This window comes from Streptomyces sp. NPDC088354, assembly GCF_044753585.1.
Classification (GTDB): Bacteria; Actinomycetota; Actinomycetes; order Streptomycetales; family Streptomycetaceae; genus Actinacidiphila.
The window spans coordinates 13,834-57,237 of record NZ_JBIVNJ010000043.1 but is presented as its reverse complement, the minus strand read 5'-3'; the positions used below and the strand labels follow the sequence as shown (position 1 = coordinate 57,237).

The 43,404-nt window shown below is 72.2% G+C and carries 33 protein-coding genes and 4 pseudogenes; 8 read left to right on the top strand and 29 right to left on the bottom strand.

Translation table 11 applies throughout. The features are described from left to right. Positions 1-177 precede the first annotated feature (177 nt). The 5 genes and pseudogenes from ACIP98_RS36255 to ACIP98_RS36235 all read right to left on the bottom strand — a co-directional run. Positions 178-1,863 carry a ribonuclease J gene (locus ACIP98_RS36255; RefSeq protein ID WP_319665332.1) on the bottom strand — a complete coding sequence of 562 codons (1,686 nt, stop codon included), beginning with the start codon at positions 1,861-1,863 and terminating at the stop codon, positions 178-180. Between the two features lie 126 nt (positions 1,864-1,989). Continuing rightward, positions 1,990-2,898, bottom strand: a complete 909-nt coding sequence (dapA, locus tag ACIP98_RS36250) for a 4-hydroxy-tetrahydrodipicolinate synthase (protein ID WP_319665333.1) — start codon at positions 2,896-2,898, stop codon at positions 1,990-1,992. A gap of 168 nt (positions 2,899-3,066) precedes the next feature. Next, positions 3,067-3,516 (bottom strand): annotated as a pseudogene (thyX, locus tag ACIP98_RS36245) (FAD-dependent thymidylate synthase); the annotation flags it as partial. A 3-nt stretch (positions 3,517-3,519) separates the two neighbouring features. After that, positions 3,520-4,446, bottom strand: a pseudogene (locus ACIP98_RS36240) (HNH endonuclease); the annotation flags it as partial. Beyond that, positions 4,426-4,731: pseudogene (locus tag ACIP98_RS36235) on the bottom strand (FAD-dependent thymidylate synthase); the annotation flags it as partial. The pseudogenes ACIP98_RS36240 and ACIP98_RS36235, both read right to left, overlap by 21 nt. A 154-nt stretch (positions 4,732-4,885) precedes the next feature. Between ACIP98_RS36235 and ACIP98_RS36230 the strand changes: the two are divergent. Further along, a complete protein-coding gene (locus ACIP98_RS36230) occupies positions 4,886-5,437 on the top strand; it encodes a hypothetical protein (RefSeq protein ID WP_319665335.1) in 552 nt (183 codons plus the stop codon). A gap of 286 nt (positions 5,438-5,723) precedes the next feature. On the opposite strand, the gene ACIP98_RS36225 is transcribed toward ACIP98_RS36230, so the two are convergent. Both ACIP98_RS36225 and ACIP98_RS36220 read right to left on the bottom strand, forming a co-directional pair. Continuing rightward, a complete protein-coding gene (locus tag ACIP98_RS36225; RefSeq protein WP_401980359.1) occupies positions 5,724-6,014 on the bottom strand; it encodes a hypothetical protein in 291 nt (96 codons plus the stop codon). A gap of 151 nt (positions 6,015-6,165) precedes the next feature. Continuing rightward, a pseudogene (locus ACIP98_RS36220) lies at positions 6,166-6,300 on the bottom strand (hypothetical protein); the annotation flags it as partial. Positions 6,301-6,944: 644 nt separating this feature from the next. On the opposite strand from ACIP98_RS36220, the gene argB reads away from it, so the two are divergent. Beyond that, a complete protein-coding gene (gene argB, locus ACIP98_RS36215; RefSeq protein ID WP_401980356.1) occupies positions 6,945-7,805 on the top strand; it encodes an acetylglutamate kinase in 861 nt (286 codons plus the stop codon). Positions 7,806-7,830: 25 nt separating this feature from the next. Here the strand turns inward: argB and ACIP98_RS36210 are convergent, their stop codons facing one another. The 6 genes from ACIP98_RS36210 to eccD form a co-directional block, all read right to left on the bottom strand. Further along, positions 7,831-8,280, bottom strand: coding sequence for a hypothetical protein (locus ACIP98_RS36210; protein ID WP_319665337.1), 450 nt, complete (start codon positions 8,278-8,280; stop codon positions 7,831-7,833). 45 nt (positions 8,281-8,325) lie between these two features. Then, positions 8,326-9,078, bottom strand: a complete 753-nt coding sequence (dapB, locus tag ACIP98_RS36205) for a 4-hydroxy-tetrahydrodipicolinate reductase (RefSeq protein WP_319665338.1) — start codon at positions 9,076-9,078, stop codon at positions 8,326-8,328. A 53-nt stretch (positions 9,079-9,131) separates the two neighbouring features. Beyond that, positions 9,132-10,508, bottom strand: a complete 1,377-nt coding sequence (locus tag ACIP98_RS36200) for a pitrilysin family protein (protein ID WP_319665339.1) — start codon at positions 10,506-10,508, stop codon at positions 9,132-9,134. Then, positions 10,505-12,742 (bottom strand): polyribonucleotide nucleotidyltransferase, encoded by a 2,238-nt coding sequence (locus tag ACIP98_RS36195; RefSeq protein ID WP_319665340.1) that lies wholly within the window; start codon positions 12,740-12,742, stop codon positions 10,505-10,507. The genes ACIP98_RS36200 and ACIP98_RS36195 overlap by 4 nt, the downstream gene beginning before the upstream one ends. 292 nt (positions 12,743-13,034) lie before the next feature. After that, complete coding sequence (gene rpsO / locus ACIP98_RS36190; RefSeq protein ID WP_319665341.1) at positions 13,035-13,322, bottom strand: 30S ribosomal protein S15; 288 nt, start codon at positions 13,320-13,322, stop codon at positions 13,035-13,037. A gap of 193 nt (positions 13,323-13,515) precedes the next feature. Then, the gene (gene eccD, locus ACIP98_RS36185) at positions 13,516-14,985 is read right to left on the bottom strand and encodes a type VII secretion integral membrane protein EccD (protein ID WP_401980352.1); all 1,470 of its coding nucleotides are present in this window, start codon (positions 14,983-14,985) and stop codon (positions 13,516-13,518) included. A 295-nt stretch (positions 14,986-15,280) separates the two neighbouring features. Between eccD and eccCa the strand changes: the two genes are divergently transcribed. After that, positions 15,281-19,234, top strand: coding sequence for a type VII secretion protein EccCa (gene eccCa / locus ACIP98_RS36180; protein ID WP_401980351.1), 3,954 nt, complete (start codon positions 15,281-15,283; stop codon positions 19,232-19,234). 97 nt (positions 19,235-19,331) lie between these two features. Here eccCa and ACIP98_RS36175 read toward each other — a convergent pair whose 3' ends face one another. From ACIP98_RS36175 to ACIP98_RS36165, 3 genes are all read right to left on the bottom strand, one after another. Beyond that, a complete protein-coding gene (locus ACIP98_RS36175; RefSeq protein WP_401980348.1) occupies positions 19,332-19,760 on the bottom strand; it encodes a hypothetical protein in 429 nt (142 codons plus the stop codon). 105 nt (positions 19,761-19,865) lie between these two features. Continuing rightward, positions 19,866-20,279, bottom strand: a complete 414-nt coding sequence (locus ACIP98_RS36170; protein ID WP_401980347.1) for a VOC family protein — start codon at positions 20,277-20,279, stop codon at positions 19,866-19,868. 512 nt (positions 20,280-20,791) lie between these two features. Continuing rightward, positions 20,792-21,307, bottom strand: a complete 516-nt coding sequence (locus ACIP98_RS36165) for a GNAT family N-acetyltransferase (protein WP_401980344.1) — start codon at positions 21,305-21,307, stop codon at positions 20,792-20,794. 156 nt (positions 21,308-21,463) lie between these two features. Between ACIP98_RS36165 and ACIP98_RS36160 the strand changes: the two genes are divergently transcribed. Both ACIP98_RS36160 and ACIP98_RS36155 read left to right on the top strand, forming a co-directional pair. After that, the gene (locus tag ACIP98_RS36160; protein WP_319665347.1) at positions 21,464-21,868 is read left to right on the top strand and encodes an SRPBCC domain-containing protein; all 405 of its coding nucleotides are present in this window, start codon (positions 21,464-21,466) and stop codon (positions 21,866-21,868) included. After that, positions 21,865-22,563: an alpha/beta hydrolase gene (locus ACIP98_RS36155; protein WP_319665348.1), complete on the top strand. Its 699-nt coding sequence runs from the start codon at positions 21,865-21,867 to the stop codon at positions 22,561-22,563. Before ACIP98_RS36160 ends, ACIP98_RS36155 begins: the two co-directional genes overlap by 4 nt. Before the next feature lie 112 nt (positions 22,564-22,675). On the opposite strand, the gene ACIP98_RS36150 is transcribed toward ACIP98_RS36155, so the two are convergent. From ACIP98_RS36150 to eccB, 11 genes are all read right to left on the bottom strand, one after another. Then, a complete protein-coding gene (locus tag ACIP98_RS36150) occupies positions 22,676-23,392 on the bottom strand; it encodes a hypothetical protein (protein ID WP_319665349.1) in 717 nt (238 codons plus the stop codon). Between the two features lie 2 nt (positions 23,393-23,394). Further along, positions 23,395-24,912, bottom strand: a complete 1,518-nt coding sequence (locus ACIP98_RS36145; RefSeq protein WP_401980342.1) for a putative T7SS-secreted protein — start codon at positions 24,910-24,912, stop codon at positions 23,395-23,397. Then, positions 24,909-25,640 carry a hypothetical protein gene (locus ACIP98_RS36140; protein WP_319665351.1) on the bottom strand — a complete coding sequence of 244 codons (732 nt, stop codon included), beginning with the start codon at positions 25,638-25,640 and terminating at the stop codon, positions 24,909-24,911. Before ACIP98_RS36140 ends, ACIP98_RS36145 begins: the two co-directional genes overlap by 4 nt. Then, positions 25,637-25,945 (bottom strand): hypothetical protein, encoded by a 309-nt coding sequence (locus ACIP98_RS36135; protein WP_401980341.1) that lies wholly within the window; start codon positions 25,943-25,945, stop codon positions 25,637-25,639. Before ACIP98_RS36135 ends, ACIP98_RS36140 begins: the two co-directional genes overlap by 4 nt. Before the next feature lie 49 nt (positions 25,946-25,994). Further along, the gene (locus tag ACIP98_RS36130; RefSeq protein ID WP_401980339.1) at positions 25,995-27,383 is read right to left on the bottom strand and encodes a S8 family serine peptidase; all 1,389 of its coding nucleotides are present in this window, start codon (positions 27,381-27,383) and stop codon (positions 25,995-25,997) included. Positions 27,384-27,468: 85 nt separating this feature from the next. After that, complete coding sequence (locus tag ACIP98_RS36125; RefSeq protein ID WP_401980338.1) at positions 27,469-28,935, bottom strand: hypothetical protein; 1,467 nt, start codon at positions 28,933-28,935, stop codon at positions 27,469-27,471. A gap of 56 nt (positions 28,936-28,991) precedes the next feature. Further along, positions 28,992-29,312, bottom strand: coding sequence for a hypothetical protein (locus tag ACIP98_RS36120; RefSeq protein WP_319665355.1), 321 nt, complete (start codon positions 29,310-29,312; stop codon positions 28,992-28,994). 22 nt (positions 29,313-29,334) lie between these two features. Continuing rightward, positions 29,335-30,624 (bottom strand): type VII secretion-associated serine protease mycosin, encoded by a 1,290-nt coding sequence (gene mycP, locus ACIP98_RS36115; protein WP_319665356.1) that lies wholly within the window; start codon positions 30,622-30,624, stop codon positions 29,335-29,337. Positions 30,625-30,756: 132 nt separating this feature from the next. Continuing rightward, positions 30,757-31,047 carry a WXG100 family type VII secretion target gene (locus ACIP98_RS36110; RefSeq protein WP_319665357.1) on the bottom strand — a complete coding sequence of 97 codons (291 nt, stop codon included), beginning with the start codon at positions 31,045-31,047 and terminating at the stop codon, positions 30,757-30,759. A gap of 115 nt (positions 31,048-31,162) precedes the next feature. After that, complete coding sequence (locus ACIP98_RS36105) at positions 31,163-31,489, bottom strand: WXG100 family type VII secretion target (RefSeq protein WP_319665358.1); 327 nt, start codon at positions 31,487-31,489, stop codon at positions 31,163-31,165. 198 nt (positions 31,490-31,687) lie between these two features. Further along, positions 31,688-33,217: a type VII secretion protein EccB gene (eccB, locus tag ACIP98_RS36100; protein WP_319665359.1), complete on the bottom strand. Its 1,530-nt coding sequence runs from the start codon at positions 33,215-33,217 to the stop codon at positions 31,688-31,690. Between the two features lie 268 nt (positions 33,218-33,485). Between eccB and eccE the strand changes: the two genes are divergently transcribed. From eccE to ACIP98_RS36085, 3 genes are all read left to right on the top strand, one after another. After that, the gene (eccE, locus tag ACIP98_RS36095) at positions 33,486-34,823 is read left to right on the top strand and encodes a type VII secretion protein EccE (RefSeq protein ID WP_401980335.1); all 1,338 of its coding nucleotides are present in this window, start codon (positions 33,486-33,488) and stop codon (positions 34,821-34,823) included. Then, positions 34,823-35,668, top strand: coding sequence for a hypothetical protein (locus ACIP98_RS36090; RefSeq protein WP_319665361.1), 846 nt, complete (start codon positions 34,823-34,825; stop codon positions 35,666-35,668). The genes eccE and ACIP98_RS36090 overlap by 1 nt, the downstream gene beginning before the upstream one ends. A 341-nt stretch (positions 35,669-36,009) precedes the next feature. After that, complete coding sequence (locus tag ACIP98_RS36085; protein ID WP_401980333.1) at positions 36,010-38,256, top strand: SCO5717 family growth-regulating ATPase; 2,247 nt, start codon at positions 36,010-36,012, stop codon at positions 38,254-38,256. 69 nt (positions 38,257-38,325) lie between these two features. On the opposite strand, the gene ACIP98_RS36080 is transcribed toward ACIP98_RS36085, so the two are convergent. Together ACIP98_RS36080 and ACIP98_RS36075 are read right to left on the bottom strand one after the other, a co-directional pair. Beyond that, positions 38,326-39,279 carry a bifunctional riboflavin kinase/FAD synthetase gene (locus ACIP98_RS36080; protein WP_319665363.1) on the bottom strand — a complete coding sequence of 318 codons (954 nt, stop codon included), beginning with the start codon at positions 39,277-39,279 and terminating at the stop codon, positions 38,326-38,328. Between the two features lie 131 nt (positions 39,280-39,410). Continuing rightward, the gene (locus ACIP98_RS36075; protein WP_401980331.1) at positions 39,411-43,100 is read right to left on the bottom strand and encodes a serine protease; all 3,690 of its coding nucleotides are present in this window, start codon (positions 43,098-43,100) and stop codon (positions 39,411-39,413) included. Positions 43,101-43,404 lie beyond the last annotated feature (304 nt).

The following is a 43,404-nucleotide window of genomic DNA, read 5'->3' as shown; positions in this document are numbered from 1 at the left end:
TTTGCGTTCCGGCCTTTCGGCTTTCCCGCACTCCGACTTTAGCAGATGCTTTCCGTCGGATTTACCACCGGATTACGAGCACACACGTTTCCGCGATGTTTCGTCCCGGGGGTTGTGACAACGTACTGGAGCGGGCCGCCCCGATGCAAATCGGGGCGGCCCGCTCCTGGTGGGGCGTCAGACCTCCACGACCACAGGGAGGATCATCGGGCGCCGGCGGTAGGTGTCGGAGACCCACTTCCCGACGGAGCGGCGGATGAGCTGCTGCAGTTGACGCACCTCGGCGACACCGTCGGACGCGGCGCGGGCGAGGGACTCCTCGACCTTGGGGAGTACCGCGCCGAAGGCGTCGTCGTCGATACCGGAGCCGCGGGCCTGGATGAACGGGCCGCCCACGAGCTTGCCGGTGCTGGCGTCCACGACGACGAAGACCGAGATGATGCCTTCCTCCCCGAGGATGCGGCGGTCCTTGAGCGAGCTCTCGGTGACGTCGCCGACGGAGAGCCCGTCGACGTACACGTACCCGGCCTGGACCTTGCCGACGACCTTGGCGACGCCGTCCACGAGGTCGACGACCACCCCGTCCTCGGCGATGACGCAGCGCTCCTTGGGAATGCCGGTCGCCGCGCCGAGGTCGGCGTTGGCGCGCAGATGGCGCCATTCCCCGTGGACCGGCATGAGGTTGCGCGGCTTGCAGATGTTGTAGAAGTACAACAGCTCGCCCGCCGAGGCGTGGCCGGAGACGTGCACCTTGGCGTTGCCCTTGTGCACGACGTGGGCGCCCCAGCGCGTCAGGCCGTTGATCACGCGGTACACCGCGGTCTCGTTGCCGGGGATGAGGGAGGACGCCAGAACCACGGTGTCGCCCTCGACGATGCGGATCTGGTGGTCCCGGTTGGCCATGCGGGACAGCGCGGCCATGGGCTCGCCCTGGGAGCCGGTGCAGACCAGCACGACCCGCTCGTCCGGGATGTCGTCGAGCGTCTTGACGTCGACGACGAGGCCGTTGGGGACGCGGAGGTACCCGAGGTCGCGGGCGATGCCCATGTTGCGGACCATCGAGCGCCCGATGAAGGCCACCTTGCGGCCGCGTTCGTGGGCCGCGTCCAGGACCTGCTGGATGCGGTGGACGTGGCTGGCGAAGCTGGCCACGATGATCCGCTTCTCGGCCTTGGCGAAGACCTGCCTGAGCACCGGCAGGATGTCCCGCTCGTGCGGGATGAAGCCGGGGACCTCGGCGTTGGTGGAGTCCGACAGCAGCAGGTCGATGCCCTCCTGCGACAGCCGCGCGAACGCGTGCAGGTCGGTCAGGCGGTTGTCGAGCGGCAGCTGGTCCATCTTGAAGTCGCCGGTGTGCACGACCATGCCGGCCGGGGTGCGGATGGCGACGGCCAGTGCGTCGGGGATGGAGTGGTTGACGGCGACGAACTCGCAGTCGAAGGGGCCGATGCGCTCGCGCTGCCCCTCGGCGACCTCGAGGGTGTACGGCCGGATCCGGTGCTCGGCGAGCTTGGCCTCGATCAGGGCGAGGGTCAGCTTGGAACCGATCAGCGGGATGTCGTCCTTCTCCCGCAGGAGGAAGGGGACGGCGCCGATGTGGTCCTCGTGGCCGTGGGTCAGGACGATGCCGACGACGTCGTCCAGGCGGTCCCGGATCGACGTGAAGTCCGGCAGGATCAGGTCAACTCCGGGCTGCTCCTCCTCCGGGAAGAGCACCCCGCAGTCGACGATCAGCAAGCGTCCCGCGTACTCGAAGACCGTCATGTTCCGGCCGATCTCACCGAGACCGCCGAGTGGGGTGATCCGCAGGCCGCCCGTGGGCAGCGCGGGGGGTGGGCCGAGCTCAGGGTGCGGATGGCTCAAAGTCTCTCCTCACCACACACGCCGCATCCCCCGGAGGGATCCCCCGGGGGCACGGGACGCGTGTGACATCGTGCTTTCTTCTGTCGGGTATTGCTCATGGCCGGTATTCAGTTTTTAAGTCTGTGGTTACAGCTGTACCCCGCCGGCGGCCAGATCCTTCTTCAGCTGTGCGGTCGCCGCCTCGCCGAGCGCGTCGAGGCCGACCAGCGGCAGTCGCAGCGGTCCGGCCGGGAGTCCGCGCCAGGCCAGGGCGGCCTTGGTGGTGATCACGCCCTGGGCGCGGAACATCCCGGTGAAGACGGGGAGCAGTTTCTGGTGGATCTCGGTCGCCTTGTGGACGTCACCGGAGAGATACGCCTCCAGGAGGGCGCGGAGCTCAGGGGTGACCAGATGTCCCACCACGGAGACGAAGCCGACGGCGCCGACGGACAGCAGCGGCAGGTTGAGCATGTCGTCGCCGGAGTACCAGGCGAGGCCGCTGCGGCTGATCGTCCAGCTCGCGGCGCCGAGGTCGCCCTTGGCGTCCTTGTTGGCGACGATCCGGGGGTGCTCGGCGAGCCGGACGAGGGTCTCGGTCTCGATCGGGACGCCGCTGCGGCCGGGAATGTCGTAGAGCATGACCGGCAGGCCGGTGGCGTCCGCGACGGTGCTGAAGTGGCGGTACAGGCCCTCCTGGGGCGGCTTGTTGTAGTACGGCGTGACCGCGAGCAGGCCGTGTGCGCCGGCGCGCTCGGCCTGGCGGGCCAGTTCGACGGTGTGGTGGGTGTCGTTCGTGCCGACGCCGGCCACCACGAAGGCGCGGTCCCCGACCGCTTCCAGGACGGCCCGGACGAGCTGCTCTTTCTCCACGTCACTGGTGGTCGGGGACTCACCGGTGGTGCCGTTGACGACCAGGCCGTCATTGCCTGCGTCGACCAGGTGCGCGGCGAGCCGCTGCGCGCCGTCGAGGTCGAGAGCACCGTCCGCGGTGAACGGCGTGACCATTGCGGTCATGACCCGCCCGAAGGGGGTCTGCGGGGTGGAGGTCGGAGCCATGAGACCAACGCTACTCGGTGCCGGTGTCCGGAGGACCCCTCGGGACCTGCGAGGAGGACTCCGGCGCTGCCTGCTCGGGGGTTCAAGCAGCACCGGAATCCGTTTCTGCAGACTAGACGAACTGCAGGAAACCCGGCAATCGGAACATTCCGGATGAGTGGCGTACCGCTACGGTGCGATCCGGCCGTTCGCGTTGAAGGCACTGTGCGTGAGCGGCATGAGCTTCGCCCATTCGGCTTCCATCCGCTCACCGACCATCTCGATCTCCCGCTGCGGGAAGGACGGCACCTTGGCCAGCTCGTGCTGGGTGCGCAGGCCCAGGAAGTGCATCAGGGAGCGGGCGTTGCAAGTGGCGTACATCGACGAGAACAGGCCGACCGGCAGGGTCGCCCTGGCCACCTCGCGGGCCACGCCGGCGGCCAGCATGTTCTGGTACGCCTCGTACGACTGACGGTAGGAGGCCTCCATGGCCTCGCTGACCGCCTTGTGCTGCTCAGGGGACCCGTGCACGAACTCGTACTTCCCCGGCCGCCCCTGCTGCACCAGCTTGCGGTCCTCGCCGGGCACGTAGAACACCGGCTGCAACTCGCGGTAGCGGCCCGACTCCTCGTTGTAGGAGTTGTGCACGACGATGCCGTCGGCCAGGAAGTTGTGCCACGGGCCCTCGACCGACAGGTCGTAGGTCATCTCCTCGCCGTCCTGCGCGATGGAGACGATCGGGTCGGGCAGGGCCGTACCGGTCACGGCGCCGTCCTGGGCGGCCGCCTGCTCCTCGCCGCTCTTGCGGGTGTGACACTCCTCGCACACGGGGGCCAGGTTGCCCTCGTCCAGGGCGCGGGCGAGGTCCGCGGCCACGGGGACCCGGTGGTCCAGGGCCAGTTCCTCGCGGGGGAAGGAGCGGGCGCACAGGTGGCAGGTACCGGTCGCGCCGATCAGGCGCTCGCGCTGCCGGGAGGTCCACACGCCGATGCCGCGCGCCAGGGCCGGGGGCACCGGCGGCCGCGAGGGCTCCCGCTCGGGGCCCGCGCCCATGACGGCGTCGCCCACCGCCAGCTCGCCGGCCTTCGCCCAGCCCTCGGGCGTCAGGACGGCGTGGTCCACGGAGCAGCGCAGCACGCGGCCGGACGACGTGGTGATCTTGAGTAGTTGCTTGACGCCCGACTCCATCACGTCGGTGATCCGGGCCCGCCGCGGCAGCAGCGTCTCCTCGTCGTAGCAGCGCACGTGATTGCGGCGGACGGATTCCAGCGTGCGCAGCCGGGTGCCCGGGTCCTGCTCGCGGAACTCGACGACCGCGCTCTCGGCGGCCTCCCGGCTCTCGTACAGGCCGAGGTAGTGGCGCTCGTCACCGCGTCGGACCTCCGCCCGCCAGCGGCCCGCCGCAGGGTGCCAGGTGACACCGCCGGCGGAGGCCGGCAGCCGGTCCTCGACGCCCAGGTGCCACAGGCGGTGCAGTTCCCTGATGCTCCTGCGGCGGAGGGTGCCGGCCTCGCTCTCCAGCGTGATCTCCGTGTCGCCCGCGAGGCACCATCCGACCCGGTGCCGCATGAACTCGCGGAAGACGAAGATCGGTGCGCTGACGAAGAACGTCATCGAGTTGTGCTCGAAGGGGCTGCCGTGGCGGTCCCGCATGAGGTAGTTGATCAGGCCCTTGGATCGCTCGGGGTCCTTGCTGATCTCCGCGAGGGACTGCTCGCCGGCGGTGGAGACCCGAGCGGCCCACAGGACGTCGGAGTCCGAGGCACTGTGCTTGACGAGCTCGACGGTCACGTCGTCGCGGAACTGCACGGGCTCTGCGGACTCTGCGGAATCGTCGGCGGAGGTGTCGGTCACCGGGCGTCCTTCCTCTGGCGCTGTGGACGGCGACCACCCTATTGGGCAGCGCCGACATCGCCGACAACACCCGCACGCGCCACAAAGCGGCGCAAAGGCCGACGGTGGCCGACCAGCGGTGGCCCGGTCCGACAGTCCCCTATAGCCTCACGGTGTGTCTCTGCCCTTCCTCGCCGCGGACAGCGGCCATGACGAGCACTTCGCTGACGCCGACGCCGCACTCCCCCACCGGTCCGCGGACCGGTGGACGCGTCCGTACCGCCCGGGCCCCTGGCGGGTGGGCGCGGCGGCGCTGCTGCTGGTGCTCGCCTCGTACATGCTCTTCGCCGCCGTGGTCATGGGGCTCGCCGGAAGCGGGTCCGGGGTCACGTGGACGGCGGGCGGCGCCGTGCTGGTGATCGCCGTGGTACTGCGCCTGCTGCACGTGGGGTTCTGGGTGAGCGCCCGCGGGGTGCGACAGGTCCGGCTGCTCCACACGGTGACGCTGCCGTGGGAGCGGGTGGCCTCGGTCCGTACGGTCCAGCAGCCGGTGAAGTGGCTCGCGATGCCGCGCACGGTGCAGGGCCAGGCGCTGGTGGTCACCCAGGCGGGCGGCGAGCGGCTGCCCCCGCTGCTGACCGACCACAACGCGGACTTCCTGGGCCGCACGGAGGCCTTCGACCAGGCGGCCGACGCCATAGAGGCCTGGGCCGCCGGACCGCGCTGAGGCGCGGGTTCCGCGGAAGACCGTACGCGCGACGACGCCGTCCTGGACCAGGACGGCGTCGTCGTTCCGCATCGGCCCCGCGGATCGGCCCCGCGAACGGGGTCAGGTGAGCTTCCTGGCCTTCTGGACGGCCGCAGCCAGGTCCTCCCGCAGCGGCGCGGCCCCGGCCCAGGAGAAGCGCGGGACGGCGTCCCTGGGGAGGACCTGACCCGCCCTCACCGCGGGGCGCTTGTTCCAGGAGGGCTTGGCCTGGGGGGCCTTGGGCTGCGGCGCGGTGCCGTGGCTGTCAGAGCGGCATCAGGTCCGCGCCGTACTTCTCCGCGTTCTCCCGGCTCAGGCTGTCGCGGTGGACGCCGCCGTCGGTCGTCTCGGGGATGACGTCCACGCCGCGCTGCTGACACCGGGGTTGGTGCGGGATGTCCTTGCTCTCGTCCGGCACGTGCCAGAGGGCGTCGGGGTCGTACATGTGCGTCTGGAGGAGTTCGGGCCGCAGGGTCGCGTACTTCTCGACGCTGAACTCGCCGCGGACGCAGCCGAGAACGCTGACCGTGGAGATCGCCTTCCTCGGAGCGACCACCTCCGGTGCGGCCCAGGGTGATCACCTGGTCCAGCCAGGTCTTCGGCGTCGACGGGAATGTGCGGCTGTACATCGGCGCGCTGATCAGCACGGCGTCGAGGTGCGGCACGGGTTCGGCGGAAAGGTCCCGGCAGATCACCTCGCCGCCCGGGTGCTGGGCCTCCCACTCCTTGCGGAAGGTGGCGGCGACGTCGCCGGAGGTGGAGCTCTCGGCGGGCCAGATGGACGCGTCGATGTGCAGCGTGTGGTTCGCAGGCGCGGCCGTGGTGTCGGTGCTCGTGCACACGGTCGGGCGGGGGCGCGTGGCCGTACCCGCGCGGCGCGCACCGGCCGGCGCTCGTCCTGAGCCGCCGTCATCGTCGCGGTAACCCTGCTGTGCGGGGCGGCGACCGGCCTGCGGGCCGCTGGTCTTCACCGGGCTGATGGTGCGCGCCCCGACCGGGCCCGACCCGCGCTGGATGCTGCCGTACCGCGCGGTGCCCGGCCCGGTCGTGCTGCTCGGCGCGGACCTGCTCGGGCGGGTACTCCCCCGTCCCTCCGCACTCCAGGTCGCCGCCGTCACGGTCGGCGTGGGCGTCGATCCGCCTGTGGCCGCGCGCGCGGCGCTGGTGGGTGCGCTCTGCGTCCTGGTCGTGCCGGTGCCGTCGGCGTACAGGCCGTCGGCACCTGCGGCTTCCCGATCCGCCCGCCGTCCGCCGCCCGGCGCGCGGCGGCGGTGTGACACCCACGACACGTGCCGCCGGGGCCAGACGGACAGCCGACGGTCATCGCGCGTTTCCCTGAGCCTGTTACGTTCCGGCCCGGCCCGCCCGACGCCCTGGCGACGGCGCCCGGACGAGCCGACCCCGACGAGGACCTGGAGCGACTGGTGCACGGACCGTCCGGCCCCCCTTCCGACCCGTTCCCCCGCGACGACCGTCCGGCCCGTCCGTGACCGCCCTCCTCACCTCCGCCTCGCCGGTTCCCGCGCTGGAACTCCTGCGCGGCCGCACGGTGGTGGTCAAGTACGGCGGCCACGCCATGACGGACGACGCGCTGCTCGCCGCCTTCGCCGACGACGTGGTGCGGCTGCAGCGTGCCGGGGTGCGGCCGGTCGTCGTGCACGGCGGCGGCCCGCAGATCAGCGCGCACCTGGAGCGCATGGGCGTGCAGGCCCGTTTCCTGGCCGGACTGCGCGTCACCACTCCGGAGACGCTGGACGTCGTACGGATGGTGCTGGCGGGCAAGGTGCAGCGCGAACTCGTCGGTCTGCTCAACCGGCACGGCCCGTACGCGGTCGGGCTCACCGGCGAGGACGCGCACACGCTGACCGCGGTACGCCGCTACGCCGAGGTCGACGGCGAACTCGTGGACATCGGGCTGGTCGGGGACGTGACCGAGGTCAACATCGGCGCCGTGGACGTGCTCCTGGACCACGGCCACATCCCGGTGATCTCCCCCATCGGCCGCGGCACCGACGGCCAGGCCTACAACGTCAACGCCGACACGGCCGCGGGCGCGATCGCCGCCGCCCTGGGTGCCGACTCCCTGGTCGTCCTCACCGACGTGCCGGGGCTGTACGCGGACTGGCCGCGCCGCGAGCGGGTGATGGACCGGCTCACCGCCGACGAACTGGAGACGATGCTGCCCTCGCTCGGCGGCGGCATGGGCCCGAAGATGCGCGGCTGCCTGCTGGCGGTCCGGGCGGGCGTCGGCTCCGCCCGGGTCCTGGACGGCCGCGTGCCGCACGCCCTGCTGCACGCCCTGGCCGGCGGTCCCACCGGTGGCGGCACGACGGTGCTGCCCGGCTGACCGGCCGGCCGCCCTCAGAGCCCTGTCACGTCTGCGGCGCGCGGCCGCGCAGGGCGATCGCGCGCTGCATCGCCTTGCGGGCCCGCGGGGTGTCCCGGGCGTCGTGGTAGGCGACGGCGAGCCGGAACCAGGTGCGCCAGTCCTCCGGTGAGGCCTCCGTCTCCGCCTTGCGCCGGGCGAACACCGCGTCCGCCGAGGAGCGGTCGATCCGGCCGCTGGGGGTGCGCACCAACTCGTCCTCGGGCAGGCCGCCCTCGGCCTCCAGCTCCCGGGCCAGCCGGCCCGCGTCGCGCGCGAACTGGGTCGTACGGACCAGGAACCACACGCCGATCAGCGGCAGGACGAGGACCGCCAGGCCGAGGACGACCGTGACCGGGCGGCCGTCCTGGATCAGCCACACGCCGCGGGCGCCGACCAGGGCGAAGTACACGACGAGGACGGCGGCGGTGACGAAGTAGGTGATCTTTGCGCGCATGATGGGCGATCCGGCTCTCGGTCTGTGGCTCTCGGTGGCGGACTCTCAGTCCAGGTCCATGAAGTGCTCCAGGCCGAAGGTGAGCCCCGGCGTGGAGACGACCCGCCGCACGCCGAGCAGGACGCCCGGCATGAAGGAGGCGCGGTTCATGGAGTCGTGGCGGATGGTGAGGACCTCGCCGGCGTCGCCGAAGAGGACCTCCTGGTGGGCGACGAGCCCGCGCAGCCGCACCGAGTGCACCGGGACCCCCTCCACGTCGGCGCCGCGCGCCCCGTCCAGGGCGGTGGCGGTGGCGTCCGGCTGGGCGCCGAGCCCCGCCTCGCGGCGGGCGTCGGCGATCAGCTGGGCGGTGCGGGCGGCCGTGCCGCTCGGGGCGTCGACCTTGTCGGGGTGGTGCAGTTCGACGATCTCCGCGGACTCGAAGAAGCGGGCGGCCTGGCGGGCGAAGCGCATCGTCAGCACCGCGCCGATGCCGAAGTTGGGGGCGATGAGCACGCCCGTGCCCGGGGCGGCGCCGAGCCAGCCGCGCAGGGTGTCCAGGCGCTCGTCGGTCCAGCCGGTGGTGCCGACGACCGCGTGGATGCCGTGCCGCAGGCAGAAGTCGAGGTTGCCCATGACCGAGCCGGGCGCGGTCAGTTCGATCGCGACCTGCGCGCCGTTCTCGGCCAGCGCCTCCAGCTTGTCCTCGCGGCCGATGGCGGCGACCAGCTCCATGTCCCCGGCGGCCTCGACGGCCTTGACCGCCTCCGTGCCCATACGGCCACGGGCCCCGATCACACCCACGCGGATTGTGCTCATCGTTCCTGTCCTTCGGTCGGTAGGGCTGGGTAGGGCTGGGTACGACTGGCCGCTCAGACCACGCAATCGTGCAGGCGGGCGACCTGCTTGTCCTTGAGCGGGCCTATGACGGCCAGCGAGGGCCGCTGCCCGAGCACGTCCCGGGCGACCGCGCGGACCTCCTCGGGGGTCACCGCGGCGATCCTCTCCAAGGTGGCGTCCACCGACATCTGCTCGCCCCAGCACAGCTCGCTCTTGCCGATGCGGTTCATCAGGGCGCCGGTGTCCTCCAGGCTGAGCACGGTCGAGCCGGAGAACTGGCCGACGGCGCGCCGCAGTTCCTCGTCGTCGAGGCCGTTCTCGGCGACCTTGTGGAGCTCCTCGCGGCAGATCTTCAGCACCTCGGGCACCCGGCGCGGCTGGCAGCCGGCGTACACCCCGAACAGGCCGCTGTCGGCGAAGGACGAGGTGTAGGAGTACACGCTGTAGGCGAGGCCGCGCTTCTCGCGGACCTCCTGGAACAGCCGCGAGCTCATGCCGCCGCCGAGTGCCGTGTTGAGCACGCCCATCGCCCAGCGCCGGTCGTCGTGCCGGGACAGGCCGGGCATGCCGAGCACCACGTGGGCCTGCTCGGTCCGCCGTTCCAGCACCTCGACCCGGCCCTGGCTGCGCAGCGTCTTGCTGCCGCCGCGCGGCGGCCGGGGCACGGCCTCGGGGTCGCGGAGCGCGCCCGCGTCCTCGAAGGCCCGGCGCACCTGCCGGACGACGGCGTCGTGGTCGATGTTGCCGGCCGCGGCGACGACGAGCCGGGTGGGGTCGTAGTGCTTCCGGTAGAAGCGGTGCACCTGGTCGCGGGTGAGGGCGTTGATGGTCTCGACGGTGCCGAGCACCGGGCGGCCCAGCGGGGAGTCCCCCAGCAGCGCCGTGGCGAACAGGTCGTGCACCTGGTCCCCGGGGTCGTCCTCGGTCATCGCGATCTCCTCCAGGACGACGCCGCGCTCGGCGTCGATGTCCTCCTGGCGGATGAGCGAGCCGGTCAGCATGTCGGCGACCACGTCGATGGCGAGCGGCAGATCGGTGTCGAGGACACGTGCGTAGTAGCACGTGTACTCCTTGGCGGTGAAGGCGTTCATCTCGCCGCCGACCGCGTCGATCGCGGACGAGATCTCCAGCGCGCTGCGCCGTGCCGTGCCCTTGAAGAGCAGGTGCTCCAGATAGTGCGTGGCGCCGTTCAGGGCCGGGGTCTCGTCGCGGGAGCCGACGGCGGCCCAGATCCCGAAGGTCGCCGAACGCACCGTGGGCAGCGTCTCGGTGACGACGCGCAGCCCTCCGGGCAGGACGCTGCGACGCACGGTGCCGATGCCGTCGAGGCCGGGGAGCAGGGTCTGCGTGCGGACGGCCCGCCCCTTGGTGGAGGGGCGGGCCGTCACACGAGTGGAGCGGTCGGTCACTGCTCGGACGCGTCCTCGGACTTGTCGTCGGCAGCGCCGTCGGCGCCGTTCTCTTCCCCTTCGATGACGGGGATCAGCGAGAGCTTGCCGCGCTGGTCGATCTCGGCGATCTCGACCTGGACCTTGGTGCCCACGGGGAGGACGTCCTCGACGTTCTCCACGCGCTTGCCGCCGGCCAGCTTGCGGATCTGCGAGATGTGCAGCAGGCCGTCCTTGCCCGGGAGCAGGGAGACGAAGGCACCGAAGGTGGTGGTCTTCACGACCGTGCCCAGGTACCGCTCGCCGACCTCGGGCATCGTCGGGTTGGCGATGCCGTTGATCACGGTGCGGGCGGCCTCGGCCGACGGGCCGTCGGCGGCACCGATGTAGATGGTGCCGTCGTCCTCGATGGTGATCTCGGCGCCGGTGTCCTCCTGGATCTGGTTGATCATCTTGCCCTTGGGGCCGATGACCTCACCGATCTTGTCCACCGGGATCTTGACGGTGATGATGCGCGGGGCGTTCGGCGACATCTCGTCCGGAGTGTCGATCGCCTCCATCATCACGTCGAGGATGTGCAGACGGGCGTCGCGGGCCTGCTTGAGGGCCGCGGCCAGGACCGACGCCGGGATGCCGTCGAGCTTGGTGTCCAGCTGCAGCGCCGTGACGAACTGCTTGGTGCCGGCGACCTTGAAGTCCATGTCGCCGAAGGCGTCCTCCGCACCGAGGATGTCGGTGAGGGTGACGTAGTGGGTCTCGCCCTCGATCTCCTGGGAGATCAGGCCCATGGCGATACCGGCGACGGGGGCCTTCAGCGGCACACCGGCGTTCAGCAGCGACATGGTGGAGGCGCAGACCGAGCCCATGGAGGTGGAGCCGTTGGAGCCCAGCGCCTCGGAGACCTGGCGGATCGCGTAGGGGAACTCCTCGCGGGTCGGCAGGACCGGCAGCAGCGCCCGCTCGGCGAGCGCGCCGTGGCCGATCTCGCGGCGCTTCGGGGAGCCGACGCGGCCGGTCTCACCGGTGGAGTACGGCGGGAAGTTGTAGTTGTGCATGTACCGCTTGCGCGTCTCGGGCGCCAGCGTGTCCAGCTGCTGCTCCATGCGCAGCATGTTCAGCGTGGTGACACCCAGGATCTGGGTCTCGCCGCGCTCGAACAGCGCCGAGCCGTGCACCCGCGGGATGGCCTCGACCTCGGCGGCCAGGGTGCGGATGTCGGTGACACCGCGGCCGTCGATGCGGACCTTGTCCTTGATGACGCGCGCGCGGACCAGCTTCTTGGTCAGCGAGCGGTAGGCGGCGGAGATCTCCTTCTCGCGGCCCTCGAACTGCGGCAGCAGCTTCTCGGCGGCGAGCGCCTTCACACGGTCGAGCTCGGCCTCGCGGGCCTGCTTGCCGGCGATGGTCAGCGCCTGCTTGAGCTCGTCCGCGACGGCCGACTCGAGCGCCTCGAACACGTCGTCCTGGTAGTCCAGGAAGATCGGGAACTCGGCGGTCTCCTTGGCGGCCTTGGCGGCCAGGTCGGCCTGCGCCTTGCACAGCACCTTGATGAACGGCTTGGAGGCGTCCAGGCCGGCCGCGACGATCTCCTCGGTCGGCGCCTCGGCGCCGCCCTCGACCAGCTTGATCGTCTGGGTGGTGGCCTCGGCCTCCACCATCATGATCGCGACATCGCCGTCCTCGAGGGTGCGGCCGGCCACGACCATGTCGAAGACGGCCTCCTCCAGCTCGCTGTGGGTCGGGAAGGCGACCCACTGGCCGCGGATCAGCGCGACGCGGACGCCGCCGATCGGGCCGGAGAACGGCAGGCCGGCCAGCTGCGTGGAGCAGGAGGCGGCGTTGATGGCGACCACGTCGTAGAGGTGGTCGGGGTTGAGCGCCATGATCGTCGCCACGACCTGGATCTCGTTGCGCAGGCCCTTCTTGAAGGACGGGCGCAGCGGGCGGTCGATCAGGCGGCAGGTGAGGATCGCGTCCTCGGAGGGACGGCCCTCACGACGGAAGAAGGAACCGGGGATCCGCCCGGCCGCGTACATGCGCTCCTCGACGTCCACCGTGAGGGGGAAGAAGTCGAGCTGGTCCTTCGGGTGCTTCGAAGCGGTGGTGGCCGACAGCACCATGGTGTCGTCGTCCAGGTAGGCCACGGCCGAACCGGCGGCCTGACGGGCCAGGCGGCCCGTCTCGAAACGGATCGTACGGGTGCCGAAGCTGCCGTTGTCGATCACGGCTTCGGCGTAGTGGGTCTCGTTCTCCACTATGGGGATTCTCCTCTTTCGTGCCGCCGGGCGTCTTCCCGGTGGCCGTCGGTGGAGGGGCGTCCCGCCGGGCCGGTCTTCGATCGAAGCCACCGGGACGTACGTGCTGCCCGGGGGCCACTACCGAGGACCGGCTCTGGTGGCGTTTAGGAGGACGCTCCCTCCGCATGCTCTATGGCGTTGTGTATGGGACCAGCCTACAAAGCTTCGGTCCCGGTCTCGCGCCCAGCGCGGTTCCCCACGTACGCCAAGGGAGCGGCTCCCGGACGGGAACCGCTCCCTCTACGGCGTCTCAGCGGGCGCCGGCCGCGCCGCGGCGGATGCCGAGGCGGTCGACGAGCGCACGGAAGCGCTGGATGTCCTTCTTGGCCAGGTACTGCAGCAGGCGGCGACGCTGGCCGACCAGGATCAGCAGACCACGACGGGAGTGGTGGTCGTGCTTGTGGGTCTTGAGGTGCTCGGTCAGGTCGGTGATGCGGCGCGAGAGCAGCGCGACCTGGACCTCGGGGGAGCCGGTGTCGCCCTCCTTGGTGCCGAACTCGGCGATGATCTGCTTCTTCGTCGCGACGTCGAGCGACATACGGTCTCCTTGTGTGTCGGTGCCTTCGAGCGCCCCTGGTCTGTGTCACAGGGGAATCTGCGATGACTCGGAAGGCGGGACGCGCCGCACGGGGGCAGACGCATCGGTTACACAGAGTACCACCCCGGGCCCCGTGCGATGTCCGGGTCCGGGGTGGCGGGTGCCACGGGCGGCACAGGGGCGCGGGGGCCCCTCAGCCGCTCGTCATGCCGCGGGCCTCGGCGTACAGGTCGAGGACGGCCAGGCAGATCGGGATCAGCGACAGCAGGACGGTGGCCTCGGCCAGGTCCAGCATCCGGCCCCAGAAGGGGGTGACTCCCTTGCTCGGGACGACCAGGGCGATGGCGACCAGCAGGGCGGCACCCAGGGCCACCGCGGCCGACAGCCACACGGTGCGGATGTCCAGCGAGGAGTGGTTGCCGCGCAGCAGGTCGGCGAGGATGTCCGTCGGCAGGTTGAGCGCGAGCCCGATGACCAGCAGGCCGACGGTGACCACGCCGGCCACCATCAGCGTCACGACCTGTGAGGTGTAGCGGAACAGCCGGGCGCGCATCAGCGTCGCCAGGCCCATGACCAGCGCGAGCAGCTGAGCCCAGCCGTCGTCGGAGAAGCCCAGCACGACGCCTGCGGAGCCGACGATCGCGGCGGCGCAGCCGGCGACCAGGCCGAGCAGCAGCTCGTGGCCGCGACGGGCCTGGTTGGTGATCCGCTCGAAGTCGACCGGCTCCTCCTCCCCCTGTCGCTCGGCGTCGCCGCGGTGCCGGCTCGCGACCTGGTCGGGCGAGCGGAAACCGATCGGCAGCCGTGCGAAGCGGGCCGACCAGCCGGGCAGGAACCCGACGACGGCGATCATGACGACGGCGGTGACGGCGGCGGCCTCGCGCGGCGCGGCCTCGGTGAGGATCGCCACGAAGGTGGCGAGGGTGCCGACACCGGCGGTGAAGGACGCCGCGACGAACGGGGCGTCGCCCTGCGGCAGCAGCAGCACGAGCAGCACCGACGCGGTCAGCACCACGACGCAGCCGATGAGGAAGTGCAGCCGGCCCGGGCCCTCGCCCTTGTCGACGCCCATCACACCGGAGCCGGCGACCAGCAGCAGCGGCAGCGAGGACAGGCCGAGGGCGACGGCGGAGTGCCGGTCGTCGTACACCCGCGCACGCACGCCCGCCAGCGCGACCAGCACCAGGCCGGCGGCGCCGGCGAGGACGCCTGGCAGGCCGTGCATGTCGTGCTTGACCGGCTCGGAGAACCACAGCACGAAGGCCATCAGGGCGAGCAGGACGACGCCGGCGGTCAGGCCCACGCCGCGCATCAACGCGTCGTTCCAGCTGCGCCGGTCGGTCTGGACGGCGGCGGCGACCGCGTCGACCACGTCGTCGAAGACGGCGGGCGGCAACGAGTCGGCGAAGGGGCGCAGAAGGAGCAACTCGCCGTCGTGCACGCGCTGTTCGGTCAGGGAGAGGGTGTCGTCGAGCACCCTGCCGTCCCTGCGGACCAAGTTGTAGCCGGTGGGTGCGGCTTCTTCCGGGGTCTGGCCCGACAGGCGCAGGATCTCCGGATAGATGTCGGAGAGCGGCACGTCCTCCGGGAGTGCCACGTCGATCCGGCTGTTCGGCGCCGCCACCGTGACTCTGCAGAATCCGGTTGCTGAGACCGTGCTCACCTGGAGTTGTCCCCCTCGTCCGGCAGTGGGTGGTTTGGGGTGGCATCGACGCGGCCGTCCAGGGTCGGACCCCCGTCCGCGCTTCGCGATCCGTCACCCTACCCCGTGCCCCAAGTCCCTTGCCCCCCAGCTGTCCCACTGCCCCGCGACTGTCATGCCCAGTAGGATCGCCACCTGCCTGTGGTCCAATGCCCGGCCCCCGAGGGGCCGGTGGGCGACCGGGACGTGCCATACGGGGGACCGTCGCCACGGGGGCGGCCCGAAACTGCGATTCGCGTGAAGGACTGGTGCATCGGTGAGCGTGGTCGTCATCAAACGCCCGCCGCGGGTATACCCGCCGGAGGTGCCGAATGAGGAGGTACGGCTCGTAGCCCCGCCCGAACTGCCGCGCGGCGAGGACCAGGGCCTGCTCATGAACCTGCTGCCGATGCTCGGCATGGGTTCGTCGGCGGCCTTCTTCTTCCTGCCCACGGGGAGCGGGGGCTCCGGCGGGTTCATGAAGATCATGGGCGTGCTGATGATGGGCTCCACCCTGGCGATGGTGGTGGCCCAGATCGTCCGCTCCCGCAAGGGCCCTTCCGGCCAGATGGCCGAGGCCCGCCGCGACTACCTCAAGTACCTGGCGCAGGTGCGGCGCGGGGTGCGCAAGACCGCCCGCAAGCAGCGTGACGCACAGTATTACCTGCACCCCGCTCCCGAGCAGCTGTGGGCGCTGGTCGCCGAGCGCTCGCGGGTGTGGGAACGCCGTTCCTCCGACGCCGACTTCGCGCAGGTGCGGGTCGGGCTCGGACCGCAGCAGCTGTCCACCCCGATCGTCGCGCCGGAGACCGCTCCGGTGGACGAACTGGAGCCGCTGACCGCCCACTCGATGCAGCAGTTCATCGCCGCGCACGGCTCGCTGGACAACCTGCCGCTGGCGGTGGGGCTGCGCTCCTTCTACCACGTGACGATATCCGGCGACCCGGACACCGTGTACGGCCAGACCCGTTCCGTCGTCGGCCAGTTGTGCTCCCTGCACTCGCCCGAGGACCTGGTGGTCGCCGTGGTCGCGGCGCCGGGCGCGCAGTCGGAGTGGGAGTGGACGAAGTGGCTGCCGCACGCGCAGCACAAGGAGCAGGACGGCGCCGGCTCGCGCCGGCTGGTCTGCGGCGACCTCGGCGAGGTCGAGGAACTGCTCGCCGACGAACTCGACGGCCGCCCGCGCTTCAACCGCGAGGGCCAGGCGGTCCTCGACCAGCCGCACGTGGTGATCGTGCTCGACGGCGGCGGCGTCCCCGCGGACTCGGTGATCGCCTCGGCCGAGGGGCTGCAGGGTGTGACGATCCTGGAGGTCGTCCCCGGCGAGCTGGACGAGATGCGCGGCTCGCTGTCGATCCAGGTGTGGCGGGACCAGCTCTACCTGGAGGCCGGCGCGGGCACCTTCGTCGGCACCCCGGACGTGCTGTCCCCGGTGCAGGCCGAGTCGCTGGCGCGGCAGCTGGCGCCGCTGCGCCTGGGCGCGGCCGACGCCGACGAACCGCTGCTGGCGAACCTGGACTTCACCGACCTGATGGGGATCGGCGACGCGTCCTCCGTGGACGTCTCCCGGACCTGGCGGCCGCGGACCCTGCACGAGCGGCTGCGCGTGCCGATCGGCCTGGGCGAGACCGGCGAAGCGGTCATGCTGGACATCAAGGAGGCCTCGCAGGAGGGCATGGGCCCGCACGGGCTGTGCGTCGGCGCGACCGGTTCCGGCAAGTCGGAGCTGCTGCGCACGCTGGTGCTGGGCCTGGCGGTCACCCACTCCTCGGAGACGCTCAACTTCGTCCTCGCGGACTTCAAGGGCGGCGCGACCTTCACCGGCATGGGCACCATGCCGCACGTGTCGGCGGTCATCACCAACCTCGCCGACGAGCTGACCCTGGTGGACCGCATGCGCGACTCCATCACCGGCGAGCTCACCCGCCGCCAGGAGCTGCTGCGGCAGTCCGGCAACTACGCCAACATCACGGACTACGAGAAGGCCCGCGCCGCCGGGGCGGCCCTCGACCCGCTGCCCTCGCTCGTGCTGATCATCGACGAGTTCTCCGAACTGCTCGCCGCCAAGCCCGACTTCATCGAGATGTTCATCCAGATCGGCCGCATCGGCCGGTCACTGGGTGTGCACATGCTGCTCGCCTCGCAGCGCCTGGAGGAGGGCAAGCTGCGCGGCCTGGACACCTTCCTGTCGTACCGCATCGGTCTGCGCACCTTCTCCGCCGCCGAGTCCCGCACCGCGATCGGCGTGCCGGACGCCTATCACCTGCCCAACGTGCCGGGCGCGGGCATCCTGAAGTACGGCACCGACAGCATGGTGCAGTTCAAGGCCGCGTACGTCTCCGGCACCTACCGCGCGCCGGGCACGCGGACGGCGAGCGGGGCGCGCATCGACCACTCCCCCGTGCTGTTCACCGCGGCGCCGGTGCCGGTGCGCATCCTCACCGAGCCGGAGCCGCAGGCACGCCCGGCCGGCCAGGTGGACGACGCGCTGGCCGACACCGTCCTCGACGTGATCGTCGGCCGCCTGGAGGGCCAGGGACCGCCCGCCCACCAGGTGTGGCTGCCTCCGCTGAACGAGCCGTTCAGCGTCGACCAGCTGCTGCCCCCGCTGACGGTGAGCACCGAGCGCGGTCTGCACGCCGACGGCTACACGGCCACCGGCAAGCTCACGGTGCCGGTCGGCCTGGTCGACAAGCCCTTCGAGCAGCGCCGTGACGTGATGTACGCCGACCTGTCGAGCTCCGGCGGCCACGCCCTGGTCGTCGGTGGCCCGCAGTCCGGGAAGTCCACGCTGGTGCGCTCGCTCATCGCGTCCTTCGCGCTGACCCACACCCCGAAGGAGGTCCAGTTCTACGCGCTGGACTTCGGCGGCGGAGGCATGCTGGCACTGGACGGGCTGGCGCACGTCGGCGGGGTGGCCTCGCGGCTGGACGCGGAGAAGGTCCGCCGCACCGTCGCCGAGGTGCACGGCATCCTCAATGCCCGCGAGGAGTTCTTCCGCAGCAACGTCATCGACTCGATGAACACCTTCCGCTCCCGGCGGGCGGCGGGGCACTTCCCGGACCAGCCGTGGGGCGACGTCTTCCTCGTCATCGACGGCTGGGGCACGTTCAAGACCGACTACGAGATACTCGACCCGGTCATCAACGACATCGCCGCCCGGGGCCTGGGCTTCGGCATCCACCTGATCGTCACCGCCACGCGCTACACCGAGATCCGGCCCGCGCTGCGCGACCAGATCCTCAGCCGGCTGGAGCTGCGGCTCGGCGACCCGATGGAGTCCGAGTTCGACCGCCGGCGCGCGGAGAACGTACCGGTCGGCAAGCCCGGCCGCGGCCTGTCCCCGGAGAAGCTGGACTATCTGGCGGCGCTACCGCGCATCGACGCCTCCTCGGGGGTCGAGGACCTGTCCGACGGCATGGCGCAGCTCGTCGCCCAGGTCAACGCGGGCTGGCCGGGCCCGGTCGCGCCGAAGGTGCGGATGCTGCCGACGATGCTGCCGTCGACCGAACTCCCCAAGGGCGGCGACTTCTCCGACCGCGGCATCGCGATCGGCGTCGACGAGCTCACGCTCTCCCCGGTGTTCGTGGACTTCGAGACCGATCCTCTGATGGTGATCTACGGCGAGAGCGAGTCCGGCAAGTCCTCGCTGCTGCGGCTGATCGCCAAGCAGGTCAGCGAGCGCTACGAGCCCGGCAAGGCGCTGTTCGTGGTCTCCGACTTCCGCCGGGCGCTGCTCGGCCAGGTACCGGAGAGCCACATGTACAAGTACTGCGCCTCCGGCCCGCAGTTGCAGGAGGTCATGGAGTCGCTGGCCGGCTCGATGGGCCGACGGATGCCCGGCCAGGACGTCACGCCCGAGCAACTGCGCAACCGCAGCTGGTACAGCGAGCCGGACGCGTGGGTCTTCGTCGACGACTACGACCTGGTCGCGACCTCGATGGGCAACCCGATGCAGGTGCTGATGGAGTACCTGCCGTTCGCCCGTGACCTGGGCCTGCGCATCATCCTGTCGCGCAGCACCTCGGGGGCCTCGCGGTCGTCCTTCGAACCCTTCCTCACCCGGACCAAGGAGCTCGGCGCGACCGGGATCGTCCTGTCCGGCGACCCGGGCGAGGGGCCCGTCTTCGGCAACACCAAGGCGGCCAAACTGCCGCCGGGGCGGGCGCAGTTCCTCACCCGGCGGCGCGGCAACCAGCTGATCCAGACGGGTTTCCTGCCGGAGAGCTGACGCGGCACGGAGCGGGGCGGGGCGGGGCGGGGCGAAGGGTCCGCCCCGCCCCGTCGCCGTACCGGGCGCGCGGGACCGGGCGTACGGGCGCGGCGGGTCAGTCGCCCCGGGTGGGCGGCCGGTAGGCGGGCGGGATGTCGCGCGGATCGGCGGGGGCGGCGTCGTGTCCGGCCCGGGCCTCCTGCTCGTCCGGCCGGTCCATCTGCTCCTGCTGCTCCCGCTGCTCCCGCTGCCCGAACCACCGCTCGGCGCGCTCGCGCGCCGCGGCACGTTCCTCGGGGGTCATCTGCTCGTCGATCCGGCGCAGTTCGGCCATGCGGTCGCCGACGGCCCCGCGCCAGGCGTCGGAGTCCAGGGCCTCGCGCATGCCGAGACGGCCGTTGAGGACCTCACGCGCCATGTCTTTGAGCGGACCGGTCACGTTCGGGTTGTCCGCCAGCGTCCTGAGCGCCCTGTGCAGGCGGCGGGCCTGCTCCGGGTCTGCGGCGACGTCCATCAGATCGCCGTCGCTGATCTCCTTGCTCATCGGCTCGGTGCCCCCGGTCGTCTGCGTCGCGAGAAGGGTGTGCGGGCCATCGTGCCACTCCCCGGGACGCCATGACCACGGCCCGCCGCTCGGGGGACACCCGCTTCAGGAGGCGCCGGAGGACGGCGCGAAAGACGTGTCGATGACGCAGAAGCGGTTGCCCTCGGTGTCGGCGAGCACGACGAAGTCGGGGTCCGGCGGGTAGAGGTCCCATTCGACGCGCCCGGCCCCCAGGGCGATCAGCCGCTCCACCTGTGCCGCCTGGTCGGCGGCGTCGTCGGCGTACAGATCGAGGTGGACCCGCGGGTGCTCCTGGACGGGGGTCGCGCTCCGGCCCAGGGCGATACCGGGGCCCTTGCCGCCCTCGGCGGGCACCAGCACCGTCCAGTCGGCGTCCACCGCGTTCACGGCGTTCACGGCGTCCGCGTCACGCGGCACGTAGCCGAGTGCGGCACTCCAGAAGGCCGCGGCGCGGTGCACGTCCTCGGCGCCCAGCACGATCGTCCCCAGGGTCAGCACGGCACGATTGTGGCAGGAGCCACCGACAGCGGGGCGGCAGGCACCGGGATGGCGGCACGACCCTTCCGCCGGACCGCCGGACGCCCCGCACCGGTGTCGCCGTGGCCCGCACCGCGGATCCGGAGACAACACGTCGAGGCCTTCGACGGGCGATCTGGACGACGCGGACCGGGAGCACTCCCTCGACGGCCCGCACGCGCCGGTGGGGGAGGACGCCGGGCGTGCCCTGCGCGCCGGCTGCGTCGAGGGCGGGCGCGCGCACGCGGACCGCCGCGGGCGCGGCCACGGCCTCCGTGCTCACGCCATCGGCCGTCCCGCGCACCCCGGAGGACGACGACCGCGTGTACGTGCTCCCGGTGGTCACGCCGCTCGACCCCGGCCGTGACCTGGTCGGTGTGCGACGGGCGGCACGGCGACGCCTGCGGGCCCCGTCGTCACATTCCCTCCCCCAACTGCCTCCGGCGGCCGGCGCCCGTGTGACGACACGGCCTGGCCCGCTCCGCCCCGGTGCGTCAGCCGGCGGCGGTGAGCTCCAGCCGCCAGTCGTTGCAGCGGATGGGGTTGCCGGCGGGGTACTCGAAGTCGCACTCCCCCACGAGCGTGAAGCCCAGCCTGCGGCAGATCGCGTTCGAGGGCGGGTTGTCCACCTTGGGGTACGCGTGCAGGGAACGCGGTCCGCCTTCGGCCGCCAGCGCCAGTCCGATGATCTCCCGGCCGGCCGCCACGGCGATGCCGCGCCCCTGGTACTCCGGCAGAACGCTCCAGCCCGTCTCGTACACGGTCTCGCCCCGCCAGGTCCGCTCCCAGAACCCGATGGTGCCCACCGGTTCGCCCGTGGGCGGCAGCACGATGCGGAACATCCCCCCGCGTTCCTCGCCGCCCTGCAGCAGATACCTCCGGTGCCGTGCCAGGAGCTGTTCCTCGGTCTCCGGGCCGCCCAGGTGCGTCATCATCGCGGGCGCGTTCGTGCGCCGCAGCAGGGCGAGATCCTCCTGTCCCCACGGCTCGATCCGTACCTCGACCGTCATGCCCGGCTCCCCTCGTCGCTCCCGGCGATGACATCACGAGGGTCCGACACCGGGACGTGACGGGACCGATGAGTCCCGGTCCTGACGCCGGTCTGCCCCATCGTGAGAACGAGTGCGCCGCGCACTCCGCCGCCGTACCGAGAAGGGCACGCCGCCATGAACGACATCACCATCACCCGGGCCTTCGACGCGCCGGTCGCCAAGGTCTGGACCGTGTGGACCGGGCGCGAGTACTTCGCCCAGTGGTTCGGCGCCCCGCTGCCGACCGTCGTCTGCGACGTCCGCCCCGGTGGCACCTGGCGCGCCACCGTCACCACCCCGCAGGGCGAGATGCCGCTGGGCGGCACCTACCGCGACGTCGTACCGCACGAGCGCCTGGTGTGGACGATGGGCGCCCCCGACGGCGGCGAGGTCGTCCTGGACGCCACGTTCACCGACCACGGCGACAAGACCGAGGTCGCCCTCCACCAGGCCGGCATTCCCGCCGAGCACCGCGCCGCGACCGAGGCCGGTGCCCACCGCATCCTCGACGGCTTCGCCTCCGTCCTGGCGAAGGCGTGACGACCACGACGTACGCGCTGCTTCCCGGAGCGGGCGGCGCGGGCGGCTGGTACTGGCAGCTCGTGGTGGCGGAGTTGCGCCGCCGGGGCCACGAGGCGATCGCGGTGGACCTGCCCGCCGCCGACGACGCGGCGGGGCTGGAGGAGTACGCGGACGCGGTCGTCGCCGCGGTGGGCGACCGCGCGCACCTGGTGCTGGTCGCCCAGTCGATGGGCGGCTTCACCGCGCCGCTGGTCTGCGACCGCCTCGAGGACCGGGTGGAGCTGCTCGTCCTGGTCAACGCGATGATCCCGGCCCCGGGCGAGACAGCCGGTGACTGGTGGGCCGAGACGGGCCAGGCCGCGGCCCGCAGCGCCCTCGACCTCGCCGAGGGCCGTGCGCCGGACGCCGATTTCGACCCCGTGGTCACCTTCTTCCACGACCTGCCGCAGCCCCTGGTGGCTCAGGCCCTCACCCAGGACTCCCGCCAGTCCGACACCCCGTTCGGCGTCCCCTTCCCGCTGCCCGCCTGGCCGGACGTGCCCACCCGCGTCATCGCCGGACACGACGACCGGCTCTTCCCCGTGGACTTCCAGCGACGCGTCTCCCGCGACCGTCTCGGCATCGAGCCGGACGTCCTGCCGGGCGGCCACCTGGTGGCGCTGAGCAATCCGAAGGGTCTGGTGGACCTCCTGGTGGGCTACCGGACGGACTGAGGCACCGCTCGACGCGGACGCAGGGCGGGCACTGGCCCCCGGCGTCCGCGCCGTCACGGTGCCGGGGACCGATCCCGCATGGCACAGCGGGCCACGACCTCGGCGGCCCGCGTCACGACGGGAGCAGGTTGCTCCCGGAGCGGAGTACGGCCTGGGCGTAGGCGATCCGGGCATCCAGGCGCCGTGGATCGAGGTCGTACACCGCGGAGCTGACGCCCCGCCGGTCGAGCGCGGTGCCCGCACCGGCCGTACGCCATCGCGTGCGCTGCGGGCCGTCGAGGTCGACCGGATCCGAGCCGTCGACCAGCGAGTACACCAGTTGCACGAGCCACAGGGGGAACCAGACCGGAGCGAGCAGCAGGTAGAACGTCCACGCGTACCAGGAGCCCGCCTTGCCCACGGCCGCCGCGGAGGCGCCGACGGGCCGGATGGTCCACCGGACACGCCGCGGCCAGGGCAGGACCCGCCCGGAACGCCGGCTGATCCGCGCGAGCGGGCCGCCCTCGGGGGTGCCGACCTCGTACTCCGCGCGGCCGGCAGGGCGCACGACGCACAACGGGCCGCCGTCCGCGCCGCCGTGGATCCACAGCGCGGTGGAGGAGGCGGCGCCCGGGTTCCGGGACCCGGGGGATGCGTAGACGTACGCCAAGGCCGCGGCGTCCCGTCGGTTGCCGGGCTGCCTGATCGCCAGGACCAGCCGGGACCCCTGCCGCTCCGGGTCGCCGGGACCGGGCGGGGAGACCTGGAACACCTGCCGGGACGCGGGCGCGGGCGTGGGGAACGGTGTCTGATGAGCCGGGGCCGACCACCCCGGGTGACTGTTGCTCACGGCTATCCGAAGGGGTTGATGGTGTCGACGATCCGACCGGCCGTGGAACGGGCCCGGTCGATACTTTCATGGACCTTGTCCGACGTGTACTGCACGTCCTCTGTCACGTGGCGCACACCCTCCTTGTACAGATCCTTCGCCCCCATGGCGGCCTCGTACCCGCGCGCCGTCCACGACCGCGGGTCGATGTACTTCCCGACGACGGTGCCCGCCTCGTCGACGACCGGTCTGACGGAGTCCGCGAGAGCGGGGATACGCGACAGCGGCGTGCGCTCGATCAGCTCCGGCATGATCTTCCGGAACGGGGCGTCGAGCAGGGACGTCCCCGCCCGGTACAGCGTGGAGTCGCCGAACTCCTTGGCGACGGCGAGCGCGAACCGGTCCGCGAACTTGTCCGCGGTGACGTGGATGGCGTGTGCCTTGTTGCCGAGGGAACTCCAGTTGCGCGCCACCCACTTCTCGGCGTCCTCGCCGAACTTGGCGGTTCCGCCGACCGCGTCGATCAGATCGCCGGCACGCTTCCACGAATCCGCCGCCTTCGCACCGAAGTCGAGGACGTTCATCGGGATCTTGACGCCCTTGAGCGCGCCCACGGCGACCTTGCCACCGCGGGCGAGGTCGCCGAACGGCACAAATCCGACGATGTCGAGGCCGATGTCCAACCACGAGCCGTCCTTGGCTCCCAGAGCCCAGCCACCGGCATGGAAGGCCAGCGCTCCGGCGTTCAGGACCATGCCGATGGCCTCGAACACCACCGCGCCCACGATGGTCTCCGAGAAGACGACCGCCAGGACGTCGCACGCCGCACTCGCGTAGCCGAGCCAGTCGCCGATCTTGTACAGCAGGTCGGCGTTGTTCTTGAGCCAGTCCAGGACGTCGGCGGCGAGATCCTTGATCCTGTCGCCCAGGTCCTTCAGGGAATCGAGGAACCGGTCGAAGAGCCCCGGTTCGTCCGGGGCACGTTCGGCGGCCTTGCGGATGGCCTCGGCCGCCGCACGGGCCGCCGCCTCGTGGTCGCTCAGCAGGTCCTGGGCCTTCTTGATGACGGTGTTCAGTCCGTCCGTGGCCTCGTTGACCTGATTGACGGCGAAGTCGAGGCGCCGCTGGGCGTCCTGCAGCGCGGCGTCGGTGTCGAAGGTCCGCCCCGCCAGCCGGAGATCCGGAGCGGACTGCGCCGAGGCCAGGGCCCGGCGGGCCTGCTCGGCCTCCGCCTCGTAGCGGGCCGCGAGGGTCTGGAAGTCGGTGAGCTGCGACTGCCACCGGTGCAGGGCGTGGGCGGCGTCGATCAACGAGCCGTACCCGTCGATCAGGTATTTCGGCAGTTCGCCGACCTTCTTGGCGAAGCCGTCCGCCGCGTCGCCCTCCCAGATGCCATCGCTCTTGCCCAGCCGGGTCAGCGTGCCGTGCGCCTCGTTCAGCTGATTGCCGACCCTGCTCAGGGTGGTGACGAGCTGGGCCACCGACGCCGGGACCCCGGGCGCCGGGTCGAAACCGAGGGCATCGTATGTCTGCGTGGTCATGCGTACGCCGTCCTCTCCCGCGGATCCGCGACGTTCGCCGTCGGTGCCTCGGCTGCGTCACCGGTGCCGTCCTCCGTGCCCGCGAAGGTGACGGTGTCGGCGATGTCCGCGAGAACCGCCTGGTAGTGGAAGAGATCCTGGACATCGGACGTACTCAGACAGAACAGGAGCAACCGGTTCTCCTGCGGGAACGGCAGCCAGAGTTCGATCCGGACGAAGAACCTCTCCTGTTCGCCGTCCGGGAGCCTCCAGACCGCGCGCGACCCGGCGACGTTCACCACGGCGGGTCCCGCGGGAAGGCTGACGAGCTGGGCTTCGCCCCCGTCGTTGGTGCGCGCCAGCGTCTCCACGATGCCGGCGGCGGCGAGCGCGGGATCCGGATTGTCCAACTCCCGCACACTGACCAACAGCGTGCAACGGCTCACCCGTTCGGGTGCCTGAGCGCCGTCGGCCGTACCCCCGATGGGGAAGATGCCGAGCGCCTGGTGGACGACGCCGTCGGCGGCGAGCTGCTGCGCGTTCGCCGCGTGCACGGCCGTGAACATCCTGCGCAGCGGCTCCCAGTCCTCCCGGTCGCCCCAATAGTCGCGCGCGTACGCCCGCATCCGCTCCGTGAACGTCTCTTCGTCCAGCCCTATGCCAAGGGGTATCTCGTGGAATTCGGGCTGCACCTGGAACCGGAACGCCGCGGCACCGTCCTCCGGCCCGCCCTCGGGCGTCGATGTCACGTGGTCTCCCCCTTGCCCGACGGCTTGAAGGAGGCCGCGACCTGCTGCTCCAGGGTCTCGTACACCTTCCGGGTGTCGGCCAGGCCCTTGGTGACGCCCCCCGTCGCGTCCGCGATGAGCCCGATCCCGTAGCCCCAGGCGTCCTGGAAGTCGTCACAGGCCGCCTCCAGTTCCGCGAAGCCGGAGCCCTTCGGGCCGATGTCCTTCAGGACCTTCATCGCGGAGCGCATCTCGTCGGCGCAGTTCCCCAACTGCGTGCCGAGCTCCGCGAGCGCGTCGAGTTCCACCTTGTAGTAACCGGCCATGGCCGATGCCTTCTCCCCGTTGAATGCGTTGACGTACGACGGCTGTTCGTTACTGGCGCCCCGGCCCCCACGACGACGGCGGGCTCTGCTGCTGCCCCCCGTACGGGTTCTGCGCGTACGGATTGCCCTGCTGCGGCTGGGGCTGGGGCTGGTACTGCTGCGGCGCCTGCGGCTGTCCGTACGGCGCGTATCCGCCGCCCGGCGCGCCGGGGCCGCCCGGGCCGCCGGGGCGGTTGCCGTCGCCCTTGTCGCGGCGGGCGATCTTGACGATCACGAAGATGCTCAGGGCGAGGACGAGAAGGCCCACCAGGCCGATCACGCTCAGCGCGATGACCTGCTTGCGGTCGGCGGCCGCCTGCTCGTCGTCGCTCATGGCGCCGCCGGTGACGCTCGGCGCGGGGGCCGAGGGGTCGTCCGTGGCCCCCTGGCCGGCGCCGCTCTGCCCGGTCTTGAGCGATTCCGGCACGGCGAGCGGGCCGTACTTCGGCCCCGCAGGGATGTCCCGGGTGAGGGCGGCGAGCGGCTGGATGAACCCGTAGCCGTAGCGCTTGTCCGGGAGCGGGATGCCCTTCGCGGACGCGGGGAGCCCGGCGGTCCTGGTCAGGCGGTTGACGACCTGACCTGCGGTCAGATCGGGGAACTTGGCGCGGAGGAGGGCCGCTGCGGCGGAGACGAAGGCGGTAGAGTCGGAAGTCCCCGTGCCTGAACGATAGGCGGTGTCGGACTTCGATCCGGCCGCGAGGATGGACGTCGCCGGCGCGGTGAGGAGAAGTTGCGTGCCGTAATTCGAATTCTCCCAGATGCGCGTGTCGTTCTTCACGCCTCCGACGGCGACCACACCTGGGTAACCGGCCGGGTACCCCATCTCAGATCCGTCGTTACCCGCACCGGCAACGACCAGGACGTTCTTCTTGAGCGCATAAGCGACCGCCTCCGCCTCCGCATCCAGTCTCGACGACCCCTCCGACGAGATGTTGATGACAGACGCACCGTGATCAACGGCGTACCGGATTGACGATGCGAATCCGTCCGCACGTCCCCCGTCATCACGGATATCCAGGATCCTGGCCTCGGGAGCAAGGCCCATGACGCCCTCGGTCGAGCCAGGACCATGACCGTGACCGGCGATGACAGAAGCCATCTCCGTGCCATGCGAGTCGTCTGGACCAGGGTCGGTGGAGCCACCGTCCATGAAGTCCTTGCCCTGGATCACACTTCCTTTGAGATCGACATGGTTGGCGTTCACCCCGGAGTCGATCAGGGCTACGGTCACCCCCTTGCCTCGGGTGACCTTCCAGATGGCTTCTGCGTCGAACGCGACGAGAGGCCACTGCTTGTCCCTGATGTCGTCAGCCGCCGAGACTGGCGCCGAAGCGAAGATCAAGGCACTTGCGAGCGCCGCCCCACCTGCGATCTGCAGCATTCGCGCGAAAGCCACCCGTACGTCCTTTCCCTGGCGAGTTGGCGGTACGGCCTTCGGCCGTACCGCCAAGCCTTTCTACATCGTGCGGTGGACCAACTGGTTACTCGATGACCCGAGGAGCGTTGTTGCGCTCAGGGGTCCAGGTCTCCTCGTCCTCGACCAGGTAGTCGGGACGCTCTCCCTCACGCCGCTCTTCCTCTTCCGTCCGATCGGTCGAGCCGCGACCCATCATGCGGTTCGCGCCTTTGCCGGTGTTTCCGCTGCCCGCACCGGAAGCGCCGCGACTCTTGTGCAGGCCCGAACCGCCCGGTGTGCCGCGCGTACCCGATCCGGTGCCCTTGGCGGCGCCGACGACGCCGCCCCCGCGACGGGCGAGGCTCCCCCCGCGTCCGGCGGTTGCACCGCCCCTGCCGCCCGCTCCGGCGCCCGCGCCGCCGGCACCGGGCATACCGCCACGACCGACCGCTCCGGCCCGTCCGGCGCCACCCGCGCCGGAACCGGTCGCCCTTCCGCCGCGTCCACCTACGCCGCCCAAGGCGCCCGGGAGACCCGCACCGGCGCCACCGACGCCGGCAGTGCCACCGGCACCGGGGCCACCGACTCCGCCGACGCCGCCACCGATGCCGGCGCTGCCGCCGCCGTAGCCGCCCGCACCGGTCGTCCCCCCGCCGATGCCGTCGATGGCAGTGCCGACCTGAGGCTTGGTGCCGGCGGGCGGCTTCTGCACCCCGCCGCTGATACCGCTTTCCCGGGGCGGCTTCACTTCCCTGACGGTCGGCGACACCGTGCCGGTCGACGTCCGTCGCGTCGGGCGGCTTGAGGCGCCCGTGTTGGGCTGCGTGATCTCCGGGGGCACCACGACGGGGACAGGTGCGACGCCGCCCGGGTCACCCGGGTAGTCGTCACTGTCATTGACCCGTCCCTTAGGCATGGGCTTCTTCGTCCACGACCCCATCGCCCTCGACTGCGCGTTGTACCCCGCGCCCAGCTGCTCCATCTTCACAGCCATTTCGAGCTGCGCTTCCTTGCCCGCCGACAGCGAACCGCGGTTGCGGTCCAGCGCGGACTGCGTGTCCATGCCGTTGCCGAGGTCCGTGTGCAGTTGCGCGTCGCTGCGGTCGAAGCCGTCGCCGAGCGCGTCGCCCCAGCTGGACAGGGTGCCGGGCTTCTCCATCGCGTCGACCTGCGGCTTGATCGTCTTGAGTACGGACGCCGCGTTGGTCATCGCCTGCGAGGTGTACTTGGCATACGTGGAGCAGTCCGTGATCATCTTGCTGATGATCTTGGCCTGCTCGCGGAACCCCTCCGCCGCGGCACCGTCCCAGTGCTGGGTGATGTGCTCGACCGCGGCGTCGAAGACGAACTTGGCGCTGCCGGACCCGGTGACCAGTTGGTCGTGGACCTGCAGCCAGCCCTGCGCGCAGGACTCGACCTCCACGTGGTCGGCGTTGGCGAGCATGGCCTTCATCTGGTCCATGTTCTTCGCGCCGGCGAAGTTCGTGGTGTGCTCCCCGGCATAGCACTGCGTCGGGGCCTGGTACTCGTAGTACGTTCCCTCGTCAGCCATGATTCCTATCCCCCTTGGCGACCGGCACGACGTTCATCGATCCGCGCATGATGTGTTCACTTACCGCTGCCGGACATGCCGCCCTGCGCGTCGTATTCGGCGTCCGAATAATGGCCGTGCACCTTCTTGGTCTTGCCGCCGAAGTCGTTCATGACGCCATGGATGTAGGCCACAACCGACTCGATGTGCGTCTTCATGTCCTCGTGCGCACGGGACAGTTCCTCGGCTTCCGCGAATCCCGATCCGAGCGCGCCCGGCGGCAGATAGGTGTCGTTCCTGGCGCAGACGTTGGCGACGCCCAATTGGCTGATCACGCCGTTGAGCTTGGTGATCGTGTCCTCTAGCTCACTCAGATCGACCTTGTACTGGTCACTCATCGTGTCGCTTCCCCGTTCCTACTCATGTGTTGATCCCTCGCTTGCGGCGCCAGTCGCCGAGGACGACCCCGCCTCCCACCAGCAGAGCGATGCCCGCGGCCGCGCCGCCGACCGTGTAGACGGCGTAGCGCTCGGTGCGTTGCTGGGGGGTCTCGCCGAGGACGACCGTGGCTGCCTCGATCTTCTCGTGGCCACCGGGGTTGACGACCGGATCGGGCGTCGGGGCGGCCTGGGGGGTGGTCGCGTCGTCGTTGACCGCGGCGACGGGGTCGACGACGCCCCAGCCGACGAAGTCGTCGCGGCCGGGCTTGCCGCGGTCGGCGGTCTGCTCGATCTGGGTGATGACCTGGCGGTAGCCCCAGTCGGGGTGCTTGGCCCGGATGAGGGCGGCGACACCTGCGACGTACGGCGCGGAGAAGCTGGTGCCCTGGTCGATGCAGTGGCCGCCGTAGGGGACGGTGGAGACCATGTCGACGCCCGGGGCCGCGACGCCCACGAACGGACCCGGCTGGGAGAAGTTGGCGCGGGCGTTGTCGCGGTCGGAGGCGCCGACCGCGAGGACGCCGTCGTAGGAAGCGGGGTAGGTCCGCTTGTTCTTGCCGTCGGCGCCGTCGTTGCCGGCGGAGGCGACGATGAGGACGTCGTGGTCCTTGGCATAGTCGACGGCCCGCTCCAGCGCCGAGTCGGGCGGCAACGTGGACGCGGTGTCCTGCGAGATGTTGATGACCTTGGCACCGCTGCGCACCGCGTAACGGATCGCCTCGGTCATCGTCCCGACCGTGCCGCCGCCCTGGTTGTCGTTCTGCCGGATGGCGAGGATGGAGGCCCGCGGGGCGATGCCGACGAAGCCGGTGTCCGGGGCGGGCCGGGCGGCGATGATGCCGGCGACCTTGGTGCCGTGGCCTACGTCGTCCTTGGTGCCGTCGCCGTGCTTCCTGTCGAAGAAGTCCAGGCCGGCGCGCTTCTTGTGGGCGCCGGTGCCGACCTCGCGGGCGATGGCCGGGGCCAGTTGCCTGTTCGTGTCGTCGACGCCGGTGTCGATGACGGCGACCATCACACCGAGGCCCTGGGTGTCCTGCCAGAGCTGGTCCAGGACGATGCGCTGCAGCGACCAGGGCGTGCCCGCGATCGGGTCGGACGGGAAGGAGCACTGGGTGTCGTCGATCTGGAAGCGTTCCCCCAGGCCGCCGCCGTCGGCGAGGACGGTCCGTACGCCGTCGGCCGAGGCGTCCGCCCCGGCAGCGGCCCCGGAGACCGGCAGGCCGAAGGCGGTGATCGCCGCGGCTGCGGCGATTGCGGCGGTGCGCCTCACGGCGTGCGATCCCACTGGTCTTCCGTCCTCCCGTTGTGTGCGGTTCGTGGGCCGAACCGCCGATGAGGGCGAGCACGTACGTCGTCCGTACACACCCGCCCTCATCGCGCGTGACGCGGCCAGGCGCGCGAATCAGCCCCAGATCTGCCGGTTCTTGTTCTCGGTGTCCTGGTAGTTCTGCGCCGCGGTGTCGAGCGCGCGGGCGATGGCCTCCAGGGTCTGGTGCATGGAGGCGGCGCGCTGGTCCCACTCGGTCTGCTTGGCGCGGTAGGCCTCCTGCGCCGAGCCCTCCCACGTGGCGGCGATCTTCTTCACGCCCGACTCGAGGTCGTCCAGCTGGCGCTTGATGTTGTTGGCCGTCGTACGGACGTCCGTCGCGGCCTGGGAGATGGTCTGGAAGTTGACCAGGATCTGCCCGGACATGTGATGTCTCCTCAGATGTTGGATTCGGACAGGAACGGCATGCGCTGCGTGCGCGGCCACGCGCTCACGACGAGACGCGGGCGACGGGCACCGGCGCACGGGCGCACAGGGCCGGTCATCCGAACGGGTTGCCACCCTGGGACGAGATGCTCTGGATGGACGCGCGCTGCTCCTCCTCGGAGGCGGAGTAGTTCCGGGTGCTCGCGTCGACGGCTTCCTTGATGTCGCCCAGGATCTGATTGATCTTGTTGGCGTCCTCGTTCACCTGCGTCTGCAGATTGTTGTACGCCGTGGCAGCGGAGCCCTTCCAGCCCGAGGTGATCGTGTCGATCACGGTCTGGAGGCGGCGAATCTCGCCCTGAATCGAGGAGTTGACCGTGGAGATACGGCTGCTGAAGGCAACCATCTCCTCCTCGGTCATGGTGAACTGCTGTCCAGCCATGTGTGGAGTCCCCCATGAGACGTAGAAGATCCGGTATCCGATCGACAACGGTGGGTGTCGTCGGTCTTCAACTCTAGCCAATACCCGTGACAAGGCGAACAGGTAACCGGTTCCGTATCGGGATCCTGACCGTCATCACCAAACCCTCACGTTACTAACGGCGTTGAGGGATCGTCGACGGTATTGTTCCGGCCTTGATCAGGAACCCTGCGCCTGCTTGGCGGCGCCTTCGTCGAGGGTCGGACCGGTCGCCAGAAGATCGGACCAGATCTTCGGCACGGGCACCGGGGAGTTCTTCCCATACCCCAATTTGGTCTGCACGACACCGACTTCCTCGTCCTGCTTGGCGGCGCCGCCTGCGTCGCTGTCCCCGGTGGTGGGCACCGAGTAGCGCAGGCCGGTGTCGGTGACGAGGTAGATGGACCCGATGCGCTTGTCGGTGCCGTCGTACGCCCTGTAGAACAGGCCGCTGCCCGGGGAGACGTAGGTGTTCGTACCGCTCTGCGCGACGTCGCGGGGAAACTTGCGGCCGGCCCACATCGTCATCGCCGGCTGCTTGGTGAGCTTGTCGTCGGTACCGCTGTACACGCTGCAGGCGACCCGGCGGCCGGACTTCTCGTCCTGGGTGTTGGCCTGGGTGACGGCCTTCTCGGGCCAGCCCAGGTTGTCCAGGTAGGTCTCGCTCGCCTGCGCCGAGGCGACCTCGCCGATGCCGACGGACGCGGGCTCCGGCGAACCGCTGTACAGCGACGCCGCGGCCGGGATGTTGAGCAGCAGCTTCGCCACGAAGTCCGTGACCCGCACGACCCGGTCCTTCTGCACCACGTACTGGTCGTTGTTGGCCTTGAGGACCAGGCCGACCTTCGCGTGCTCCGGGCTCAGGCCGGGAGCGGCGGAGGGGGCGCCGAGGTCCGCGACGGGCGGGAAGTAGAGGGCGCCGTTCCTGCTGTTGAGCGTCGACAGGAAGGCGGCGTCCACCTTCTGCGGCTGCGCGGAGGCACCGAAGACGACCTGGCGCAGGAGGTTCACCGTGACCCGGTCCTGCCTGCCGCCGGCGTCGCCCAGCAGGTAGGCGTTGCCCTTGTCCGTCACCAGGTACTGGGCGCCGTCGGGTACCTCTATGTACATGGCCTCGTCGGCGCGCAGCTGGTTCCGGCCGCCGACGAGCGCCGCCTCCTGGGGCTTCTGCCGGTTGATGACGAACACCGCGCGCTGTGTGGCGGAGTTGGTGCCGCCCCCCGGCGCCTCGCAGAGCGCCCAGGTCTTGGCCTTGCCCGCGTCGTCGGCCCCCGGCAGCCGGTCGGGGGCGTACGGGATGCCGATGGTGGTGCCCAGCGTCATCCCGCTGTTGTCCAGCACCGACTCCTTGACCTTGATGACCCCGAACTTCTGCGGGTCCAGGAGCAGCCGGGCGGAGGCGAGGTTGAGCACGGGGTGCAACTGCGCCTCGCCGTTGGTCTTCAGCACCACGTAGCGGGTGGTCGACTCGTCGCCGACGATGACCTTCTCGGCCGGCTTGTTCCAGCCGGTCGGCGCGGAGGGCTTGAGTATCCCCCAGAAGCCGAAGGCGACGACGATCAGCAGGCCCACGACGAGACTCGGGGCGACGGTCTTGAGCGGGCGCGGGGCCGCTTCCTCGGAACCGTGCGGCGAGGGCTGGAGAAACGCTGCCACCGTGCGCTTGCGCGCGAACGAGTAGGCGTTCAGCTCATCCCTGCGTGTCGCCATCCTTGCGTCAACTCCCCGTTGTTCGCTGCTGTGTTGTCGTGCCTGGCGCCGGGGCCCGCACCGCCGCGACGACGGCGGGGACCGATGGGACCCCTACTATGCCGTGTGACGATCGCACCGTACGGTACGGGGTAGGGTGATCGGCCCGCCAGGCACTGCCGGGAGCGTCCCGCGGGACGAACGGGGCAAAGGCCCCGGGCGGACGCGGAGCGGCGGAGCAGGCGTACGAAGCAGACGTACGAACGGCAGCAGAAGGGTTGTACGGGGGATGACCACCGCGACCAGGTCCGGGCGCACGTCCGGGAACCAGCCACCACCCGCGCACCCCGGCCCGCCCGGGACGTCCGGCGGCACCTCCCGCGGCCCGCGGGCCCGGGCGGCGGCCCCGGCGATGACCCGGCGGCCGGGCAGCATAGGCCCGGTGCGGGTGCAGCAGCTGGTGCTGATCGAGCTGGCCCTCGCACTTCTGCTGGGCGGCTTCCTGATCGACAAGGTGATGGGCACCGTCGTGGCCGCCGCCGTCGCGCTGCCGCTGGTGCTCTTCGGCCTGCTGCGCAAGCGCGGCCGCCCGATGCCCGAATGGATGTCCGCGGCCCGGGCGCTGAAGACCCGCCAGCGGCGCAACGCCGTCCCGGTGCCGCCGGGCACCGACCCCGGCTTCGTGCCCGCCGTCGAGTGCGACCCGGCGCTGCGCACCTACGGCTTCACCGACGAGCGCGGGCAGCGCGAGATCGGGATGGTCGGCGACGGCACCTTCCTGACCGCCGTGGTGCAGGTGCAGGCGGTCGACGAGCCGCTGCGGCCGGCCCGCGGCACGCGCTCGCTGCCGCTCGACCTGCTGCACGACCTGCTGGAGGTGGACGACATCCGCCTGGCGTCCGTGCAGGTCGTCCAGCACACCCAGCCCGCGCCCGCGCCGCACCTGCCGCCGCAGGCGGTGGCCGCACGGTCGTACGCGCCGCTGCAGGCGCAGTCGCGGACCCCGGGGCTCCGGCTGACCTGGGTCGCCCTCAAACTCGACCCGGAGCTGTGCCCGGAGGCCGTCAAGGCCCGCGGCGGCGGCATCGCCGGTGCCCGCCGGGCGCTGCTGCGCGCCGCCGACCATCTGACGAGCCGCCTGGTGGGCGCCGGGCTGCAGGCCCGGGTGCTGACCGAGCCGGAGATCATCGCGGCCGTCGCGACGTCGAGTTGTGTGAACCCGATGGCCACCACCGGCGGCGCCGCCCTGGACGGCAGCCGCCAGGCGCGCCGCACCTCGGAGAGCCCGCGCGCCTGGCGCTGCGACGACCGCTGGCACACCACGTACTGGGTGAGCCGCTGGCCCCAGTTGGGCGCACAGGCGACCGGACTGCCCGACCTGGTCGGGCTGCTGACCTCCTCCCCCGCCCTGGCGAGCACCTTCTCGCTGGTCGTCACACCGGGCGGGAGCCGGGCGTCGCTGCTGTCCGGCTATGTACGGCTGACCGGCCGCAGCGAGAACGAACTCGTCGAGGCCCGGGCCCAGTTGGAACGCCGGGCGACCGCGTCCAAGGTGGGCCTGGCGCGGCTGGACCGCGAGCAGGTGCCCGGCATCCTCGCCACGCTGCCCCTGGGAGGTACCCGCTGATGTCGGCCCCGACCGTTCCCGCTTTCGGCGGACAGCGCCCCGGCGCCGGCTCCGGGTTCCCCGGCGGCGCCGAACCGCGCCCCTCGCACCTGCCGCTCGGTCCCGACCGCGGCGGCGCTGCCGGCGAGGGCGCCGCGCGGCGCACCCTGCGCGCAGCCTTCGGGCTCCTCGGCCCGCGCCGCGACCGGCACACGATGTCCGCCGAGCAATTGTCCGGCCTGTCCCTTCCGATCGGTGACGACGGTGTCGTCATCGGCGTCGACGCCGGCAACCAGCCCGCGGTGCTGGCCCTGAGCCGGCCGGCCCGGCTGGACGTGCTGCTCGTCGGCAGCATGTGGCTGGCGCAGGTGCTCTCGCTGCGCGCCGCCGCGACCGGGGCGCGGGTGGCGGTGGAGACCGCCCGCCCGCAGTCCTGGGCGCCCATGGCGCAGGCGGCGGGCGGCGGCCAGCAGTGCGTGACGGTGCACGAGGTCGGCCGGATCGCGCCGCAGGGCCCGTCCGTGCACAGCCCGGTGGTGATCGTGCGCGACTGCGGCGCCCGCCCGCCGCGCAGCCGGGTCGCCGCGCAGTCCTGGCAGTCCGTCATGACGCTGCTCCCCTACCTCGGCCCGACCGCACCGCGCCTGCTGAGCAGCGCGGACGTGGTCGGGCTGCAGCGGGTGTCCCCGCAGGAGGCCGAGGTGATCGGCCGGCTGATGGGACTGGCGGACACCGACGTCGCGGCGCTGCCGACCCTCGGCGACAACGTGACGATGTGGTGCACGCGTAAGCACCGTCAGTTCGTCATGACGCAGCCGACGGACGCGGAAACGGGGCTGCTGGGCCCGGCCCGCCGGGTCGACTAGCCGCGGCCGTACGGTCCCTGGCCGGGCGGCGGTCCCGCGTCGCCGGCCGTCGACGGCCGGTGGCGCGAGCGTTTCCCGGCCCCGGTGGCGGGCATGGGGCACGGGGGCACGGTGCGCGCAACGGGGCGTCGACTCGCCGGGGTGCGCGGCGACCGGGCGGGACAAAGCGGTCATCGCGTCATGGTGCGGACCGTGAGGTCAACAGCACTTGCCGTCCGTGCCGGGCGAGTGATTAGGCTCTTGCGGTGAGCCGCGAAAAGCTTGCCGCGGAACTCCGTGACGGGGGAAACGTGTCCGTTCCCGACGGGCCGGGCACGTACATCAGTTGACCAGGAGGCACAGTGAGCAGCGATCAGGACGACATCCGCGCGGGCGCGGCCGCCCCGGACGGGGATCAGTCCGACGCGGACCTCACGGGCGAGTTCCAGATCGACTACGCGCCCCCGTCCTGGTACACCCAGCAGGCAGGCGGCGGCTCGGCGCCCGCCGCGTCCGGCACTCCGCAACCGCCCGTGGGACCGCCTGTCAGTCCGCCCGTGCCGACTCCCCCGGCCGCCGAACCGTCCCGGAACGACGGTCCCCGGCAGACGCCGCCCGCGCCCCGCGCCCCCGAGGCGGCCGGCGGGGAACCGGCGCAGCCGGCACGGGAGCAGGCGCCTGCGGACTCCGGGCCGGACGCGGAACAGGCGCCGGAACAGGGTCAGGAGGGCCGGGAACCCGAGGCGGCCGCCGAGCCCGCGCCGCCCGCGGCCGAGCCGGCGGCCCCGACCCCGGCACCGGCGCCGCAGTCCCACGTACCGCCCCTGCCGCCGGAGTACCAGCCGGCGGAGGCCCAGCAGCAACTCCCCCCGCCCCAGCAGGGTTACGGCTACCCGCAGCCCGCCGAGGGCGCGCCCTGGGGCGGCCCCGACGCACCTCAGCAGCCCCCGCAGCCCCCGCCTCCGTACGGCTACGGCTACCCGCCGCCCGCGCAGGCCGGTTACGGCTATCCGCAGCCCGCCCAGGGGACGCCGTGGGGCGGCCCGAACGCGCCCCAGCCGCCGCAGCCCCAGCAGGCCTACGGCTATCCCCAGCCGCCGGCGCCGCAACCGCAGCAGCCTCCGATGCCGTATCCGCAGCAGGGTCCGCCGCCGGCCCCCGGCCCGGCGCAGCCCATGCCGCCGCAGGCGGGCCCCAACGCGCCCGCCCCGCAGGAGGGTTACGGCTACCCGCCGCCGGCGCCGCAACCGCAGCAGCCTCCGCAGGCCCAGCCGCAGCCGCAGCCCCCCGTCGATCCGCGGATCGCCGCCGGGTGGGGCGGCCCCGGTCCCGGCCACGACCAGGACCAGCAGCGCGTCATGCACGGCGCCCCGCTCGGTTACAACGCGGCCGTGGAGCTTTCCTCGGACCGCCTGCTGCGCCAGCAGCCCAAGGCGCGCAAGAACAACAACCAGCCGTCCCGCTTCAAGATCGGCGCCAAGAAGGAGGAGCAGGAGCGCCAGCGCAAGCTGAACCTGATCCGCACCCCGGTGCTGTCCTGCTACCGCATCGCGGTGATCAGCCTCAAGGGCGGCGTGGGCAAGACGACGACCACCACCGCCCTCGGCGCCACGCTCGCCTCCGAGCGCCAGGACAAGATCCTCGCCATCGACGCCAACCCGGACGCCGGCACCCTGGGCCGCCGGGTGCGCCGCGAGACCGGCGCGACCATCCGCGACCTGGTCCAGGCGCTGCCGCACCTCAACAGCTACATGGACATCCGCCGCTTCACCTCGCAGGCGCCCTCCGGTCTGGAGATCATCGCCAACGACGTGGACCCGGCCGTGTCCACCACCTTCAACGACCAGGACTACCGGCGCGCCGTGGGCCTGCTCGGCCAGCAGTACCCGATCATCCTCACCGACTCGGGCACCGGCCTGCTCTACAGCGCCATGCGCGGCGTGCTCGACCTCGCGGACCAGCTGATCATCGTCTCCACCCCGTCCGTGGACGGCGCCAGCAGTGCCAGCACGACGCTGGACTGGCTCTCCGCGCACGGCTACGCCGACCTGGTGCAGCGCAGTCTCACCGTCATCTCGGGGGTCCGCGAGACCGGCAAGATGATCAAGGTGGACGACATCGTCGCGCACTTCGAGACCCGCTGCCGCGGCGTCGCCGTGGTGCCCTTCGACGAGCACCTGGCCGCGGGCGCCGAGGTCGACCTCGACATGATGCGCCCCAAGACCCGCGAGGCGTACTTCCACCTCGCGGCCCTGGTCGCCGAGGACTTCCTGCGCGCGCAGCAGGCGCAGGGCCTCTACCCGGCCCAGCAGCCGATGCCGCAGCAGGGGGGCTATCCGCCGCCGCAGGCCGGGCAGCCCTACCCGGGCCGGCCGATGCCACCGCAGCAGGGCGGCTATCCGCCGCCGCACCAGCAGCCGTACGGGCAGCCGGCCCCGCCGCCGCCCGCCCAGGGGGGCATGCCGCACGGCTGGACCCAGCAGCCGCCTCCGCCGCCGCAGGCCCAGCAGCCCCAGCAGGCGCCGCACCAGCAGCCCGGGGAGCCCGAGCAGCAGGAGCAGCAGGGCACGCCGGGACCGATCCCGCCGGGCTGGACGCACCAGCCGTAGGGACACGAAAGGCCGAGGGCCCGCCACCGCCGACACGGCGGGGCGGGCCCTCGGCGTCTCAGGTTCCGCTCACTCGGAGCCGTGCGTGTCCACGATCTCGCGGGCGCGCTTGACGTCGTCCGCCATGCGCTCCAGCAGCGCGTCGATGGTGTCGAACTTCTCCATCCCGCGCAGGTACGCGAGGAAGTCCACGGCCACGTGCAGTCCGTACAGGTCCAGGCCGACGCGGTCGATGGCGTACGCCTCGACCGTGCGCGCGGTGCCGTCGAAGGTGGGGTTGGTGCCGACGGAGATCGCGGCGGGCATGGCCTCGTCGCCGACGTGCAGCCAGCCCGCGTACACGCCGTCCGCGGGGATCGCGGTGTGCGGCACGGTCTCCACGTTCGCGGTGGGGTAGCCCAGGTCGCGGCCGCGCTGCGCACCGCGGACGACGACGCCCTCGACACGGTGCGGGCGGCCGAGGATCTCCATGGCGCCGGCCACGTCGCCCTCGGCGATCAGGCGCCGGGTCATCGTGGACGAGAAGGGCTGGCCGTCGCCCGCCGCGCCGGTCAGGTACAGGTCGACGACGTCGACCTCGTAGTCGTACTTCAGACCCATCGCCGAGAGGAACTCCACGTCCCCGGCCGCCTTGTGCCCGAAACGGAAATTGGGGCCCTCGATCACGGTCCGCGCGTGCAGCGCGTCGACCAGCACCGTACGGATGAAGTCGCCGGGCGAGAGCCGGGAGAACTCGGAGGTGAAGGGGAGGATCAGCAGCGCGTCGACGCCGAGCTCCGCCATCAGCTCGGCGCGGCGGTGGTGGGCCGCCAGCAGCGGCGGGTGGCTGCCGGGCCGCACGACCTCGCTGGGGTGCGGGTCGAAGGTGACGACGACGGAGGCCACGCCGAGCTCCCGGGCACGCTCCACCGCGCGGCCGATGATCAGCTGGTGCCCACGGTGCACGCCGTCGTAGGAGCCGATGGTGACGACGCTGCGTCCCCAGTCCCCCGGGACGTCCTCCAAGCCTCGCCAGCGCTGCACTGTGACCGCTCCTCGACCGCTGTTGGTTGTCCGTTTGCAGGTCCAAGACTGCCATGCCGGGACCCCCACCGGCGCGGCGCCCCCACGGACGCGGCGGGCCGCGCCCGCACCGGCGCCGCCTCACGCCCTGATCAGAGGACCAGGGCGGTCGCCTCCGGCGCCCGGGCGGGCGGGGTGTCCGCCGCCGGCCGGTCGAAGGCACGCCGGGCACTCGGGCCGACGAGCGTGTCCCACACCCCGGCGCCGCCGTCCGCCGCGAGCCAGCCGCGCACCTGCCGGGCGAATCCCGGATGGGCGGCGGCCAGCTGCACCAGCCGGCGGTCGAAGAGCGTCGCCCCCTCAGGGGACCGGCAGAGCAGGACGCCGACGCGGTGCACCAGGTCGCGGGTCAACGGCGCGGGCCGCAGCGCACAGCCCCCGGCGGCCGCCGTGAGCAGGGCGTCGAGGACTCCGTGGTCGCGTTCGCGTTCCAGGAGGGCGTCCAGGAGTTCCCGGCGCAGCGACCGTGAGCTGTGGCCGCCGGGCGCGGCCAGCACGGGCGCCAGGGCGCGCCGCACCTCGGCCGGATGCTCCCGCAGCAGCCCGACGGTCAGCGGGAGCAGCACCGCCCGCACGCCCGGACCGTCCTCCAGGCGGCGGTCGAGGTACTCCGCGACGTGCGCGGCGCCCTCGGGACGCTGCTCCAGGTGGTCGCGGACGAGCGCGGCGACGCGGCGGGCCAGCGCCTGGTCGCCGATCTCCGCCAGGGCCCGCAGCACCTCGGCGCCGCCCCCGCCCGGCTCGCGCAGGCGGGTGTGGAAGGCGGCGAGGACCGGATCGGGATGGGTGGCCAGGGCGGTGGCCAGCGCGTCGGCGGGCAGCCGGGGGTCGCCCGCGGCGAAGCGGTCCAGGGCGGCGGGCAGGTGGAAGGACCGGGTGGCCGGATCGCGTACCAGGACGGCAAGGGCGGCGCCGTGCAGGGTGCAGTCGGCGGGGCGGGCGAGGATCGCCAGCGCCGCGTAGCGCAGCAGGCGGCGGTCGGCGGGCACGGTGACGTGCGGGGCGGTGCGCAGGCCGTACGCTGCGGCGGCCACATGGCGTTCGGGCCGGCCGTCGTGGGCCCAGCGGTCGACGGCCCGGCAGACGGCTGCCGGTTCGTCCTCGGCGAGCGCGGCCAGTAGCTCGTCGGCCCGCGGGTGGGCGGCCGCGACCAGGGTCTCGGTGAGATCGTCCACGGCGCGGTGCCGGTGGGTGTGCAGCAGGGCTTGCGCGGCGGTGGCCACCGTCGGGCGCGGTCCGCCGGGGGCAGACTGCAGCGGCCGCTCGTCGGCGAACCAGGCGCAGACGGCCGGCAGCGCCTCGCGGGGCGCGGCGGCCAGCTCCTCCCCCGCGGCCGTCAGGAAGCGCTCCTCGTCCCCGCCCTGCGGCGGCGCGTCGGCGGGAAGCAACTGCCGCAGCAGTGCGAGTCGTTCGTCGAGCGGCAACCGCAGCCGGCGCCAGAACCACGGGCCGAACCGGCCCAGCCCCGGGCCCTCCCGGAATCCGCCGGCCTCGATCGACCGGGCCGTGATCCGCTCGGCCAGCAGGCGCAGCACGCCCCGGTACGGCAGCACGTCCGGCACCCGCAACAGCGCCTCGCCGAGCAGGTGCGCGGCCCACCACACGGCGTCCGCCCGGCGTTCCCGCTCCCATTGCGGACCGGGCGCCGGACTCGCCCCGCTGCGGTCCCGCGGGCGCGGCACGCCGTCGAGCAGCGGTCGCCCGGAGCCGCCGCGGGCGGCGGGCGGGGCCGCCCATCCGTCGAGCGCCAGCACCAAATCCTCAAGTCTCCGCGCGAGTTCGGCCGCCCCGCACCGGCGGTCGGTCACCAGCAGCGACTGCACGACCGGCCCGATGCGGTGCCGGGGCACCGGAAGCGAACGCGGTGCGGACGGCGGCGCCAGCGGCGGCGCGAGGGGCACCGGCGGCGTACCGCCCCGCCCCGCGACGGCCGGGGGCCGCGACGGCAGACGCACGGGGGCCTCCGCCGTGCCGCCCGGCGGGGACGCGGCCGACCAGCGGTGCACCAGCGCGTACAGCGCCTGGTCCAGCTCCAGATGCCCGCCCTGGAGCCAGTCCGCGAACTCCTCGTGCGCGAAGCGGTATCCGGCACCCGCGGGGACCACAAGGCCCTCGGTGAGCACCGCGGAGGCCCACCCCGTACGCCACGGGAACAGTTCCTCGAACGACTCGCGGTCCAGCTCGCCCTGCCCGGGCCCCAGGCAGCGCCGTGCCGCTTCGTGGGCGCGGCCCGCCACGCGCGCCGCGAGGCGCCGCACCGCTGTGCCACGCGGGTCGCCCCGGCCGTCGGCAGCCAGCCGCACGGCGATCCGCAGGCAGACCAGGTCCAGGTACGCCCCGAAGACCTCCGCCCGGTCCGGCCGCCCCCCGGGACCGTCCGCCGGCCCCTCCGGAAGCGCCGCCCGCACCTCCGACAGCAGCCGCAGCGCCAGCGGATGCGCCCCGTCCTCCTTCGTGAGGGCCCCCTCCGGAACGCCGTACCGCTCACGCGCCCGGCCGGCCTGCGGCTCCGGCAGATCCCCCAGGCGCACGCAGGCGGGCAGGGCCCGGGTGCCCGCGCGGCGCCCCGGGTCGTGCAGCACGCCCCGGGGGAAGAGCGCGCCCGCCTGCTCCCAGAACTCCGGACGGCATGCCACGACCAGCCGCACCCCGGCCGCCCGCAGCCAACTCGCCGTCCCCGCGACCCAGTCCGGCAGGCTGTGCGCCAGTACCGGCGGCATCTCCTCGGGCCCGTCCAGCACCACCAGCAGCGGGCGCCCGGCGTCCTCCGCCAAGTGCGCCACCGCGTCCGGCGAGGTGACCGGCGCGGCGTCCCCAGGCCCCGCCCCCGCGTGCACGATGCGACCGGCGGCACGCAGCGAACGCTCCACCGCGTCCTTCAACCCGCCGTCACCCGTGTGGAGTTCGGCCCCGCGCAGCCACAGCGTCGGCGCCGGCTCCGCCCCCGTCGCGCGCCGCACGGCCAGCGCCGCCAGCTCCGTCGTCCGGCCGCAGCCCGGATCCCCCACCAGGCCCAGCACGAGCGAACGCCCTCCGCCGCCGGGGCCGCCCTCCGCGAACGCCCGCAGCACCGCCTCCGTCTCCGGGCGCACGACCGGCTCCCGCCCTCGCAGCCCGTGCGGCGCGCCCGCGGAACCCACGGAGGTGGCGGTCAGTTGCAGCGCCCCCGCGAGATTCAGGTGCGCCCCGTAGGCCGGGACCGTCGCCGCGTTCCGCTCCAGCAGCTCGCCCAGCCCCCGCAACGGCACCGCGAAGCCGTCCGCCCGGTGCCCGGCGTGCAGCGCGGTCACCACCGCGCCCAGCACGGCCCCCGTCCCCGGGTCGAGCACAGGCGTTCCCGACACCTCCGGACCCGGCTCCCACTCCCGCGCGGCGAGCTCGTGCACCTCGTCCAGCAGGTGGAAGCGGTCCGTCGCGGTGTAGGTGACGGACGCCGTGCCGACGATCTCCGCGTCCGTCCACGCCCGGCCGCGCAGCCGCACCTTCCCCGGCCGCACGGCCGCCGCGACCGGCAGCGGTGGCACGTCCTCCAGCCCCTCGACCGCCACGAGCGCCAGCCCGAGCGCGGGCAGCGGCGTGATGGCGTCCGCCTCCACGAGGATCGTCTGTTCGCCCCACGCGTGCAGCACGAGGCGCACCAGCCCGTCGACGGCCTCATGACTCGTCACCAGCGTCCCGCACCCACCGGCCGCCTCCGCGAGGAACCCCGTCCCTCGCGGCCGTCCGGCCAGGTCACAGACGCGCACCAACGCACGTTCCGCCTCGGCGGACTGCACCGACATCCGCCCACCTCCCCGCCTCAGTGCCCGTTTCGACCGTAGACGTCCGGTGATCGTCCCAACAGATCCCCTGGTGAACGCGCCCCCTAGCGCTCCCTGTCTTCACTCCGAGCGCCTGCCCGTTGGGGTGAATTGATCTTGCGGCCTGGATAGGCACTTCTGCGGGGGGAATCGTGGGGCGCGGGGCGGGGGGGGGGGGGGCCCCCCCCCCCCGCGGCCGCCCCCCCCCCCCGGGGTTGGGCCCCCCCCCCCCCCCCCGGTGGCCCCCGGCGTAAGGGGGCCCCCGCCCGCGGCCCGGGGGGGGCCC

Bases quoted from the DNA above. Each gene is read 5' to 3' on its own strand.
- dapA (WP_319665333.1), bottom strand. From the start codon at position 2,898: ATGGCTCCGACCTCCACCCCGCAGACCCCCTTCGGGCGGGTCATGACC.
- ACIP98_RS36210 (WP_319665337.1), bottom strand. From the start codon at position 8,280: ATGCGCGCAAAGATCACCTACTTCGTCACCGCCGCCGTCCTCGTCGTG.
- dapB (WP_319665338.1), bottom strand. From the start codon at position 9,078: ATGAGCACAATCCGCGTGGGTGTGATCGGGGCCCGTGGCCGTATGGGC.
- rpsO (WP_319665341.1), bottom strand. From the start codon at position 13,322: ATGTCGCTCGACGTCGCGACGAAGAAGCAGATCATCGCCGAGTTCGGC.
- ACIP98_RS36175 (WP_401980348.1), bottom strand. From the start codon at position 19,760: ATGAGCAAGGAGATCAGCGACGGCGATCTGATGGACGTCGCCGCAGAC.
- ACIP98_RS36165 (WP_401980344.1), bottom strand. From the start codon at position 21,307: ATGACGGTCGAGGTACGGATCGAGCCGTGGGGACAGGAGGATCTCGCC.
- ACIP98_RS36160 (WP_319665347.1), top strand. From the start codon at position 21,464: ATGAACGACATCACCATCACCCGGGCCTTCGACGCGCCGGTCGCCAAG.
- ACIP98_RS36145 (WP_401980342.1), bottom strand. From the start codon at position 24,912: ATGACCACGCAGACATACGATGCCCTCGGTTTCGACCCGGCGCCCGGG.
- ACIP98_RS36135 (WP_401980341.1), bottom strand. From the start codon at position 25,945: ATGGCCGGTTACTACAAGGTGGAACTCGACGCGCTCGCGGAGCTCGGC.
- ACIP98_RS36125 (WP_401980338.1), bottom strand. From the start codon at position 28,935: ATGGCTGACGAGGGAACGTACTACGAGTACCAGGCCCCGACGCAGTGC.
- ACIP98_RS36120 (WP_319665355.1), bottom strand. From the start codon at position 29,312: ATGAGTGACCAGTACAAGGTCGATCTGAGTGAGCTAGAGGACACGATC.
- ACIP98_RS36110 (WP_319665357.1), bottom strand. From the start codon at position 31,047: ATGTCCGGGCAGATCCTGGTCAACTTCCAGACCATCTCCCAGGCCGCG.
- ACIP98_RS36105 (WP_319665358.1), bottom strand. From the start codon at position 31,489: ATGGCTGGACAGCAGTTCACCATGACCGAGGAGGAGATGGTTGCCTTC.
- eccB (WP_319665359.1), bottom strand. From the start codon at position 33,217: ATGGCGACACGCAGGGATGAGCTGAACGCCTACTCGTTCGCGCGCAAG.
- eccE (WP_401980335.1), top strand. From the start codon at position 33,486: ATGACCACCGCGACCAGGTCCGGGCGCACGTCCGGGAACCAGCCACCA.
- ACIP98_RS36090 (WP_319665361.1), top strand. From the start codon at position 34,823: ATGTCGGCCCCGACCGTTCCCGCTTTCGGCGGACAGCGCCCCGGCGCC.
- ACIP98_RS36075 (WP_401980331.1), bottom strand. From the start codon at position 43,100: ATGTCGGTGCAGTCCGCCGAGGCGGAACGTGCGTTGGTGCGCGTCTGT.